Genomic DNA, 57671 nt, shown 5'->3' on the forward strand with positions numbered 1-57671 from the left:
ACTACTACATAGACGAATTGCAGGCACTTGGCGACATTCCACCCAGCTTACAGAACTACATTGACTATGAAGCCTACGGGCGAGATTTGGATATGGGCGGTTGCTTTATTGAAACAAGCCGAGGTATGTGCGAGATACCATATTAACGCTGAAAGATCAGCAACAAGCATTGTTGCTACTGACAGCGTATTTCTCTTTTAAGGGACAGTCTGAAACATGGCTGTCCTTTTCTATTTAGAAACTTACGAAAGGAGCTGAAAGAACTTGAAAAAGATTAAAAGCTACACGGGTATCTGGAACGTGGAAAAAGTCTTGTATGCAATCAATGACTTTAACCTGCCTTTTCCCGTTACTTTTACACAGATTACATGGTTTGTGATTACAGAATTTATCATCATTCTGTTTGGGGATATGCCCCCACTTTCCATGATTGAGGGAGCATTTCTCAAATACTTCGGTATTCCAGTTGCTCTCACTTGGTTTATGTCGCAGAAAACCTTTGACGGAAAGAAGCCGTACAGCTTTTTGAAATCACAGATAACCTATGCCCTGCGACCAAAAATCACTTATGCAGGAAAAGCCGTAAAACTGCATAAGCAGACCTTGAATGAAACAATCACGGCAGTAAGGAGTGTGAACTATGTTCCCGATAAAATATATTGACAATAACCTTGTCTGGAACAAGGACAATGAGGTGTTCGCCTACTATGAGCTGATACCGTACAACTATTCTTTCTTATCCGCAGAGCAGAAATTTATCGTGCATGACAGTTTTCGACAGCTTATCGCACAGTCCCGTGAGGGTAAAATTCATGCCTTGCAGATTGCCACAGAAAGCTCAATCCGAAGTATGCAGGAACAGTCAAAGAAACTGGTAACGGGCAAACTTCGTGAGGTGGCAGTCCAGAAAATAGACGAACAGACTGAAGCGTTAGTATCAATGATTGGGGACAATCAAGTGGACTACCGCTTTTTTCTTGGCTTTAAGCTCATGGTTACGGAAGAACAGTTCAATCTGAAGAACATCAAAAAATCGGCATGGCTGACGTTTGCGGAATTTCTCCATGAAGTGAACCACACGCTGATGAATGACTTTGTTTCCATGCCGAATGATGAAATCAACCGTTACATGAAAATGGAAAAGTTACTGGAAAATAAAATCTCCCGTCGCTTTAAGGTACGTCGCTTGGAAATCAATGATTTTGGGTATCTCATGGAACATCTTTACGGCAGGGACGGTATCGCCTATGAAGATTACGAATATCAGTTACCAAAAAAGAAATTGCAGAAAGAAACGCTGATAAAATACTACGACCTTATCCGTCCGACAAGGTGTGTGATTGAGGAAAGCCAGCGATATTTACGCTTGGAACATGAGGACAAGGAAAGCTATGTATCCTATTTTACCGTCAATGCGATTGTAGGCGAGCTTGATTTTCCGTCAAGTGAAATCTTCTATTTCCAGCAACAGCAATTCACATTCCCCGTTGATACTTCTACGGGCTATGTGGTGCAGGAAGCCTATAAGCTGGACTTCATCAATGATATGGCAGACAGTATCGGAAAAAGCATACAGACCCTTGCAGGCGTAACACAGAACGGTTTTTCCAGCTCTGGCTTTTATGTCGGTTTCCTGCTTCTCATTATCTTAGTGGTGGGACTTTATGTTTGCATTTGCTTTTGTATCATTGATAATATTGTATTCTACACCGAATCGTTTCCATACAATTTGGATGAAATCTGCCAATAAAATAGAACCTCCTCCAAGAAATACTGTCTGTGTCGTATTGAAATCAATTCCAAGCTCACGAAACTTTCCAAGTAATTCTGTCACATATCCGATAGCAACCTCACGTACACGTTCTTTTAACTCTGGTTTATAGCAACCACCTCTTTCCAATATAATATTGTCAATATCCTCTTCATCCAAGAGAATACTGTATTTTTGTCTTATCGCAGCTTTAATACTGTTATATAACCGAATGACACCATTTTCTAATGAATCGACATACTCCATTTCCAGCTGTCCAAATCTTAAAACCATATAATCTACGGTAAAGCCACCAATATCGATTAATAAAATTTTTGGTATTACCGATAACTGTTTCTTCACAGCAAGAAGACAATATGCGGCATATGCCTGTATATAAACTTTTACTTCTTTGAAAACAATTCGGTATGAAATGCCTTTATAGCAAAATTCAACTACTGCCCCATTCCGATAAAAATACTCCCTGAATTTTTTTCGCTGTTTCCCATAATGCGCAGGCGGCAGTCCTACCAGAAGCTCAATCTCCTGTAAATTTTGCGGAAGCAAACCTTCATTTTTTTCGCGGTAAGATAATTCTTTTGCAATGGCAAATAATGTCAGAATATAATACCGATCATCTGCGGTCTTATCTTCCATATACGAGATTCTTCTATTCGTTGTCATATAATATTTTCCTTCGTACTCAATCACCTCTTCCAACTCTCCTGGCAGTGTATCCAAAATTTCCACCCCGGAATTGAACTCACAGTTCTCTGTTTTCATGTGTTTGTTACCGGTATCCACTGAAATAATCATATGTATTTCTCCTTTCAAAATCCAAATATAGTATTGCTATACGCCTTTTTTGCGTCCTTGCAATTTCACTATAGAGATTTTGGAAAATCTGTGTCAATAGGATTTTGGAAATAATTATTTTTCTACGTAATCTTCACAAACCAGCTTCAGTACACGTTCACTTTCTCCCTCATAGCCCCATAATATGCTTCCTACAGCTTCAAAAGCCTGTTCACGCCAACGAAAATATGTAGTCCTGTGAACTCTTGCATATTGCGGAAAATGTAGTTCCAGCTTGTCCAGGATTTCATCAATGTTCTCTGGTTTTGTTGACGATAAATAACTGTAATAAAGTACCCAATAATACCGCTCCCCCTGCGGATGGTACCTTCGCATAAGATCAACGGCTTCATCAATTAAACGCAAATATTGGTTTGATCGGTTGATGGCCTCTACACGCTCTTTCTCAGATGCCAAATCTCTTTCCACGTCCATTCCCGCTTGATAAATGCTTTCTAAGAATTCATCCACGTCTGTACCATACTCCATATGGAATCGACGTTTAACCTGATTAATTTTAATTTGCATCTGCCAGTTTACAGCCCGATAAATTTTGAATAATTTAATAACGTCATGATAGGCAGTATTTTCTTCCCCCTTATATTCCTTTGAAATTACTCCTGATCTTCCCCTTGCCACAGCTCTGTCTCATCCTTTCTCTTTTCATTTAATTTTCTAAACGCCTTCTCCATTTCGTCGTCCATTTTTCCAGCTCTAACAAGGCAGCAATACATGAGTATAATTACCACTGCCAGCAGGATCCAGAAAAAAAGCCAAAAATGCCACATTTTTGATTCCTCCGTTTCTAATTTTATGGAGTGGTACTATACTCTCCTATTATAAATAATGGAATTACTTGTCGAAATGTGTAAAAAAATGGAAAAAAAATGCGATTTTTTTAAGATTTTTTTGATTTGAAATAAGAACCACATTGAAATACAATCGCACCAATAATGCATCTTCTCTTTTTCTAAAAACAAAGCCCAATAATATCTGGGCTAAAAATTGTCCCAAACACTAAAATAAGCCCATAAGTTATCAAATAACCCATGGACTTATTCATGTATTTTTATTCATCAAAATTTATAAAAAATATTCATTTACACACCTTTTACATTCTTATTTTGATACCCCATTTTCACACCTCTAGTACTCCATTTTTACTCCATTTTCGTAATAAATAGCGTGAAATTATAATAATTTACGTGAAATGCGCAACTCTCTTAACCCCTGGAAATACTGGAAAAATCAGGTGTTCCGTAGAGGTCGTATGGGGTGCTCTGATATACGTAATAATTCAGCCAATTGGTATACAGGTTGTTGGCATGGGCTCTCCACAGCAGAAGCGGACCGTTTTCGGGGTTGTTGTCGCGGTAGTAGTTTTCAGGCATTTCGATGGGGAGACCTTTGCCAAGATCGCGTTTGTACTCGCCGTCCAGGGTGACACGGTCGTATTCCGGGTGACCCATTACAAAAATCTTGCGGCCGTCTTCTGCCATGGCAAGAAAAAGACCTGCTTCGTCGGATTCTGCAAGGACAGTAAGGTCTTTGCAGGCATGTACATCTTCAATAGGAACTTCTGTATGTCGGGAATGAGGTGCCAGAAATACATCATCGAACCCTCTGACCAGCGGAATTTTGCGGTTCATTACCTTGTGCCAGAAAAGGCCAAACATTTTCTTATCCAGCTTACGTTTCTTCAGTCCATAGAAATGGTAAAGCGCAGCCTGAGCAGCCCAGCACAGGAAAATGGTAGATGTCACATGGGTCTCTGACCAGTCCATGATCTGGGTAACTTCCTCCCAGTAATCAACCTCTTCAAACTCCATCTGCTCTACCGGTGCTCCTGTAATGATCATTCCATCAAACTTCTTATCTTTCAGTTCAGAAAAAGTCTGATAAAATTTGTTCAGATGACTCCTGGAAGTGTTTTTCGCCTGATGGGACTCCACTGCCATAAAGCTTACGTCAACCTGCAGAGGAGTATTGGAAAGAGAGCGAAGAAGCTGAAGCTCGGTTTCCTCTTTCAGTGGCATTAAATTTAAGATCAGAATATAAATCGGACGGATATCCTGGTGCATAGCACGGTTCTCGTCCATAACAAACAGGTTTTCTTTTTCCAGAATCTCCTTTACCGGGAGATCACTTTGTATTTTAATTGGCATTGCAATTTCCTCCTACTATTATACATACTTTTTGTCATTCCTTTCGCTTCGCTCAAGGCACAAGCAAGTTATGAAAAAGTTACTGTTCACTGGTAACGTTCCGCGAGGTGTTTTTTATAAACAAAGTTCACAGAAAACCCGAAAACCTCGTCGCGAGATCATGGGATTGCATGATTTTTATGCATCGCAAAGGGGATTGCTGTAAACGAAGTAAGCAAAAAACACAGATTACCAAAAGGCATTCTGCAAAATATACCGCAAAGTACAACGTACAGATTACCCAAATTTTCTTTTAAATCCCCGCCAGCTCCAGGAAATCCTCCTCCGACAAAATCGGGATTCCCAGTTCCTGTGCCTTCTTGTTCTTGGAAGAAGCCGATGTTTTATCATTATTGATCAGATAGTCTGTTTTCTTTGTCACAGAACCGGTCACCTTACCGCCGCGGGCTTCGATAAATTCCTTTGCCTCAGAACGGTTGGAAAAATGCTCTACACTGCCTGTAATAACAAAGGTTTTCCCTGCAAAAACCTGTTCCGCAGAAGTCTCCTCATGAACCAGATGAAGATGACTGAGCAGATGATCCAGCTTCTGATTATTCTCTGCGCTCTTAAAATAATCAGCCAGACTTCCGGCGATTACCGGACCGATTCCTTCAATCGAGCTGATCTCTTCTTCCTCCGCATAGCGGATTTTCTCTATATCATCGTCAAAATATTTACAGATCACCTTGGCATTTGCAAGACCGATACCTGTAATCCCAAGACTGTAGATCACCTTGGCAAGAGTAGTTTCTTTCGCTTTCTCCAGACTCACCATCAGATTATCAAAGGACTTCTGACCAAATCCTTCCATTTCTACAATCTGATCTTTATATTTTCCAATTTCAAAAATATCACCAAAATTATGAATAAATCCCATTGCAATAAACTTCTCCAGAGTTGCCTCTGAAAGTCCGTCAATATTCATGGCATCACGGCTGGTAAAAAGGCTGAAGGACTTAATCTTCTTGGCAACACAGTCCGGATTCATGCAGTATAATGTCTCCACATCGTTTTCCTTGCGGATACGCGCCTCCCGGCCGCACACCGGACATTTATCCGGAATTACCAGATTGCCGCTTCTTGTAAGATTCTCCGCAATCTGGGGAATGATCATATTGGCTTTATACACCTTAATGGTATCTCCAATTCCAAGCTGCAGTTCCTTCACAATACTGATATTGTGCACGCTGGCACGGCTTACGGTAGTACCTTCCAGCTCCACCGGTTCAAAAATTGCAACCGGATTAATCAGTCCGGTTCTGGACGGACTCCACTCCATATCCACCAGCTTGGTTTCCCGCATTTCATCCGCCCATTTAAAAGCAAAGGAGTTTCGCGGAAATTTCGCAGTACTCCCCAGAGACTCCCCATAGGCGATGTCATCGTAGGTCACAACCAGTCCGTCTGATGGAAAATCGTTGTTTACAATTGTCTTTGAAAAATAATCCATGGCTTCATCCAGACTTTCAGAGGTAACCAACTTATACTCCACCACCTCAAAGCCCTGTTTCTTCAGCCAGATAAACTGCTGCTCCCTGGAATTAGAAAAATCCACATCCCGGGCACTTACCAGGGCAAAGGCATAAAAACGCACATTTCGTTTCGCCGTAATCTCGTTATTCAGCTGACGCACGGAACCACTGCAAAGATTCCGCGGGTTCTTATATTTGGCATCTGCATCGCCTATAGTCTCGTTGATCCGCTCAAACTCAGAATAAGTGATAATCGCCTCACCCCGAAGCACCAGCTGACCTTTATAAGGGATGCGAAGAGGAATATTCTTAAACACCCTGGCATTGTTGGTAATAACCTCACCTACAATTCCATTCCCCCTTGTTACTGCTTTCACAAGTTCACCGTTCTCATAAGTAAGAACAATGGTCAGTCCGTCCAGCTTCCAGGATAAAAGGCATTTGTGATTTCCTATAAATCCACGGAGCACTTCCCTGTCTTTTGTCTTATCAAGGGATAGCATGGGGCTTGGATGTTCTTCCTTCGGAAGTTCATTGACTGCCTCGTATCCTACACGGACAGTAGGACTATTTGTGAGTACAGTGCCGGTTTCTTTTTCCAGCTGCTCCAGCTGGTCGTACAGGCTGTCGTACTCCTGATTGCTCATGATTTCCCTGTCTTCCTGGTAATATGCCTTCGCGGCCTGATCCAGCTTTTCTACCAGTTCTTTCATTCGCTGTAGAGAATTTTCCATGATGTCCTCCTGTTTTACTGTTATAATTACTGCAAGCAGATTTCCTCTGTGAGACAGACTGCCGTTTTTCTGAAATAGTGCGGGAAGCAGCTGGCTTATTTTGCCTTTTTTCTTCTGGAATTGAAGAAAAGGGAATGCTGTCTCTTCCCTGTTTTTGGGAAAATACAGGCACACTGTCCTGCCTTCTGGCTGCGGGAAGCTGGGAGGAATCTGCAATTCCACGTTCCAGCTTCTTCCACTCCTCCTGGGTGGCTTCTCTGTACCCGCCCTCTTTCAGGCCATCTATTGTCAGTTCCATGATTCGTACGCGCTTCAGACTAAGCACCTGATATCCCAGATATTCACACATTCGGCGGATCTGCCGGTTCAATCCCTGGGTGAGAATAATCCGAAAAGAATTTCTCCCTGTTTTTTCCACAAAACACGGACGGGTAATGGTATCCAGAATAGGAATTCCAGATGACATTTTTTTCACAAAATCACCAGCAACTGGTTTATTCACAGTCACCAGATATTCTTTCTCATGGTAGTTTCCTGCACGCATGATCTTATTTACCAGGTCTCCCTGGTTTGTTAAAAGCAAAAGCCCTTCGGATTCCTTGTCAAGGCGTCCTATAGGATAAATTCGAACCGGATAATTCAGATACTCCGTAACTGTAGTCTCCTGGCGCTGTTTTTTTGTGCTGCACACCACACCTCGGGGCTTGTGAAATAAAAGTAGAACTTTTTCTTCTACTTTTTTCACAGGCTTACCATCCACAAATACAACTGTATCTGCTGTAATCCTTTCTCCCGGTTCTGCCTTATGACCTTCCACAGTCACCCGTCCGTTCTGGATCAGGCTGTCAGCCTCACGTCTTGAACAGAATCCCGCTTCGCTTAAGTATTTGTTGATTCTGATTTTTTCGTCCATTTTTCCATTATATAGTTTTTCCCGGGCATATGCAAGGCAAACCTTGCCCCAAGCTCCAAAAGCTCCAGAACACATAAAAAAAAGCTTTCCCGCAAAGTGTAATGCACATCTTGCAAAAAACCTTCTCCACACACGCTCCAAAGCGAATATTAAGCAGCCAATAAAGAAGATAGAAGCATGCAAAAAGCCAGGACAATTTCCCCGTCAACACTCTGCAGACACTGTAAATTCTTCCACACTGCCGCAGGCATTACACAGGAAAATCCATCCCGGCTTCCACATTCTTTTCTTATTTTTCCAATAAGAAAAACCTCTTTATTCCGTTTTCAGATCTGAGAACTTCATTTTCACAACACACATAGCTCCCATCATCAGTGCTACACCGATGATCAGGCACAGCGGGCTCTGGATAAAGCCGGCGAAAATGTAAGTTACAAAGGATACCACTGCTGCCACAATGGCATAAGGCAACTGGGTTGACACATGATTTACATGATCACACTGAGCTCCCGCGGAGGCCATAATCGTCGTATCCGAAATCGGAGAACAATGGTCACCGCAAACAGCACCAGCCATACAGGCAGAGATGGAAATGATCATCAGGTCTCCCGGTGTGTTTTCAAATACATGAACCACAATCGGGATCAGAATACCGAAGGTTCCCCATGAAGTACCAGTAGCAAATGCCAGGAAGCAGGCTACCAGGAATATAATAGCCGGAAGCATATTTACCAGTCCTTCTGCAGAAGACTTCACCATTTCCGCAACAAACTCAGCAGCACCCAGACTGTCCGTCATACTCTTTAAGGTCCATGCAAAAGTAAGGATCAAGATTGCCGGTACCATGGACTTAAATCCTTCTGGAATACATGCCATACAATCGCGGAAGGACAGCACTCTGCGCACCATATAAAGAAGAATGGTGATCACCAGACCGAAGAAGCTTCCAAGCACCAGTCCGACAGAAGCATCACTCTGGGAAAAAGCAGTTACAAAATCTGTACCGCTGAAAAATCCACCAGTATAGATCATACCGATTACACAGCAGATAACCAGAGAGATGATAGGGATCAGAAGATCCATAACCTTTCCTCTTGGGTTCACCGGTCCATCACCTTCGCCTGAAGCATAAGGACGGGCTGCTGTGGTAAACAGATCTCCTTTTAACGCATTGGACTCATGCACACCCATAGCACCAAACTCTTCTTTCATCAGAACCATGGATACCATCATTACAATCGTAAGAAGTGCATAATAGTTATAGGGAATAGCTCTTACAAACACGGACATTCCATCCTCACCCGGAACAAAACCGCTGACAGCAGCTGCCCAGGATGAGATTGGTGCAATGATACATACCGGCGCAGCTGTGGCATCGATCAGGTATGCCAGCTTCGCGCGGGATACATTGTGCTGATCTGTGATCGGTCTCATAACACTGCCTACCGTCAGACAGTTGAAATAATCATCAATAAAAATCAGCACTCCAAGCAAAATGGTTGCCAGTTCTGCTCCAACTCTTGTCTTGATGTGTTTGCCGGCCCAGCGGCCAAAAGCGGCTGATCCTCCAGCCCGGTTCATCAGGCAGACCATAGTTCCAAGAATTACCAGGAACACCAGAATACCTACGTTACTGCTGGATGATAACACACTGATCATTCCGCCTGAAAAAATATGGTTAACCGTTCCCTCAAAATTACCGCCAGAATACAAAAGTGCTCCAACTAAAATTCCAAGGAACAGGGAACTGTAAACCTCTTTTGTGATCAATGCCAGAACGATTGCCACAACTGGCGGTATCAATGACCAGAAAGTAGCGTACACAGCAGGTGTGCCAGCCTCCTCTTCTGCCGCTGCCAGAACAGTCACCGGACATGCCAGGACAAACATCATAACAGCTGCAAAAAGAACAGATAATTTTTTACAATTGTACTTCATTATCGATTTCCTCCCTCTTTTTTCCTGAATATCAGATGACCAGTCACAAACCGGTCAGAGCGTTTTCTTAAAAGCCTCCTCTTCTTTAACGCAAAAAGCCATGAATGCACTCCCATTATGGGGACACATTCATGGCATTTATTCTTCACAGGATCTATACCTTAGATAGCGCTCCACAACAGTGACAGTCTGCCGCATATTCTGCGTCAGCCCAGAACTTCTCTCCTGGCTGAGAAAAAATCCTTCGGCAGTCTCCCCTTTCATTCCAGCCAGTCCGCCATACGACCCAGAGCGTGTATCTGCGTATGCCCATAATCTGCACACAACCAGTTTCTGCAGCTGAAATTACTGATGAAGCCTGCGCCTCTATCATAACTTCCCATATTCAGTTTATTCACAAACTCAATGTATCAGCTTTTCCCTGTAAATGCAACCCTTTTATTCATAATATTTGAAAATACCGTACTCATTTACCTGACCGATCAGATAGAACCCTTTTGTTTCCATATACAGCTGCTTCTTTTTGCTTGGAACCGGAAAAACCAGGTAATTGCATTTCAGTCTTTTTGCATTTTTTACTACCTTTTTGATCACCGGTACTTCTGCCACAAGCTGTTTATGGAGCCATCTTGCAGCTTTTTTTCCAGAGGCTCCTTTACCGCCTCTTCCGTAAGGCATTTTGATAGACGGATCATAAACTCTCACATAGGAAGCTATTTTGTCATCCGTTGCCAGGTAAATCTCTTCATTTTCTTCCTTCTGCTCATTGATCAGATTGCAGATGCTTACTACCTCATCAGGAATCTTCTGTACATTCTGAACCTTTTTGTAAAAACCATCTTTATTCAGGCCAGTTCCGCAAAAAGCCAGCACTGCCGCAATAAAAATCAGAAGTATGTACTGCCGTGGTCTGGAAGCTCCCACCTTTTTTATCAGGCAGTTTCCTGCATAAGCTATAAGCGGCACTGCCGGAAGAATCCATAATACTCTCCAGTAAACCGACCGTCCTATACATTTCTGTATAATATAAGCAGTCACCGGACAGAAAAACACAGCAAGAAAAACTACAATATAGCCGGATAAAATTCTGGATCGTTCTTTTTTTCTTCCGAATACCAGGAAATACAAACATGCAGCCAGCAGTAAATAGACATAAAATCCGTTCCCCCAGTATTTCTGCCAGGCATCCAGTGAAGCCAAAAGTGCTCGTTTCATCTCTCCACCTCCTAAAATACCAGAATGTATACCACGCCAAGTATCAGGGATGGCAGACAGCAGACTACACTCTTTAAGAATCTTCTTCCGTCTCTGAATTTCACCAGACTAAGCAGAGCAAATACTCCCATCAGAAGAGGGGCAAGCATGATTCCCATTGAGGAAAACAGACAGCAGGCTCCATTTGCCAGAAAAGCCAGGCTCCATGGATATTCCGGTTTTTCCTGCATAAAAATCTCCATACAGAGCAGAAATAAAAATGGTAAAAATACCCCTGCCAGCACAGCTTTTCCCTGCCAGATCCTGCCCATTGTGAAAATTTCTGAATTGTATACCGAATATCCGCAAAACCACAGAATCACGGCACAAAGGATCATAAAAATCCCCTGTTCTCCTGCCTTTCCCCGGAAGAATATGCGGCTGTACTGAAAAAGCACCACATATGCCAGAAAAACAAATACCGCCGGAAAAACAGTATGTGCCACAATGGCTGGATGAAGCCCTCCGCATAACCGGCTGGTCACGGCAAGAAATGCAGGAAACGGGGAAAGAATGTAACGGCTTGGCAATACATTGTAAGCGGCCCCGGTGTAGGGATTATATGCATAAAGAGAATCGGTTTCCACCGCGGTAGTTGCTGTTCCTACATAAAAAGCATCATCTTCATCCATATGGGCATAAAGCACCACAACGATAAGCTGGATCAGAATCAGAATTCCTGCCACCACAAGCTCCGGGGAAATTCCAGTCGCTTCTGTCCTTCTGCCGCAATATGTGCCAGCGCCTTCATCGGTTTCCTTCTGCCTCTTCTTATAAAGACTCCGGGCACCCAGAAATGCCAGTACACCAGCCACCACGCCATATGTAATGGTCAGCACATGAAGCGGCTGTTTGGTAAAAATCATGGTAAGAGAAAGCAGCTCTGTAATGGCAAACAGCAGTGTATAACCGGCCAGAAGATATTCACCGTAGGTTCTTTTTTCTCTGCGGAAATAGAATCCCCCTGCCAGGCAGGGAACCACCAGCAGCCAGATCACTGCCAGTATCCCCTTAAAAATAAATCCCATATATTATTTCTCCAGTTCTTTTTTCAGAATTCCCATGGCAACCTTCTCCGATGTGATCGGCAGCTCTCTTACCCGGACACCGGAAGCATTGTAAACCGCATCTGCAATTGCAGGACAAGGGGTATCGATTACCAGCTCACCGATGGACTTGGCACCAAAAGGACCGCTCTTTTCATAGCTGCTCTCAAACTCAACCCGGATATTTCCAATATCCTCACGGCTTGGGATCTTGTACTGCATGAAAGAATTCTCACGAATCTTACCTTCTTTGGAATACTGCACATTCTCCATAAGTGCCATACCGATTCCCTGGGCAACTCCTCCCTCAGTCTGCACACGGGCAAGATTGGGATTAATAGGAGTTCCGCAGTCTACAACTGCCACATAATCGATCAGGTCAATATTTCCTGTCTCTTTGTCTACTTCCACTTCTGCTGCCCCAACCATATAAGGCGGCGGAGAAATCTGGGAAGAATAGGAGGCAGTCACCTGCATTTCCAGGGTATTTCCGCAGGTTCCCTTATAAGCAATCTCCTGAAGACTGACCTCTTTTTCCCCTGCGTAGACTTTCTTTCCATCAAAGTCTGCTTCCTCAGGACTTACACCCAGCATTTCAGCACCCAGCCGGATAATCCTCTTTTTCAGCTCATTGCAGGCGTTAATAACTGCATTGCCTGTCGCGTAAGTAGTGGCAGATGCATAAGAACCGGAGTCATATGGAGAAACATCCGTATCCACACCAAATGCAACAATATTCTCAAATTCTGTTTCCAGACAGTCGGCTGCCATCTGAGAAAGAATGGTATCACAGCCCGTACCCATATCTGCACATCCAAGGGAAAGTGTATAGGATGCGTCCTCATTCAGCTTCAGGGTTGCGCCTCCCACGTCCACATTTGCAATAGAGGAGCCCTGCATCGCCATGGCAAGACCTACGCCGCGAACTTTTCCATTTCCCATATCACGGCATGGATATTTCTCATCCCAGCCGATCATCTCCTTGGCACGGGCAAGGCAGCGATCCATTGTACAGCTTGCTGTATGAGTCAGGTTTCCATCATAGTCATACATTGGCTCGCCTTCAATTGGCATATTCAACTCACGGATTCTTGCAGGATCCATATTCATCTTATGAGCCAGCTCATTGACAGCGGATTCCACTGCATAAATTCCCTGTGTAGCACCATATCCACGGTATGCGCCGGATGCCTGCACGTTGGTATAAACAACCTCATAGTCAAAAGCATAGGCTTCCAGATTCCGGTACAGGGCAATTGCCTTATGACCTGTAAGTCCGATGGTTGTAGGACTGTGATCTCCGTATGCACCAGCATTGGAAAGCGCCTCTACTTTAATTCCTCTTACGATTCCGTTCTCATCTGCGCCAACTTTTACATGTACTTCCATCTCATGACGGGGAGAAGCGCAGATTAAGGATTCGTAACGGCTGTAAACGATTTTGGATGGACGTCCTGTCATCCAGGTAACAATTGCCGGATAAATTTCACAGACCTCTGTCTGCTTAGCTCCAAAGCCGCCGCCAATACGAGGCTTGATCACGCGGATTCTGGAGGATGGGATTCCAAGGGCATTTCCAAGAATTCGGCGAAGGTGGAACGGTACCTGTGTGGAGGAAACCACATTCAGCCTGCCGAAATAATCCTTGGTACAATATGTGCGGAAGGTCTCCATCATACACTGCTGATTGGCCTTTGTGTGATAAACTTCATCTACTGTGTATTTGCATTCTGACAAAACCTTGTCAATATCTCCCATTTCCTCATGGCCTTTTGCTGCAAGGTTCCGCTTGTTATCTGCACCAACCGGGAACTTGGATTCCCAGTCTTCTTCCGGGTGGACCAGAACCGGATTATCCTTAGCTGTATGCATATCCAGAACCGGTGTTTCCACGCGGTATTTCACTTTAATGCGCTTCATGGCAAGGTCTACAGCTGCTTCTGTTTCTCCTGCCACAATTGCCACTGCATCCCCTACGAAACGAAGATGCTGATCCAGGATCATTCTGTCATAAGGACTGAACTCCGGATAGGTCTGTCCGGCAGAGGCGAAACGTCTCTTTGGAACATCTTTCCAGGTAAGGATCAGTGCCATTCCTTCTACCTTCATGGCTGTGTCCGTCTTGATCTCTTCCACCCAGGCATTGGCATAGGGACTCCTTAAGATCTTGATGATCAGGCAGTCCTTTGGTGCCAGGTCGTCTGTGTAGACTGGCTTTCCGGTCACCAGAGCCATGGCATCCTTTTTCTGCAAAGACTTATTTACATAGCTCATGCCTGCACCTCCTTCTCCTGGATATTTCCGTTTTTCTTATATTCCAGATATTTCAGGATACTTCTGGTCTGTCCAACAAAACCGGAACAGCGGCAAAGATTGCCGGCCAGATATTCCTTAATCTCTTCTTCAGTCGGATCTTCCAGTTCTTTTGTCATCGCAAGTACATTCATGATAAATCCCGGATTACAGAATCCGCACTGCTCTGCACCTTCATTGGCAAGAAAAGTTCCAAATTCTTCTGCTTCTGCCTGAAGTCCCTCCATGGTGGTGACCTTTTTGCCGTCAATACGGGCAGCAAGGACACTGCAGGACAGCATTGGTTTGTCATTTACCAAAACAGTGCAAAGACCACAGTTGGCAGTTTCACAGCCTCTTTTTACACTGTAGCAGCCAAGGCTTCGAAGAAACTCCAGAAGCATGGTGTCAGGACTGATTTCCGCTTCCTTTTTGGCTCCGTTCAGCCAGAAATTAATTTTCATCTGTCATACCTCCCACTGCTTCTAATGCTCTTCTTGTGAGAACCTTCACAAGAAGGGTTCTGTACTCTGCGCTGCCTCGCATGTTTCCAAAGGTAGGAACCTTCCGGGCTGCATAGTCTGCAAATTTCTGAACCGCTGTCTTCTTCTCTTCCGAAGACATGGTTTCCATGCCTGCAAGGAGACCTTCTTCGTCTTCCAGAAGAAATGCCTTCGCCGGACGGGCGCCGTAAACTGCTCTCACACCATTTTCAGACAGCCTGATACAGCATGCCAGTACCGGGAAATCGGTCTTGGTATTACGCAGGCTTAAATAGGCAACCTGCAACGGAGTTTTCTTTATAATAATGCGTACCAGAATATCTCTGTCTTTTGGCATTTTCACAAAATCAGAAAGACAGACTCTGCCGCCTTTAAAAAGTTCCACCTCTGTATCAAGTGCCAGAAGCATGGTGAGTACATCAGAAAAGCCGAAGCGTCCCCAGATACTTCCGCCTACAGTGGCGCAGTTGCGGAACTGTACGCCTACAATATGGCGCAGGCTTTCTCTTATGGCACCTTTCGTATATGTATGAAGTCCCTGATGAAGTTCCAGGTCCCGCAATGGGGTCATACAGCCAATCACAAATTCACTTTCTGTTTCTGTGATGGTATCCAGACCAAGCCCGGAAAGATCAATGGCTGTGGTTACAACACGGTTACCCATTTTCAGCCACACCATGCCGCCAAGCACACAGGCAGTCCGCTTCTGGTTCAGCTCATAAGCCTGTTCCAGAGATTCTGCTTTCACATAATTTTTTATTTTGAGCATGTTCAATTCCTTTCTCATATTGTATCACTGTTCATCGTTTTCCAAATACGCTTTTCCAGAGCGTGTTTGAAAAAGGCTTTCTGCAATCTGTACATGCAGTGAACAGCAATCGTATTGCTATTTTTAGTATAACAAGAAAGGGTTCAAATTTCCAGCGAAATGACATATTCAGAATATTTTTTTGTTTTGATTTTATGCAAATTATATAGATATTTTCATACAATTATGTTATAATGCGAAAAAGAACAGAAAATAGTTTTCATAAACTATTTTATAACAAAATTATTTACAAATCCACCACAAAAGGAGGCGCCGTTTATGAGTAACCGTGTTATAACAATCAATCGTATGTTTGGAAGTAATGGACGTATTATTGGAAAGGCTCTTGCGGAGGAACTGGGATTTAAGTTCTATGATAAGGAGCTGATCGAAATGGCCAGCAAGGAGAAGAATATTCCTTTCGATGAGTTTGCCAGAGTAGATGAGAGAAAAGCCAGCCAGTGGCTGTATCCGGTGGATTACGAGCTGCAGATGAATCCGGAGTACCATTTCGTTCCCATGAATGATGTGCTTTACGATCTGCAGAAGAAGATCATTTTGGAGGCAGCCGAAAAAGAGAATTGCGTGATTGTTGGACGCTGCGGCAATTATATCTTACAGGATAATAAGGATAAGCATCTGAGTCTGTTTATCTATGCTCCGTTTGAGGACCGTGTGAAGACGGTGATTGCACGTACCGGCCGGGAGGAAAAGAGTGTAAGGAAGCTGGTGAAACGTACGGATAAGGAACGCCGGGCTTATTATGAGTATTTTACGGATACTAACTGGCTGGATATGCTGCAGTATGATCTGTGTATTAACAGTAGCAGGGTGACGAAGGAAGAGATTGTGGAGATGGTGAAGAAGTTGATCTAAAGTGTATAGAAAGACAGCCCCGTTTTTGGCGGGGCTGTGATTTTTTGCTATTTAGTTGATTAAAAGTTCTTCAATGCGGACGCATTTGGACAATGTGTATTACTCACTCGCCGGCGCAACGCTCCAGCAAACTAATCGCTAACTGCGACTAATGCGTTCGGGAGAGCCCTCACGCATAAGTCTCCGTAAGCGCTGGATTTCGCTTACGCTAAGAGCGCGCCTGAAATGGCTCGCTGGAGTAATACACATTGCCCAAATGCTGTGTGTCGGCTAGATCTGAGGTTATTTAGAAACTTTTAACGAGGGGGAGGGGAAGTGATTGGTTTCCCGATACTTTCTTGGCAATGTTAGATTAGGTAAAACCAATAAAGCGGTGAAGTATCAACCATCTAAATGGGGTTTCGAAAACACATAAAATAATATGTCAAGTTTTTGTTTGCAAAACAGCCCTAAAAATGTGCAAATACTTCATAGAAATTGTAAAAGCCACTAATTTCCGGCAAGTTTCCCATAAATTTTCGTTTCCGATACAGTATAGGGAAACCAGTCACTCACCCTCCCCACCTGTTGAAAGTTCCTATGCACAAATAAGTCCCAGCCAGTACACAGCATTCGGGCAATGGTGATTGCTCTAGCGAGCCATTTCAGGCGCGGTTTTAGCGTAGGCGAGTGAGCAATCACCATTGTCCGAATGCGTCCGCCTTGAATAACTTTCAACCAATTAAATAAATTTTCAGAAACTCATAAATTTCTTCTTCAGTTGGCGGACATCCTTCCAGGTGGTGGGTGAAGTGGCGGGTGCAGTGGCCGATTCCCAGGGTGCCTTCCTGGTTTCGGTAACCTTGACCGATGGAGATTCGGGTGGTCAGGTTTGAAAGGAGACCTTCTTGCTTCAGGCGGTCAAGGGCAGGAATCAGGTTGCCGTAACAGGCGCTGCAGGATTCTACTTCTTCTACAGCGTCGGCAAGCTCTACCACTTTCCGTGACTTGGGAATGGGGGCACCGGGGTTACCGTCGAGGGCGTGGATTTCTGCCTGGCGGATGTCGGCGCAGCCAACACCAAGGGTGGCAGCCTTTGTGATGTAGGGAACCTCTTCTACCTGGTAGTACATCATGTCGCAGACGTAGGCATCCATAAGAACCGGATCCACAGCTGCCAGAACGCGGTTCATCTCTACGGGGTTGCCGCCGTCTTCGAAATCCAGATCACCGCAAATATTATCTACCATGATGAAATCCTGGTGGATAGCAAGGCCCAGGTGAGCGATGGGATCATGGAGGCCAAGTGCGTGGAAGCGGCGCTTCTCAGAGTTGGGCAAAAGACCTTTCATGTTCTTCAATGCACAGGTGATTTTGGTCTGACAGTGACCTTTTAGTACCGGAACATTAATAAGGAAGTCCAGGTCAAGGACACTTTTACAGATGTTTAAGATCATATCGCCACATTGTACAGGCACTCCCTTTTCCTTTTGCATGTCAAGGAACGGAACGTTATATTTTTCACAGAGGGACTTGAAACCACAGATTTCGTAAGATTCAGAGGTTTTATCTCCTACCCAGGAGCCTTCCATGATGACCAGGTTGAAAAACCCTTTTTCCTGAAGGTATTCTACGATTCCGGCGACTACCTCCGGATGGGTGGTGCCACCCCAGTAGGCTTCCATGGGAGCGACCAGGTTTGGCTTGATGCCGATCCGCATATTGTACAAACCAAATTCTGAATTCTGTTTTTCCACAGAATCCGGAGAATAGAAACAGTCCACTTCTGCTTCAGAGTTGTCAATAAGACTGCTCTTTGTTTCAAACTTCTTCTCTATCTCCCCTTCCAGATCACACGCCTCCAGCAGTTCTTTCGTCATCTCCTTATATTCAGTTCCGCATTTTATAAAAATCTGATTCTTCTTCATTTCCGGATCAGTACTCCTTTTTCTCCATAATCTTTATGGATATTGTACAGGAAATCAGAAGCATTAGCAACATAAGAACAAACAGCATCGCCAGACAGACTGGGATTCCAAGGTTCCAAATGCGCAGGCCCAGATTTTTCAGACCTGAAAAATCCACTTTCATTTTCTGGCATAGTTCTACGCCAATCCATCCTACAGCCATGATGCCAAATACAAGAACAAATAGCACCAGCCTTCCTGTAGAGCTTCCATATTTCAACTGTACCGGAAACACAACCGCATTTGCGAAAACAGCAAGAAAAAGACCGACAGCTGCAGAAGCGGTCAGTTCTTCCCAGGACACCATACGATATCCGGAAGCATTTACGCCAATTGCAATTGCAACAGCAATAGCCCACAATACCGTGACCATCCCTGCACCCAGCAGATACTTCTCCTTCACATATTCTTTCCTGCTGATAGGAAAAGTAAAAATATAAGGCATACCATTATCCATATCATCACTTGCTATGGTATTCAGTGCCATAACAGCAGCCAGAACAGACACATAACTGATTAGAAAAGAAGGACCTGCGGAAGTACTAAGGAAACAGAAAATGGCTATAATATATACGCCAATGAACGTTTTCATGTTTCCCCTCATAATTTCCATGTCTTTTACAAACATACCTTTCATAATACTTCCCCCTTGATCATCATAGTAATAACCTTGTCCACAGACCCACGTTCTATTGCAAGCTGCGGGTAGTTCTCCGCATAAAATGCACGCTCATCTGTGAGACAGCTGTAGCCGTATTGCTCCTTCTTCACCTTGAGAATATGCTGCTTATCAAGCAATTCATATTGCTTCTCGTCAGCCTTGATAAGACCATATTCATCCAGCAGCACATCTGTATTCTCATGAAGCACGATCCGTCCCTTATCAATCATATAGATATCATCACACAGGCTCTCCAGATCTGAGGAAATGTGGGAGCTGATCAGAATACTTCTTCCTTCCGTCTCCATATATTCCCGAAGGAGTTCCAGAATGCTGTCCCTGGCAATCACGTCCAGACCGGCTGTAGGCTCATCCAGAACAAGAAGTCTGGCATCAAAGCTGGTGGCTGTCAGCACTTTTAACTTTGCTTTCATTCCTGTGGAAAACTCTTTTAGTTTCTTATCCATGGGGATGGAAAACAGGCTGCACCGCTTCTCAAACATCTCCCGGTCAAATTTCTCATAAGTCTCTGTCAGAATATGCACAATCTGTTTCACGGTCAGACAATTGGAAAAACCGCTGTCAGAAAGTGTCGCGCCTATATCCGCTTTCTCTTTTTTGGAAATCTGCTCCATATCCTTATTAAACAGACGAATCTCTCCTGCATCAGGATGAACCAGCCCTAGAATAACCTTAAAGGTAGTAGACTTCCCTGCTCCATTAGCTCCGATCAGACCGGTGATCTGTCCTTCTTCTATTTCCATACTTACATCCAGGGAAAATCCAGGATAATTCTTCTGCAAATTCTTCAAACTCAGCAGCATATCTACTCCTCCATAATAAGCTCAAACAGTTCCCGGATCTCTTCCTCAGACAATCCGCTGATCCGCGCTTTCCGGATCACTTTCTCCAGTTCTGTCTCAATCTCCCGCTTCCGCTCTTCCATAAGAAGTCCCTGGTTATTCTTGGCAATAAAGCTTCCTTTCCCATGCACCGTAACCACGAACCCCTCTTCCTCCAGAAAGTCATACGCCTTCTTTACCGTAAGAGCACTAATCTTCAGCTCCTTCGCCAAAGTTCTCACAGAGGGAAGCATTTCCTCTTCCTTTAACGTCCCGTCAATGATCATCGCCTTGATCTGATCTGTGATCTGCTCATAAATTGGCTGCATCGACGAGTGATTAATTATGATCTTCATGTGACTCCTCCTTATGTAAACAGCATATAACAGTATTATACTGTTGTCAAGTGTTATATGCTGTTTATTTCCACTTAATTCATAGTTACTTTGAACAATCAGCCTGGGATGGGCAGTGTGTTGCGGACAGTTAGTCAAAAAACGGGATTTTATGAGTATAGCGCAGGTTCCATAAACACTGTCTGAGCCCAGCATGGGCGAGTTTGTTTATGGAACCTGCAATCGACGACGGAGTAAAATCCCGTTTTTTGACGTTGTCCGCAACACACTGCCCATCCCAGGCGTCCGCCTTCGCCACACAAAAAAAGACGTGCATACCTGAGTCTAAACTCACATACACACGCCAATATTTTTATTCAGCTTTATTAAACACTTCTTTATCCACAGCCCCATTCTGGCAAGCCACAATGGTCGTACAAACAGCATCACCGGTAATATTAACCGCTGTTCTTGCCATATCCAGAATACGGTCAATACCCATGATAATACCGATTGCCTCAACTGGAAGACCAACAGAATTAAATACCATAGTCAAAGTAACAAGTCCAACACTTGGAATACCTGCGGTACCAATGGAAGCCAGTGTGGCTGTTCCGATTACTGTAATATAATCCATAGGAGTCAGCTGGATTCCAAAAGCCTGGGCAGCGAACATAACCGCAACTCCCTGCATAATGGAAGTACCATCCATATTGATAGTCGCACCAAGAGGTATGGTAAAAGAAGAAATCTTCTTGGAAACACCCATCTTCTTGTACAGCGTATCAATAGAAAGCGGAATAGTCGCATTGGAGGTTGCAGTGGAAAAGGCAAAGGCCATAACCGGGAAAAACTTTCTGATAAACTTCACCGGATTCAGGCCTGTGAACAGCTTCAGCAAAATCTGGTATACACCAAAACACTGGATTGCCAGAGCGATCAGAACTGCGATCATATATTTTGCCAGAGGCACAAATGCGCTGAAACCAATGGTTGCAAAGGTTCTTGCGATCAGACTGAATACACCAATGGGAGCCAGACTCATAACCATCATAGTCATTTCCATCATAATATCATTAAACTGGCTGATAAAATTGGAAACGGTCTCCGCACGCTCCCCAAGCTTTGCCAGGATCACACCAATGATCAAAGCAAACACTATGATCTGAAGCATTTCCCCACTTGCCAGGGACTTGATGGGGTTATCTGGAATAATATTGAGAATGGTCTGAACCAGAGAGGTGGACTCCATAGTCTCAATATCGGAAGCATTTACCTGGATCTTACTCATATCAAGACCAATTCCCGGTCTCAAAAGAGTTCCGATTCCAAGGGCAACTGCAACTGCCACCGCTGTTGTGACCAGATAAAATGCAAGTGTTTTTCCACCTACATTTCCCAGCTTCTTAGTATCACCAATAGCCATACTTCCACATACCAGTGAGCAGAAAACAAGAGGTACTACCAGCATTTTCATAAGGCGGATAAATCCCTGCCCAAGAACGTACAGCACTCCCTCAACGATCACATCATTCTTCACACTGCTATCCGGCACCAGGTAATGGAGAACCATTCCTGTGATTGCTCCGGCGATCAGCGCAATAAAGATCATACTGGTTAAGCTGATCTTCTTTTTCTCTTTTACATTCTTTTCTTTCTTCGCGCTCATCTTAGCCCTCCCGTTTTTCTTTCATAAATTCTTCCAGAGAATCCTTCCAGCCAGGCATCTCATATACATCGATAATGCGAAGGATGAAATTATCCAGAACTGCATATGCAGGTCTGGCAGAAGAAAGATCAGACTGCGGGGTAGGTACCGGATTCAGCTGCTCCTCTTTGCCTGCAAGGCGAAGTATCTCCTTTGCAAATTCATAACGATTGCAAACACCCTGACAGGTTGCATGATAGGTTCCGTACTCATTGGTGCGGATCAGATGCAGGATAATTCTTGCCAGATCTTTGGCACTTGTAGGGGAACCATACTGATCCTCCGCTACAGCCAGAGCCCTGCCCTGATCTGCAGCCTCCAGAACACGGTTTACAAAGTTATTTCCCTTTCCGAATACCCAGTTGCTTCGGATGATAAAGTGCTTGTGGGTAAACTCCTTCACATAATTCTCCCCGGCGCACTTGGATTTTCCGTAAACAGTCTTAGGGTTTGTATTGTCAAACTCCGTGTACGGCTTCTGTGCCAGACCATCAAAAACATCGTCTGTGGAAAGCTGCACCATCTTTGCCCCTGTTTTTCTTGCCACAAGGCTTAAGTTACGGGCGCCTAAAGCGTTTACACGAAATGCTTCCTCCGGCTGCTTCTCGCAAAGCTCTACGTCTGTGATCGCAGCACAGTTGATGATCACATCCGGACGGTTGATCTCTCCAAAATGAAGAACTTCGTCTGTTTCTGTAATATCAAGCGCATTTTTGTCTGTATTCAAAACTTCAATTTCCAACGGATCCAGCACTTCATTAATTGCCTCGCCAATCTGGCCTTCAGATCCTACGATCCATACTTTCAGCATGTTTTCTCCTCCTTTTCACACGATAAATAATATTTTAACAAGCCAGGCCATACACTGTCAAGAAAAAAGATTGCGCCCTTTTTCCAAATCTAAAAATTGAATTTCCAAAACAGCTCTTGACATCTTGAATTTCCCAGTCATACCTTGTATAATTTTTGCCAAATGAACAGGGAAGGATTCAGAATTATGAAAAGAAAAGTAGGGAAACGAAAAAAGCAGCTGCAGCAAAAATATTTCTTCCGAAAACTTCTTCTTACAGAAGGGATCCTGATCATTGCAGCAGTTATTATACTGGGAGGAGTTTTCCTCGTAAAAAGGATACGGGAAAATGTAAATACAGTTTCCATGGTTGAGGAAGCCAGCGGTCTGGACATGGATGACTCCAATTCTCTTGCCGCTGTAAAAGCCGCAATGGCAAGACCGGCAGAATTTTCTCCTAAATGCGTAGATTCCACCAGCCCATCTTTATACATAGAAACCACAGACATTGAGGTGGACGGACAGATACTTGCCAATACTTCGGATTATACCTCCACAGATACCCACTCCTTCGATGCCGGGATCAGCTACACAGATGTGGATGGAATCGTCACCTTCCGCGGAAACAATTTCCGCGACACTGCAGCCTATGGCAATACACAGATTAAAAATGGAAAAATCCAGGATCTCTGGACAGCAAAAACCGGCTCTATTACTTACGGCGATGCCACCTGGTCCGGAAGCGGCTGGACCGGACAGCCTCTTATGGAAAAATGGTCCCAAGAAGTAAAGAAGTCCATGAATATGTACGACTGGGCAAAGGAAAAAGACGATCTTGTGGAAGTGATCTATGCCTGCATGGACGGCTATGTATATTTTCTGGATCTGGAAACCGGCGAGGCTACCAGAGATCCCCTTTACCTTGGTTTCACCTTCAAAGGAGCAGGTGCACTTGATCCCAGAGGTTATCCAATTATGTATGTGGGCGCAGGTTATGACAGCAATGAAGGCACTGCCAGGGTCTTTGTTGTGAATCTTCTGGACTGCAGTGTGATGTATACCTTTGGAAATAATGATGAATTTTCCCTTCGCGGAAATTTAAGCTACTTTGATTCCTCCGCCCTTGTGGATGCTGCCACAGATACCCTGATCTATCCAGGAGAGAACGGAATTCTTTATCTGATCAAACTGAATACCAGTTATGACCCGGAAGCAGGCACCTTGTCCATCAATCCGGATCACATTGTAAAATGGCGCTACTACGGAACACGTACCAGCGTAGGCTCCTACTGGCTTGGCATGGAGGACAGCGCAGCCATCTATGACGGTTATCTTTTTATTGCTGATAACGGCGGCAATCTGATGTGCCTGGATCTGAATACCCTGCAGCTTGTATGGGTGCAGGATATTCTGGATGACTCCAACTCCACTCCTGTTTTGTCTGTGGAGGACGGACACCTTTACCTGTATGTCAGCACCTCTTTCCGTCTGGGCTGGCGAAGCAGCACCACTGCAGAGGTTCCTGTCTGGAAAATTGATGCGGAGACAGGAGAGGTCATCTGGCAGACCTCTTACGACTGTTCCTCCGAGGACAGTGTTTCAGGTGGTGTACAGTCTACCATCGCCGTTGGAAAAGAAGAATTGTCGGATAACATTTATGTGACTGTTGCCAGAACCGGCGGACAGGCACAAGGTGTACTTGCATGCATTGATAAAAATAGCGGGAAAGTAAACTGGGAACATGAATCTGCCTATGCCTGGTCTTCACCTGTATGTGTATACAATCCGGATGGCAGCGGAAAGGTTCTCTACTGCAACAGCACAGGACATATCTATCTTCTGGATGGAAAAACAGGAGATGTTCTTGACTGCCACCAGATCAGTGAGGGAGTCATCGAAGCATCTCCTGCTGTATATCAAAGTTATATGGTTGTGGGAACCAGAGATTGTAAAATATGGGGGATGGAACTGCAGTGATGCGGTTCCTCCCCCATTTTATTTATGCGCTAGAGCGTGTTTTGTCTCATTTACTCGATAGGCGAGCCAAACTCGCGCAGCGTATTTATCGCGTTTACTCCGATTTAATCGCCCAGCGCATTTTCGTAGACCGTGCGCGTCCATTCTGGGCACATTCCTGGGCTGACGGACGGATCACGTCTCTGGAATAATCGGAATAAATTCCCTCTTTGTATCCAGCCTTCAGCGCTTTCTTCACCAGCTTATCCTCTCCTGAATGGAACGTAAGGATTGCCGCTCTTCCACCAGGCTTCAGTGCTCCCGGCAGCTTCTCCATAAACTCATACAGAACCTCAAACTCCCGGTTCACATCAATCCGAAGGGCCTGGAAGGTACGCTGGCAGGTCTTTTTGATGGTCTCCTTCTTCTCTTTTTCCGGAAGGAAATCCAGAGTTTTCTCAATGACCTGACGAAGCTTTGTGGTGGTATCCATGTGGTTTCCTTTGCGGATCTCATCTGTGATCGCCTTGGCAAGCTCTTCACAGTATGGCTCGTCTGAATTCTCATAAAGCATTCCAGCAAGCTCATCCCGGGTAATATGTTCCAGGCGCTCTGCCGCACTGATCCCGGCTTCCTGATTCAGGCGCAGATCCAGAGGTCCGTCTGCTTTGAAGGAAAAACCTCTCTTGGGATTATCGATCTGCATGGAGGACACGCCGAGATCAGCAAGAAGGAAATCAAAACCTCCTACTTCTTTGGCAATCTCATCAATGGTACAGAAATTCTGAAGTTTAATGGTCAGAATATCCTCCCCAAAGCCAAGATCTTCCAATCTTTTCTTTGTCTTGGCTGCTTCCTCATGGTCTACGTCAGTGGCATACATATGCCCCTGTCCCTGCAGGCACTGAAGCATGGCCTTTGTATGGCCACCGTAGCCCAGTGTGGCATCAAAGCCAATCTGTCCTGGTTTGATCTCCAGAAAATCAATAATCTCTTTTACCATAATAGAAATATGCATGCCTGCCGGGGTATTCCCTTTTTGCATTACATGCTGAATGGTATCCTGGTATTTCTCTGGCTGAAGTTCTTTATATTTCTCCTCAAATTTCTTCGGGTATCTGCCTTTGTAGCGCACTCTGCGCTTATGAGGCTGCTGCCCCTCCTGCACACTCTGCGCATTCTCATGCTGTCTGTTCTCTTTTTCCTGTGACATTCTGATCTCCTGTATCTTTTTATCTGTTGCCATCTACCAATTTCGCAGAAAAATTCTTTATGCCGAAATTCTCATCCATTTCGTAAACAGCAACTTTCATTTGCTAATTCTGCCGCATCATCACATCAATGTTTACAGCCTACAACAAACATCTTCTGTAATTACCCTTGCTTCCGTTTTTCCAATTCCATACTGATTTTCGAAACAAACAGATCAAACGCCACGTCATTCTTTCCGCTGTTGATCACAATATCAGCCTTGGAACGCGTGGGCTCTACATAAAGGTAATGCATGGGTTTCACTGTATTTAAGTACTGTTTAATAATTCCATTCAAGTCTCTTCCCCGCTCTTCCACATCACGAGAAATCCGGCGGAGGATACGCTCATCGGCGTCAGCTTCCACATAGACCTTAATATCAAGAAGCTCACGCACTCTGGGATCTGCCAGAAGAAGGATTCCCTCCACAAGGATCACCGGACTTGGGGTGATATGAAGGATCTTGTCGGAACGGTTATGTTGGGAATAATCGTAAACCGGACAGTCAATAGCTTTCCCCTGCCTCAGAAGTTTCAGATGCTCCACCAGAAGCTCTGTCTCCAGGGAATCCGGATGGTCGTAATTCACAGTCACACGCTGCTCAAAAGGGATTCCATCCTGTCTGCGGTAATAATTGTCGTGATAAAGGACTACTACGTCATCTCCAAAACGCTTTTTAATTCTGTTTGTAAAAGTAGATTTACTGGAGCCGGAGCCGCCGGCAATTCCTATAATAAGACTTTCCATATTCTTCTCCTACCTGTCAAGATCAAATTCTTCCGGCATAAATCTCGGACAAATGTTCTCTGAGGTACAAATTACAGTTGAGGAAAGACGGGTACCAATGGCACATGCCTCTCTCATTGTTTTTCCATAGGTAAGGCCTACGCACACACCTGCAAAAAAGGCATCTCCCGCGCCTGTGGTGTCAACCACATCTACCTTCATAGCTGGGTAAACGCCCCATTTTCCTTCCTGATCTGCATAAGCTGCACCATCACTTCCCATGGTAATCACCATCTTTGGAATATGGGCGGACTGGATCCTTTTTGCCAGACACCGGGCCATTTCTTCAGGCTTCAGGTCACCGTAATCCTCAGAAAACAGGATGCCCGCTTCCTGCTGGTTGCATACAAAGCAGGCTGTCCGCCTTAAAAAGTCACGTCTTTCAATGGCAATGGTCATATTCGATACAAGAGCGTATACTTTTTTGCCGTATTTCTCTGCATAGTGAAAAGTCTTCTTCACAATTTCCTTGTCAATATCGATCTCGATCACAACGCTGTCCGCATCCTGGAAAATTTCATCTCCGTGTTCATCCAGGATCTGCTCTATCGGACGATGGTCCGGACGTTTGGAAATAGATGCCACCACATCTCCGTCCTGGTCAAAGACAGCCAGCCAGGTTCCCATGCCGTTTTTTACCTTACGCATATATCTGGTATCTACTTTATGACGCTCCAGTTTGCGGATCACATCATCCCCCATAGCGTCGTCATCTACCAGACTGACAAAGGTTGGTTTCAACTCTATATTGGCAATATCTTCCACTACATTTCTTCCTACACCGCCATGGATCTGCTGGATCACACCGGCATTTCTTCCTCCAGGAATAAATGGTGCTGTGGAATAACCTTTCACATCGATAAAAACATCACCAATTACAACAATTCCCATATTATAACTTTTCTCCTTTGTTACGTTATATCTTTTGGTTTGCGCTGCCTCTTATGAAACCCGCACTTCCTTGCGGCTACATACCGGCTATGATTTCCGTCACCAGCTTTTTAAAAGATTTCGCCACTCTGTCTGCAGTCTCCTGAACCTCCTTGTGGTTCAGCTCCTGCTTCGAAATGCCAGCTGCCATGTTGGTGATACAGGAAATTCCGCACACTTCAATTCCCATATGACGGGCTGCCATTGCTTCACATGCAGTGCTCATTCCAACTGCGTCACCGCCCCATATAGCTGCCATTCTCACTTCAGCCGGAGTTTCATAGGCAGGACCTGTAAACTGCACATATACACCCTCCTGGAGATCTATACCGCATTTTTCTGCACTGGCACGGATCACCTCTCGCAATCGTTTGCTGTATACCTCACTCATATCCGGAAATCTGCTTCCCAGTTCCTCAATGTTCGTTCCGATCAGCGGACTCGGAATTCCTGTGGTAATGTGATCGGTGATCATCATAAAATCACCTGGTTTAAAATTCGGATTCACTCCACCGGCTGCATTTGTAAGAAACAGCTTCTTCGCCCCCATCATGCCCATCAATCTTGTGGGAAGAACTACATCCGTCATTAAATAGCCTTCATAGTAATGCACTCTTCCCTGCATGATCACAACCGGCACATTTTTCACATATCCAAATACAAATCTGCCTTTGTGGCCTGCAACTGTGGAGGTTGGAAAGCCCTCAATCTCTGTATAGTCAATGGTGGTTTCGATCTGGATCTCATCTGCATAATCTCCAAGGCCGGATCCCAGGATCAGCGCCACTTCCGGTTTAAAATCTGTCTTTTTTCTAACACTTGCAAGGCAAGTCTCTAATTTCTGATATAAATCGCTCATGTACACCTTCTCCTTTATCTGCAGCTATCCGGCTTATTGCCAGGACAGCTTATAACATTATTTTCATATAAACAGAAAGCCTTCAATACCATGCGTTTTGCTATAGTCTTGTGTTCCGTTTATACGTTGCCGATTTTCTCATCCACAGTCCGCTTCAGCCTTTCGTACTGCTTCCTGTCAATACAGATCTGATTGCCTTTTTTCACGATCAGCTGGTCTGCCTGAAACTTCTTGATGGCGCGGCTGATGCTTTTCAGGCAAAGGCCTGTCTCATCTGCCAGATTCTGCCGGCTTTCGCCGATGCATAAAATGTCATTTTTGTTATATTTTTCGAACCATTCCGAGAAAAGTACAGCTAATCTGTCAGCCCCTTCCAAAAACAGGTACAGACGGTTCCGCCGCTCTTCCTCCAACAGGGACGCACAGGTAAGCTTTGCCTCCAGGCGAAAAGCTTCCGTATCTGAATAAATCCATTTCTCATACTGCGCTCTTGGAAGCTTGGTAACGATACACTCTGTCTCTGTCTGCAGGGTGGTCTGGTAGGTGTCCTGTCCCAGGATCACCTCCATACCACCAAGCGCAATGAGATTCATAGGCTTCATAAAATCATAGGCAATGCCGGAAATCCGGTAATCTGTGGCTTTTACTCTTCCTCTGGCAACAAAGAAAATCGTATCTGCCGGTTCATTTTCCCTGATAAAAGTAGTTCCGGCTTCCATTATCTCACTCTGAAACAGGTCCATAAGCCATAATGGCGCAGTACGGAAATAAGCTTCAAATTGTTTCTGTTTCTCACGTTCCAGTTCACGAAGGAATGGAAGTACATCGTGTAAATAGGTGTGTTTCATATGATTTCCTCATCTTCTGCCATGTGCTGCAAATCATTTGTTTCTATCCGGCTTCTGCCGCAAAAGCAAACAATCCACCGGATATACAACCGCTATCCAACAGCTGCTTTTCTATTTTAGCATAATTTCTCAAGAATGGAATGTCCGATAGTTTCTTCCGGCATTTTCACGTCAAAATTATCTGCCACTGATGCGCCAATAACGGAAAAAGTATCTTCGTTTTCAAGGGCACCCCCCTCTTTCATGGTCTTGGAATAAGCCAGGAAGGGAACATACTCTCTGGTATGGTCAGTGCCGCTATAGGTGGGATCATTCCCGTGATCTGCGGTAAGAATAAGAAGGTCATCCTCCCGAAGCTCTTCCAAAAGAACGCCCAGGTTCTTGTCAAACTTCTCGATTTCTTTGCCGTAGCCTTCCACATTTCGTCTGTGTCCCCACAGGGCATCGAAATCAACCAGGTTCACAAAGCAAAGTCCCCTGAAGTCTTCTTTGCAGATTTGGATGGTCTGCTCCATACCGTGTACGGAGCTATCAGAATGATAGGTCTTTGTGATTCCTTCGCCGCAGAAAATATCGTTGATCTTCCCTACACCGATCACATCCAGCCCATTATCCTTTAACGCATTTAATGCAGTCAGACCTGTTGGCTTCAAAGCATAGTCATGACGATTACTGGTTCGCCTGAACTCACCTTTCTTTTTGCCAACATATGGTCTGGCGATGACACGGCCTACACGCCATTCATCTTTCCGTGTAATTTCTCTTGCAATCTCGCAGCAGCGATACAAATTCTGAAGATCAAAGGTTTCCTCATTTCCGCAGATCTGAAGAACAGAGTCGGCTGAAGTATACACGATCATGGCACCTGTATTGATTTCTTCTTCCCCAAGCTCTTCAATGATCTCCGTTCCGCTGGCGCTCTTGTTTCCAATCACGCGCTTGCCGCAGCGCTTCTCCAGTTCCGCGATCAGCTCCGGCGGAAAGCCAGTGTCTGTGAAAGTCTTAAACGGCTTCTCTGTCTTAATTCCCATCATTTCCCAATGGCCGGTCATGGTATCCTTGCCATTGCTGGCTTCGCTTACGCGCATGTAACGGCCAATCGGCTTCTCCACACCTTGCATATTTCCTGCCGGATGAAGATTTAACATTCCAAGCTTCTTAAGATTTGGTATTTCCAGGGAGCCCATTTTATCCAGAATATGTCCGAATGTATCCACTCCCACATCCCCGAATTTCTCTGAATCCGGCATGGCACCGATTCCCAGAGAATCCAGAACGATCACGAAAATCCTTTCATATTTTTTCAAAATAAAATCCCTCGTTTCCAATATTTTATCCTTTTATTCCCAGTTCAGAATACAATCTCGCTTTCACCTCATCAGTGGCAAATGCCGTATCCACTGCATTCTTCATCATCAGCCGTATCTCTTCCTCCTGAATGCCATACGTGTTCTGGATGAACTGAAGCTCTTTGGTAAGGCTTGTGTTGCTCACTGTACGGTTGTCCGTGTTTATGGAAACCTTCAATCCTGTGTTCAGAAATTCCCGGATGGGATATTCTGACGGACTGTTTACCGCTTTTGTCTGAAGATTGCTGATAGGACACATTTCAATTCCAATGCCTCTGTCAGCCAGCTCTTTTTGAATATTATAATGGCCTCGCATGGCGATTCCATGTCCGATCCTGCCGGCTCCCGCTTTTACAGCATCCACAATGTTCTGTACGCTTCCACACTCTCCTGCATGAAGGGTAAAGGGCATTTCCAGCTTACGGGTGTTCTGAAAAAGCTCCATAAACTGTGCCATGGGATATGCTGCTTCCGCACCTGCCAGATCCGCTGCACACACACCATAGCCCAGATATTCACGGGCTGTTTTTATCATCCGGCTGTTGTCCTCCTGGCTGTGATGACGCATGGCACAGGTAATCACACCAAACTCCGTTCCAAAATCTGCTCTGCCCCGCTCAAGGCCTTTTAATACTGCCTCGATCACAGCACGGCAGTTCATTCCGGAGGTCTCTGAAAGAAGAGGTGCAAAACGGATTTCTGCGTAGCGTACATTTTCCTGGCTCATGGTGCGAAGTACGTCGTAGCCAGCTGCCTCAAGCCCTTTTTCATCCATAATACACTGACCCGGAAGCGAAAATTTCTCAAGGTATTCTGCAAGGCTTGTGCAGTCATCAGACACGCTAAGCTCTTCCGGCTGTACCCTTCTTCCCAGCTGGCTCTCCATGAACTCCCGGCTTAAAGACCCGTCCAGATGACAGTGAAGCTCTGCCTTGGGTAGTGCTTTTAATTGTTCGATTGTCATAATTTTTTCTCCTGCAATTCTTTATGCTGCTTTATAACTGCCGGATTCAATGCCAGATCACTCTGTTTTCGGCATTTTCCGACATACTTCATAATACTATTCTCCAGTCAGCAGCTTTCATGCCAGATTAGAAGGTCCGAAGCCTAACGGCAGGAGTTCTTTTAGTGTATACACATCATAATGCTCTTTGTCCACCGCCAGAATGACCTGGAAGGTTTCCGGGTTGCAAAACTCCATCATGACCTGTCGGCACACGCCGCAGGGAGCTGCATATTCTGTGAGCACGCCAGCCTTACCGCCGACAACACAGATAGCCTGAAAATCCTTCACCCCTTCGCTTACTGCCTTAAAAAAGGCGGTACGCTCCGCACAGTTTGTGGCTGTGTACCCGGCATTTTCAATGTTGCAGCCTGTGTAAACCTGCCCATTTTTTGCAAGGAGGGCTGCGCCTACTTTAAAATTGGAATATGGTGTATAGGAATATTTCAGCTGGTGGATTGCTGTATCAATCAGCTGGTTAATCATCTCTTTTTCCATTTTCACACCTCTCTTATCATTCACATTTTCTGATTGTCTCTGACAACATAATGCTCTTCTCGATGAACGTCGTTATAATCTGATCAATTCCGGAGACAGCATCTGTTCGCCTTTACAATCAATGACCAGATCAATATCCTGTGGCTTTCTCGTTTTTTACAATTTTTACAATTCGGCTGGTTCCCAGTCGGTCTGCACCAAGTGCAAGGAACTTCTCTGCATCCTCCAGGGAAGAAATTCCGCCTGCTGCTTTCATTTTTACATTTGGTCCGATATGTCTGGAGAAAAGCTCAATGTCTGTAAAGGTTGCACCTGCACCGCCAAAACCGGTAGAGGTCTTAATATAATCTGCGCCTGCTTCTGTTACAATCTGGCACATTTTAATTTTTTCCTCATCTGTGAGGAAGCAGGTTTCAATGATAACTTTCAGGATTTTGTCACCGCATGCAGCTTTTAAGGTGCGGATCTCGTTCTCAATCAGGTCATATTTCTGATCTTTCAGCCAGCCGATATTGATTACCATATCGATTTCGGAAGCACCATTTGCAAGAGCATCTTTTGTTTCAAATTCCTTGGCTGCTGTTGTCATGTAGCCATTTGGGAAACCGATAACCGTGCACACTGCCATTTTTCCATTCATGTATTCTGCTGCCTGTTTTACATAGCTTGGCGGAATGCATACGGATGCAGTTCCGTATTCCATCGCATCGTCACAAATCTGTTTGATTTCTTCCCAGGTAGATGGCTGGAGAAGAAGGGTATGATCCACATGTTTTAAAATCTCTTTTACGTCCATTTATTTTCCTCATTTCTGTTGTCTCTTTATATTGCCCGAAATTACTGTATCGCAATTTACTGGCAGGATTCATATCTGTTCTTTATTTGATTGTCTAGTACATCGAATATTAAGTAACTGCAAGATGTTCGTCACAATTTGTGGGAGATTTCGCCCGAATGAGGGCGCCGTAATGGGCTACGGCAACCGAATTCAGGCAAAATGTAACGCAAAGTGGGGCGTGCAGATTGCGATGTCACGGTCTTAATTCGACGAATCCTCCCGGATCAGCTTTCTCACAGCTTCAACAGCCACCTGGATTGCCATATCTGTATCATGCACAACCGGATTATCCAGTCCCAGCTTCTCTCTTTCCTGATTTGCAAGCACCAGGAAACAGGAGCCAGCTCTGGCACGAAGCTTGCCAGCTGCAATAAAAAGCGCTGCAGATTCCATCTCGGAAGCAAGACAGCCCATTTTCTTCCAGGCCTCCCATTTGTTGAGCAGCTCATAACCAACTGGCATTGCTTCAGGCTCATGCTGTCCGTAAAAAGCGTCTTTGCACTGGACAACACCTGTATGACAGGAAAGTCCTTTTTCTTTCGCAGCTGCCACAAGGGCGTTTGTCACGTCCAGATTAGCTACTGCCGGATACTCTATGGGGGCATATTCCCGGCTGGTTCCCTCCATACGGATGGCACCTGTGGCAATTACGATATCTCCGCTTTTTACCTCAGGCTGCATACCGCCGCAGGTTCCAATGCGGACAAAAGTATCTGCGCCGCACCGGGAAAGCTCTTCCATGGCAATGGAGGCAGACGGTCCGCCGATTCCGGTGGATGTCACGCTGACTTTCACGCCGTCCAGGGTTCCTGTATATGTGATATATTCTCTGTTGTCTGCAATGAGAACCGGGTTGTCAAAATACTGGGCAATTTTCACACACCTTTTCGGGTCTCCCGGCATGATCACATACCGGCCAACTTCCCCCTTTGCAACCTGGATATGATACTGCCTGCTGGCATCTTCAGAATAGTTTTTCATAGTGTCACCTCTGTCCTTTATCGTACGGAATACCTTCCGCCTTCGGCGCTCTGGAATTCTTGGATACAAACACCAGAACGATCAGGGAAATAATATATGGGAACATGTTGTATAATGTGCTGGGAAGCTTCAAGGCTACCAGCGCATCAAATCCTGTGTATACGTTTGACAGCGCACGGAAAAGACCGAACAGAAGGGCTGCCAGTCCGATGTTTACCGGCTTCCACTGTCCGAAGATCATAACAGCAAGTGCAAGGAAACCAAAACCAGCAACTCCGTTCTCAAATTTCCACTCACTTACACCGGCAGTGATATAAACCAGTCCCCCAAGACCGCCAAGTGCGCCGGAGATCAAAACGCCTGCGTAACGCATTTTAAAAACATTGATACCTACCGAATCGGCTGCCTGTGGATGCTCACCACATGCCATCAGACGAAGTCCAAATCTGGTCTTATAAAGTACCACATAAGAAGCAAGGAGGATCAGCAGTGCAAAAAGCATGAACCAGCTGAATTCAAATTTTCCAATTCTTATCAGGAACGCTTTCTTGGCCACCTTGTAAGCAACTGTGGAAGAAACGTTGTCTGGATTTTCTGCCATGTTGATGGCTCTTACGATAACAACAGCTGCTGCCGGTCCAAGAAGATTCAGGGCCGTACCAACCAGTGTCTGGTCTGCATTGAAATGAATGGCAGCCACACCAAGGAGCAGGGAAAATATCATTCCCACAAGCACACTGGCCAGAACCACCAGAAGGATCACAACTGGTGCCGGAGCGGAATCCGGAAGATATTTCATCATCAGGGCACCGCCAAGTGCACCCATAACCATAATTCCCTCAAGACCAATGTTGATGACACCGCTGTGCTCGGAAAAACAGCCGCCAAGTGCTACGAGAATCAATACAGAAGCAAATATTAATGTATACTGAATCAATAATAACATTATTTTTCTCCTCCTTTTGCAGCTTTTTTCTCATCTCTCCTGTCGAGATAACGGTTTAACCAGAGTTTGAAGAAGAATACAAATCCACACAGATAAATGATAAACGCGGAGATCAGATCAGAGATCTGTGCACAATACATGGTCTTATCCACATAACTTCCACCACTTGTAATGTGCTGGATAAAATAAGAGGAAAAAATTGCTCCGATGGGATGAAGGCCGCCAAGGAAGGCTGCTGCAATTCCATTAAAGCCCATGCCCGGAACGGTTGTCTGCTGAACCATCCAGGTCTCAATTCCGCTGAGATAGAAAACAGCTGCGCCAAGTCCTGCAAGGCCGCCGGCAATCATCATGGTTACAATGGTATTTCTCTTCTCTTTCATGCCGCAGTATTTTGCAGCATTTTTGTTCATACCTGTTGCGCGAAGCTCAAAACCGAATTTTGTTTTTTCCAGAAGTACCCACACTACGATCGCCATTACCACAGAAATAATAAGACCGATGGATACGAATTTGTTTCCGGAAAAGATCTCATCCAGTCCACAGTTGGGAAGAAGAGCGCTCTTATTGCCGCTGGAAAGATCTACAGTGTATGGAGTAGACTCGGATTTCACCTGGGTAAGAAGCATATTCACCACATACAGGGAAATCCAGTTCAGCATGATACAGGAAATAACCTCGTTTACATTGAAGTAAGCCTTCAGTGCACCGGAGATGCCGCCTACCAGGGCTGCGATCACGATTGCTGCGATCATGCATACATACCAGGGCATGCCAAGTTTTAACGCAAAATACAGAGAAGCTCCGGCTCCAACTACATACTGTCCTGCTGCTCCAATGTTAAAAAGTCCAACCTTGTAAGCAAACAGAACGGACAGGGAACACATCAGAAGTGCGGAAGCCTTTACCAGTGTGGTTCCCATATACTTCATCATAGCCTTCTGGCTTGGATAGTAAAAATAATTCTTGATAATTGCAGTAATCGCACTCGCAGCTCCTGCAGGATTGATAATAAGAAGTACCAGATAACCGATGAGAAGACCGATCACAATGCATAAAAGAGAGGCAATGATGGTCTGAACCGCATTGTTTCTCAGAATGCTTTCTTTCTTTTTGGATTCATTATTCATTGCTCTTCGTCTCCTTTCTCTTCGATCCTGCCATGTAAAGGCCAAGTTCCTCTACGGTTACTTTCTTCGGATCAAATTCTCCTACGATTTCTCCTTCGTACATTACAAGAATCCGGTCTGATACATTCATAACCTCATCCAGCTCCAGGCTGATCAGAAGAACGCCTTTGCCTGCATCCCTTGCCTGTACCAGCTGTTTGTGAACATGCTCGATTGCTCCAACATCCAGACCACGGGTAGGCTGAACTGCGATCAAAAGCTCCGGATTCTTGTCAATCTCACGGGCGATGATTGCTTTCTGCTGGTTTCCACCAGACATGGATCTCGCCTTGGTGATGGCACCCTGACCGGAACGGATATCGTACTGTTCGATCAGACGGTTGGCATATCTGCGAATCTCTTTGCGTTTCAAAAAGCCAAATTTATTGGTGAACTGTGGTTCGAAATATCTCTGAAGAACGATGTTGTCTTCCAGGGAATAATCAAGTACCAGACCATGCTTGTGACGGTCTTCCGGGATATGACTCATACCGGAGGTAAGGCGCTCACGGATTGGCATGTGAGTAATGTCTTTTCCATTCATAGTGATGGTGCCGCTCTTCAGTGGCTCCAGACCGGAAAGCCCATAGACAAATTCAGTCTGGCCATTTCCGTCGATTCCGGCGATACATACGATCTCACCTCTGTGGACCTGAAGAGAAACGCCGTTGACTGCGTTATTCTTATGATGCTTGGAAGCAACCACCATATCCTTGATATCCAGAACAACTTCACCGGGCTTTGCTTCTTCTTTCTCTACAACGAAGTTTACGTCTCGTCCAACCATCATGGCGGAAAGCTTCTCCGGGTTGGTATCCCTGATGCCTACGGTTCCGATGCATTTTCCCTTACGAAGAACGGTACAGCGGTCTGCAACCTGCATGATCTCACCAAGCTTGTGGGTAATGAATAGAATGCTTTTGCCCTCGGCTGCCAGATTTTTCATGATCTGCATAAGCTCCTGGATTTCCTGCGGAGTAAGTACTGCGGTAGGCTCATCAAAGATCAGGATCTCGTTGTCACGGTAAAGCATTTTCAGGATCTCGGTTCTCTGCTGCATACCTACTGTGGTATCCTCGATAATGGCATCCGGATCTACAGAAAGACCATATTTTTTGGAAAGGGCCATAACCTTTTTACGCGCGCCCTCTTTCTGAAGGAAACCGTTTTTTGTGGTCTCAACACCAAGGATAATATTATCCAGAACGCTGAAGCATTCTACCAATTTGAAATGCTGATGTACCATTCCAATGCCCAGGTCATTTGCATCGTTTGGATCTTTGATCTCAACTTTCTTTCCATCTTTGTGGATCTCGCCCTCTTCCGGCTGATACAGGCCGAACAGAACACTCATCAAAGTGGATTTACCTGCTCCATTTTCGCCAAGCAGAGCGTGGATTTCACCTTTTTTCAACTGAAGTGTGATATTGTCATTTGCGATGATTCCGGGAAAACGCTTGGTTATTCCCAGCATTTCAATTGCATATTCACTCATCTTCGCTTTCTCCTTTTTTCATGGCAGAGTCACAGCCAGAAAACACAGATACTTACAAATGTAAAAAAGGGAAGTGGCCACTGCTCACTCCCCTTTTTATCACTGCATGGCCATTCTTCATGTTAAGACCAGTCTGCTTTCCTGTCGGAACCCTACCCGTGATTTATAATTGCATTTACTATGCGGAGTAGTTGGTTGTCTTATTTGATGCTGCCGTAATCATTTACTGTGATCTCAGTCTCTGGCATTGCTGTGATGTCGCTGCTTACTTCAATCTCGCCATTGTATAATTTCTTTACAAGATCTTTGTAATCATCTACAGTGAAATTGTCATCCCACTGGGTTGTCTCCATTGGGAGCTGTACGTAGTTGTCTTCCGGGTTCTCAGATACAAGACCAAGGTTGTCAATCTTTCCAGCGTAATCAGATTCCCAGCTGCCATCCTTGATCGCATCAAGTGCAGTCTTTACTGTCGGTGCAAGGCCCTTCATAGCGGATGTAACAGTGATGTCCTCACCGATGATTCCGGACTGGTCAGAGTCAACACCGATTACCTTGCCGTCAACCTTCGCTGCTGCTTCTGCTGCAGATGTGTAGATTCCACCGCCGCATGCGAATACAACTTCAACGCCCTTGCTTCCGTACCAGGTATCCATGTAAGCTGTGATGTCTGCATCGCCGTAGAACTGTCCGCCGCATACATACTCAAGCTCAACGTCACTTGTGATTCCAAGCTCTTTGGCGGCTTCGTCTACGCCCTGAACATATCCATATCCAAAACGGGTAACAGCCGGTACAGACATACCGCCGAGGAATCCAAGATGCTTGTATCCAAGCTTCACAGCTGCATATCCAGCCATGTATCCGGAAATCTCTTCCTGATAGGTACAGCAGTAAACATTGTCTGCATTGTAGTAATCGGTCACTTCATAATCATCCGGATTGTAGGTGTATCCTTCGCCAACACCCTTCTCACAGATATCGCCTGCACTTACGTCAGGTGCAATAAACTTCACGTCCGGATACATCTCAGACTGCTCTACGATAGTAGCTGCGAACATATATCCCGGAAGTACGATCACGTTAGCTCCATCTGCTACAGCCTGGTCAACACTTGCGTTACGTGCCTCATCAGAGTCGCTCTCTGGTTTATAATAGTTGAACTCAGAACCATTCTCTTCGGACCACGCCTTACATGCCTCGTAAGTGGTCTGGTTAAAGCTCTGGTCTGTAATATCACCGGAGTCAGTTACCATGGCGATCTTCATATCTCCAGCCTCAGCCTTCACCTCTGTCACTCCGTAAGCTGGTGCAAGGGAAAGTGCCATTGCACCTGCAAGAACCATAGCTGCAATTCTTTTCTTCATATTATTTTTCCTCCTTTTTTAAAATTGGCTTTGTTATCTCTACAATGACATATGTCTCACTTTTAAAACAGGACACATGTCCCTTTTTCTATATTTATTTTCATTTTCGTACAAAAAGGATATTTTTTCAAGTGTTTTTTAGTATATTTTTTTATATTTGATTTTTTGTTAAAAGACATATGTCTCTTTTTTTATTTTCCGTATCATATATTTTGCCTTAATGATATTTATGCATCCGCACATAATAGCTGATACATAAAATCACAGTAGCTCCGCTCCATGCTGCAATCTCCGCAAAGAAAATACCGTCCTGCCCGATAAAATGGGGAAGAATCAGCGCAGCACTGATACGCATGACAAATTCGGCCATACCACTTACCATAGGCATTAACGTATCTCCCAGTCCCTGCAGTGCAGATCTGTACACATACAGGAAGTACAACACCCAGAGCATGGCAGCCATAATAGAAAGGTATTTAAAAGCAATTGCAAGTACCTCCTGTGTCTGCTGCGGTTCACCTGAGATGAAAAGTGAGAGGATATTTTTTCCAAATAAAAACATGGCAGCAGAAATAATCAGTGAGGTAAGCAGGGAAAGCAGCATACTGCTGCGGACACCTTTCCTGATCCTGTCGATCCTTCCGGCTCCCAGATTCTGGCCCACATAAGTAACGATGGCATATCCATAGGAAATCGCTGCCATTTCCAACAGACCATAAAGCTTGTTTGTAGCTGTAAATCCTGCCACAAAAAGAAAGCCATAGCCATTGATCACATACTGGACTACCAGACCGCCTACACCGATAATGATATTCTGAAATACAACAGGAATACCAAGCTTCATTAGACGGGCATTCATTCCTGCGGCAGTCATAAAATCTGCTCTGGACAGATGAACAATATCAATTCTGCGTAAAATCAGAAAACAGTACACGGCAGAAAAACTCTGCGCAATCACAGTAGCGATTGCTGCCCCTGCCACACCCCATCCGAAGCCTGCCACAAAAAGGATATCCAATGAAATATTCAGTACCGATGCGATAATCATTGCAGTTAATGGTGTTTTACTGTTTCCCATAGCCCTTAAAGCAGCGGCAAACATATTATAGGCTGCAGTAGCCGGAATTCCGCAGAAAATAATACGCAGATATAATAATGACATTCCGATAATATTGGAAGGTGTATGCAACCCTGTTAATACCAGTGCAGCAAAGGACTGGCTGAGAATGAATACTCCCACTGCGATGAATGCGGTCAGCCGATAACTGTGTGCCAGGGATTTACGAAGATTTTCAAAATCCTTTGCACCATAATATTGCGAAAGCTGAATGGAAAATCCCTGAGTGAGACCAGTGGATATTCCTGTGACAACCCACATCAGAAAGTCAACCGCACCCAGTGCGGCAAGAGCCTCCACACCTGCAATCTGGCCAACGACCATAGTATCCACCATTGTATAAAGCTGTTGACAGATATTTCCCAGCATCAAGGGAATTGCAAAAAGAATGATCAATCTCCCCGGCGAACCGGAGGTCATATCCTGAATCTTGGTTTTCATTTGTATAAAATTTCCTTTCCGGAGCATATTCTAGAAACAAAAAAACCTTGAAGAACCGTATTTCTACAATTCTCCAAGGCAATTTTTACGCTTGGACACATATCATACTGAAGTATGACTTAAATATATATTCAGAATGAATTATTTATTCTTCTGAGCGATAGCTGCCTGAGCTGCTGCCAGACGAGCAACCGGTACACGGAATGGTGAGCAGGATACATAGTCAAGACCGATCTTGTTGCAGAACTCTACAGAAGATGGATCTCCACCGTGCTCTCCACAGATTCCGATGTGAAGGTTCGGGTTAACTGGCTTACCAAGTTTGATAGCCATATCCATAAGCTTACCAACGCCAACCTGATCCAGTTTTGCAAATGGATCGTTCTCGAAGATCTTAGCGTCATAGTATGCGTTAAGGAATTTACCAGCGTCATCACGGGAGAAGCCGTATGTCATCTGAGTTAAGTCGTTGGTACCGAAGCAGAAGAAGTCAGCCTCAGAAGCGATCTGGTCAGCTGTAAGAGCTGCACGTGGGATCTCGATCATTGTACCTACTTCATATTTCAGATCTACGCCTGCTGCTGCGATCTCAGCGTCAGCTGTCTCAACAACAAACTTCTTAACATATTTAAGCTCTTTGATATCACCTACTAACGGGATCATGATCTCTGGGCAGATGTTCCAGTCAGCGTGAGCTTTCTTTACATTGATAGCTGCACGAATAACTGCTGTTGTCTGCATCTTAGCGATCTCTGGGTAAGTAACTGCCAGACGGCATCCACGATGTCCCATCATTGGGTTGAACTCATGAAGAGAATTGATGATAGTCTTGATCTCTTCTACAGTCTTGCCCTGAGCGTCAGCAAGCTTCTTGATGTCTTCCTCTTCTGAAGGAACGAACTCATGAAGCGGCGGATCCAGGAAACGGATTGTTACAGGGTTGCCCTCGAGAGCCTCGAACAGACCTTCGAAGTCTTCCTGCTGATATGGAAGAACCTTAGCAAGTGCTGCTTCTCTCTCCTCAACTGTTGTGGAGCAGATCATCTCACGGAATGCATCGATACGTCCCTCACCGAAGAACATATGCTCTGTACGGCAAAGACCGATACCTTCAGCACCAAGCTCAACTGCTTTCTTAGCGTCAGCAGGAGTATCAGCGTTTGTACGAACCTTCATTGTTCTGTACTTGTCAGCCCATGCCATGATACGTCCGAACTCACCAGCGATTGTAGCGTCTACTGTCGGGATGATTCCGTCGTAGATGTTACCTGTTGTACCATCGATAGAAAGGAAATCTCCCTCGTGGAACTCTTTGCCAGCAAGTGTAAATTTCTTATTAGCTTCGTCCATAGCGATATCACCGCATCCGGATACACAGCACTCACCCATACCACGGGCAACTACTGCTGCATGAGATGTCATACCACCACGAACTGTCAGGATACCTTCAGCAGATTTCATACCTGTGATATCCTCTGGGGATGTCTCAAGACGAACGAGGATAACCTTCTCGCCTCTCTCAGCCCACTCTACAGCGTCATCAGCTGTGAATACGATCTTACCACAAGCAGCTCCTGGAGAAGCTCCAAGACCTTTACCCATTGGTGTAGCAGCTTTCAGAGCCTTAGCGTCGAACTGCGGATGAAGAAGAGTATCAAGGTTACGAGGATCGATCATAGCTACTGCTTCTTCCTCTGTTCTCATTCCCTCATCAACAAGGTCACAAGCGATCTTCAGAGCAGCCTGAGCGGTTCTCTTACCGTTACGTGTCTGCAGCATGTATAACTGGCCATGCTCAACAGTGAACTCCATATCCTGCATATCTCTGTAGTGTGTCTCCAGAGTATGGCAAACTTCTGTAAATTTCTTGAATGCTTCCGGGAACTTCTGCTCCATCTCAGCGATGTGCATAGGTGTACGAACACCAGCAACAACGTCCTCACCCTGTGCATTGGTAAGGAACTCACCGAACAGACCTTTGTTTCCTGTAGCTGGGTCTCTTGTAAATGCAACACCAGTACCACAGTCATCACCCATGTTACCGAATGCCATCATCTGTACGTTAACAGCTGTACCCCAGGAATATGGGATATCGTTGTCACGACGATATACGTTGGCACGTGGGTTGTCCCAGGAACGGAATACGGCTTTGATTGCACCAACTAACTGCTCTTTCGGGTCAGCCGGGAAATCGGAACCGATTTTTTCTTTATATTCAGCCTTGAACTGCATAGCAAGTTCTTTAAGGTCGTCAGCTGTAAGCTCAACGTCAAGTTTAACGCCTCTTTCAGCTTTCATTTTGTCGATAAGCTCTTCGAAATATTTCTTACCAACTTCCATAACTACGTCAGAGTACATCTGGATAAATCTTCTGTAGCAGTCCCAAGCCCAACGTGGGTTGCCGGATTTCTCAGATAATACAGCTACAACGTCTTCATTTAAACCAAGGTTCAGGATAGTATCCATCATACCTGGCATAGAAGCTCTTGCGCCTGAACGAACGGAAACAAGCAGAGGATTCTCGATGTCACCGAATTTCTTTCCGGTAACTCCTTCCATCTTGGTGATTGCTTCCATGATCTGACCCATGATCTCGTCGTTGATCTGTCTTCCATCCTCATAGTACTGAGTACAAGCTTCAGTAGTGATTGTAAATCCCTGAGGTACAGGAAGTCCAAGGTTTGTCATCTCAGCAAGGTTAGCACCTTTACCACCCAGAAGGTTTCTCATATCAGCGTTACCTTCTGTAAACATGTAAACCCATTTTGCCATTTTACATTTTCCTCCTAAAAATTTGTTCATTGGTAACTGTTCAGTACCTTCACAGTTACTTTCATAAACATAAACTATGTTTTATACGCACATAGTTATTTTATAGGCTTATTCGTCATTCGTCAAGGTAATTCTGGCAAAAAACAGTCAAATTTTTATCATTTTCTCAATTTTTCTTTTTTCTTCCAGTATTCAGCACCAGATGACGGGGAACACCATTTACCATGATTGGCTGATAATCGCCCTGGATCAGTGGTTTAATATAGTCGATAAAGTCTTTGGTCACATTATTTGCATCCTTGTTCATCCAGTTTCTCGGAACCAGCTTCTCTTCATTGGCGATTCGGTGTACATCGTAAATTCCGGTAGCTGCCATATATGGATCGTCAGATACACGGTCGATGACTACCATCTTGCCGGTGTCTCCTTCATCTGCTGCCTTTACGGCTGCACCGCCAACCATCATAGCCTCATCAATATCCACGCGGGATGCCATATGGGAAGCGCTTCTCTGAAGAGTGGAAAGCTCTACGGCACGGGTCTTACAGCCGCACTCTGCTGCCAGGAAATTCGCCAGATAGGTGGCAGTTCCCTGCAGCTGCTTGTGTCCAAATGCGTCCACATAATCTCCTACGCTTCCAAGCTCGCAGACATATCGTCCGTCAGCCAGCTTGATTCCTTCTGATACAGCAATGACAACGGAGGATTTCTTTTTCAGAAGGTCTTTCACTTTTGCGAGGAATTTCTCAATGTCAAAGGGAACCTCCGGAAGGTAAATAAGATCTGGTCCTTCGCAGTCTTCTGATTTGGAAAGTGCAGTGGCGCCTGTAAGCCAGCCTGCATTTCTTCCCATGATCTCCATAATGGTGATCATATTTTTCTTATAGGTGAGGCCTTCTGCGTCACGGATCACTTCCTTGGTGGAAGCTGCAATATACTTGGCTGCGCTTCCGAAACCTGGGGTATGATCGGTAAGCGCAAGGTCATTGTCAATGGTCTTCGGAACACCAAGGAATTTCTGGGTCTGTCCGGTAATGATGGCATAATCAGACAGCTTCTTGATGGTATCCATGGAATCATTTCCGCCGATGTAGATAAATGCATAGATTTCCAGTTTATTCAGAATATCGAAGATTTTCTCATAGATAGCTCTGTCTTCGTGGATTTCCGGAAGCTTATAACGGCAGGAACCAAGAAATGCGGACGGAGTCCTTTTCAGAAGCTCAATGTCAAGCTCGGAATGAATCTGGGTAGAAAGGTCGATATACTGCTCGTCAAGCAGACCCTGGATTCCGTGAAGCATTCCATATACCTTGTCAAAGCCACGCTCTACTGCATTCTTGTATACGCCTGCAAGACTGGAATTAATTACAGATGTTGGGCCGCCGGACTGTCCTACAATAATATTTCTTTTCTTTGCCATGGTGGTATTCCTCCTCTATTTCGAATGGATGTGGGTGTCGAAAATTCCTATGCCATTCACCCTATAATTGTATAGTTTACCAAAGGCGTATAATAAAGTCAATGTGATATTGTACGTTTTGCATATTTAATTATGTTTTTATGTCATTTTTATATGAATTATTTATATTTCGGACAAATAATACAATTTTTTGATAGTGAAATTCACAGATATAGTGATATAATGGAGAAAACGCGCTCTGTGGAGTGCAGCAGACAGAATTCGCGCTCCACATACAACATCACACATGGAGGTTTTACATCATGAAAAGAGTTTTGGAAAATGACTTTCTGAAAGTGACCATTGACGACCATGGGGCTGAGCTGGTCAGCATTTATGACAAAGAGAAAGACCGAGAGGTGATCTGGCAGGGAGATCCCAGGTTCTGGGGACGTCACGCGCCGGTTCTTTTTCCAAATGTAGGAAAGCATTATGGAAATCATTACCGGATCGGTGATAAGGAATATGCTTCCAAGCAGCATGGCTTTGCCCGTGACACAGATTTCACATGTATTGATTCCACACTGGATTCCGTAACCCACCAGATTCGTTCTACAGAAGAGACCAAAGAGGTTTATCCTTTTGATTTTGTGCTCCGCATCCGTCATATTCTGAAGGGACGCACCCTTACAGTCAGCTGGAAGGTAGCTAATAATAGTGATGGGGATATGTATTTCGCCATCGGCGGACATCCGGCATTTCGTGTACCTGTTCTGCCGGATACCAAGAGAAGTGATTACCGTCTTACCTTCGACGGACAGGAAAGCCTTACATACCTTCTTCTTGACCCAGAGAGCGGCACGGCCAAGGCTGAAGAAAAGGCCACTCTGAAGCTGGAAAATGGCACCTGCCAGATTGAGGATCACATGTTTGACCACGACGCACTGGTATTTGACAATCAGATCACAAGGGCTGGCATCCAGCTGCCAGACGGCACTCCTTATCTGGAGCTGCGCTGTGTAGGATTCCCCAATTTCGGAATCTGGTCTGCTTCCCAGGATGCCCCATTTGTCTGCCTGGAGCCATGGATGGGACGCTGCGATGACTACGGATTCACCGGAGATCTGTCGGAAAAGCCATTTATCAATCATCTGAAAATGGATGAGATGTTTGAGACGGCATATACTATTGAGATATTCTAAAGCCTTTTTCAAACATGATCTAAGCAGAGCAAAAAAATATCGGTACACCTTCCGCTCTTCTGGAAGTGTACCGATATTTTATTCACTCAATTTTCAGGCTCAGAAGACATCCTCAGTTTTTTCCCAGATCGTGTCTGAAAAAGGCTTTCTGCAAAATGTGCGTCACAATTTGCGGGAATGATTTTTCAAACAGGCTCTAGCATTAACGTAAACTGCCACCATCACCACAGTGACAGCAAATACAAACATCATCCCATACTGCTGGTATCCCATTGCAAGCAGGCTCCTTCTGCCTTTAAAGCATCTGGACAAGGCCTGCAGAACCGCGTAGTGAAGAACATAGATAAGCATGGAATAGTCTTTTCCCACTTTTGCCAATGCTCTGGTAAGCGAGTTCTCCACATAAAAATTCTGCCAGCCAATAAAAAGAAGAAAGATGCAGATTGCCAGAAAAATGGTTCCGGCGTACTCTTCCTGAGTTCCCAGGGCATTTCGCTTTTCCAGCCACTTCTGCTCCATAACAGCCATATTCCAGAAAACAGGAAGTCCACACAGCAAAAATCCCATTTTCTTCCTGTCCAGAAAGCCAAGAAGATCCTCCTTTCTGGATCCAAACCAGCAGCCCAGCCAGAAAAAGGGAAGTCCGCAGTACAGAAAGTTCCTTGCATAATAAATGTGACAGTCTTCTTTTCCCACAAAAAACAAAGAATAGCTTCCCTTTATGAGACTTCCCGCCAACAGCACCGGAATCGCCAGATAAGCCAGCTTTCTCAGTCCCAGATGTTCTACAATAAAAGCAATTACAAGCACATAGAGAAGTGCCTGCAGATACCACAGGTGCGGCGAAAGCGGGGAAAAATTCCACAAAATAAAATCCTCCGGAACTCTTTCCTCAAACCTTGCAAGCAATGCTTCTTTTATATTTTCTCTTTTCTCAACTGCCAGAAGGATTTCCCATAGCAGGTAAAACAGATTTGCGCCAATGGTAATGGTGAAGATTTTGCCAAACTGCTTCAGTTCCCGTTTCTTCGCCACTGTTTCCGGGTAAAAGAATCCGGTGATCATAAAAAACACAGGCACTGCAAAGCGGCACAGGATCAGAAATTCACCTCCCCCCTGTATTTCCAGAGGCTTGTGGATCTCAACCACTGCAATAGCAGCCAGGCATTTCAAAATATCAATACACGTCCAACGTCTTTTTTTCATTTCCTCGTAACTCCAATAACTGCTGTTCCGGGCAAATACGGACAGCAAAAGGACCAACCATCTGATTTCAGAAAGTCAGCCCTTTTATTACTTTATATACATTCTAAACGGTTCCCACATGCTGCTGCGGCATTTTTCAGATTCCTGTTATATGAGGATTCTGAACTGCCTGTCACATAAAATCAGAATGTAAATTTATCTGCGAAGTAAGCATCCAGTTCATCAATCTTAATACGAACCTGCTCCATGGAATCACGGTCACGGACAGTTACCATTCCGTCAGTTTCTGAATCGAAATCGTAGGTTACGCAGAACGGAGTACCGATTTCGTCCTGTCTTCTGTAACGTTTACCGATATTTCCACGATCATCAAATTCGCAGTTGTATTTCTTGGATAACTGAGCGTAGATTTTCTCAGCGCCCTCGTTCAGCTTCTTGGAAAGCGGAAGCACACCGATCTTAACCGGTGCAAGTGCCGGATGGAAGTGAAGAACTGTACGAACGTCGTTCTTCTCAGCATCCAGAACCTCCTCATCATATGCACTGCAAAGGAATGCAAGAACCACACGGTCAGCACCAAGTGACGGCTCGATTACATATGGGATATATTTCTGCTTCTTCTCATCATCGAAGTAAGTAAGATCCTGTCCGGATACATTCTGGTGCTGGGTAAGGTCGTAGTCTGTTCTGTCTGCGATTCCCCAAAGCTCGCCCCATCCAAATGGGAAAAGGAACTCAACGTCTGTAGTAGCCTTGCTGTAGAAGCTCAGCTCTTCCTTGTCATGGTCACGGTAACGTACTTCCTCATCCTTCAGTCCAAGAGAATGCAGCCAGTTCAGGCAGAAGCTCTTCCAGTATGCAAACCACTCAAGGTCTGTATCCGGCTCGCAGAAGAACTCAAGCTCCATCTGCTCGAACTCACGGGTACGGAATGTGAAGTTACCAGGTGTGATCTCGTTACGGAAGGATTTACCGATCTGACCGATACCAAATGGAATCTTCTTACGGGATGTTCTCTGTACGTTCTTGAAGTTTACGAAAATACCCTGTGCTGTCTCAGGTCTTAAATATACAGTATTCTTAGCATCCTCAGTTACGCCCTGGAAGGTCTTGAACATCAGGTTGAACTGACGGATGTCTGTGAAATTGTGTTTGCCGCAGGAAGGACATGGAACATTATGCTCTTCGATGAAATTCTTCATCTCTTCCTGAGACCATCCGTCTACAGAGCTCTCAAGCTCAATGCCGTGCTCCTGGCTGTAGTCCTCGATGATCTTGTCTGCGCGGAAACGCTCATGGCACTCTTTACAATCCATAAGCGGATCAGAGAAGCTTCCCAGATGTCCGGATGCGATCCAGGTCTGCGGGTTCATCAGGATGGCACAGTCAACACCTACGTTGTACGGAGACTCCTGAATGAATTTCTGCCACCATGCGCGCTTTACGTTATTCTTAAGCTCTACGCCAAGGTTGCCGTAATCCCATGTATTCGCAAGACCTCCATAGATCTCAGAACCCGGGTAAACAAATCCTCTTGCTTTTGCCAGAGCAATAATCTTGTCCATTGTTTTTTCCATGATATCTCTCCTCATTGTTTGATAGATGATTTTCTAACATTATACTCGCAACTTTTCTTTTTGTAAAGTTTTACCGCGTACTCAATTCCGTACATTCTGCCGCAAAAACACAATTTCCGCACTTTTAAGCAGCAAATCATGTGCTGCTATCGAAGTATAGAGCAAAGCACGTTAATCAACTTTCCTGTTATGTGCAACATCCAATTCACTTACATCATAACTTCTAATATCTGCAAACTCTTAAATTTCTTATCCGTATTCCCTGCCACATAAGGCTGAATATGCCGTTCCAGCTCCCACAGCACCTCTTCGGTCACTGTAAAGCTATACAGCTTCGTCATGGGCGAGCTTACAATGTACTGCATGGTATAAAGTGCTGCCTGGGAAATCCGGCGGGCGGTTCTGGCTTCTCCGGGGCTTGCTTTCTTCAGGCAGTCCCCATCCAGGATCCCATGTGCCTCCTGGGAAAAGAACAGATTCTCTTTTCCGGCGATCTCCTCCCCACAGTTCACACACCGGAAAAGCTCCGGCATCAGCCCCTGCTCCGTCATAGTTCGCAGTTCAAAAATGCACCTTACCAGCCGGTCATCGATTTCCGGATTCAGGAGAGCCTTCACAGTGAGATAAAGAAGATTCATCATATTCTTCTCATCTGTGCCCTCTCTTCCGAAATAATCTGCCAGCTCCAGAAAGTAATAGCCATAATAAACTCCCGGCTGTCTGGCGGCCAGCTCCACAAAATGATGGGTCACGGTCACCTGGTTCAGATTGTAGCTGCTGCGCCCTTCATACAGGGTAAAATTCCCGAACACAAAAGGATTGGCAGCAGCCATAAACGGACTGTTCTGCCGTCTGGCGCCCTTGGCGAAAGCGGAAATCTTCCCCCTCTCCCTGGTAAGAAGCACGATTCGCTTGTCATACTCTCCCACAGGCTGCGCAGAAAGTACAATTCCCTGTACCGTGATCAGATCACTCATTTTCAGATTTCCTTCTTATCATATCCAAAGTTTTTGATCATAAAATCACTGTCACGCCAGTCTTTTTTCACCTTTACCCAAAGCTTTAGGTTTACCTTGGAGTCCAGCATACGTTCCAGCTCAAATCTGGCGTTGCTGCCGATCTTCTTCAGCATGGCGCCGCCTTTTCCAATGATAATGCCCTTGTGGGAATCCCTCTCGCAAATAATGGTCGCCTCAATATCTACCATAGGATTTTTGCCAGGACGCTCCTTCATTTTGTCAATTGCCACTGCGATTCCATGTGGGATTTCCGCATCCAGTGCGTGAAGCGCCTTCTCACGGATCACCTCTGCCACGATCTGGCGCTGAGGCTGGTCCGTTACAGTATCCTCATCATAGAACATGGGTCCATAAGGAAGATATTTCAAAATACTGTCAATAATATCCTCTGTATTCTGTCCGCGGAGTGCAGAGCAAGGGATAATCTCGGCAAAATCACAGATCTTGCGGTACGTATCGATTGCCGGAAGGATTTCCTCTTTTTTCACTGTATCGATCTTATTAATGATCAAAATGACCGGCACGCCAACGCCCTGGAGCTGCTCTGCAATGTGGCGCTCACCGGCTCCGATAAAGGTAGACGGCTCAACCAGCCACATAATTGCGTCCACCTCTTTCAGGGTACGCTCTGCAACGGCTACCATATACTCTCCAAGCTTATTCTTCGCCTTATGGATACCAGGCGTATCCAGGAAAACGATCTGTCCCTTCTCACAGGTATAGACCGTCTGGATGCGGTTTCTGGTGGTCTGGGGCTTCTTGGATGTGATCGCGATCTTCTGGCCGATCAGATGGTTCATCAGGGTAGATTTCCCAACATTCGGACGGCCAATAATTGCAACAAATCCGGATTTAAAATCTGGTGTCATTAAAATATTTCCTCTTCTTTCTTAATCAGTTCTATATTATCAGCAGCTTACCAGCGGCTTTGTCTCCATAAATACATCCTTCGCCTTCTCGATAGCACTCTCACTTCCAACTACACAAAGCTGGTCATCAGAAAGAACTGCCTGGATCAGCGGAGCAAGTGCATGAATATCCTCAACAGTAGCATTCAGGATCTGGTCACGCTCCTTCTGCAGCATTTCCACAGTGAGACCGCGGAAATAAGCCATTCTGCCAAGTGCCCCCTGTGTCTGTGGTGTTCTTGGAACATCCTTTCCACTGATGGTTCCGATAATATATTTCGTCATCTCACGCTCATCCGCTGCGAAGGTGCGCACATATTCCGGCACGCCCTCATATACCTCAAGGGTGCGGCGAAGATGGGGATCTCTGTAGGATACAAAGAAGCTCTCTCCACTTCTCTTAAATCCGCTCATACAGCCATATGCGCCGCCCTTTACGCGAAGATTGATCCACAGATAATCATAGCTTAAAGCCACCTTAAGGATTTCCAGCGCTCCTGTATATGTGAATCCCTTTTTCACAAAGTTGCCTGTTCTTGCCACATACTGAACCTGTCCTGAGGTCTTGAATCCCTCGTTCTTTTTCTCGCAGGTAATGGCAACCTCCGGAACCTGACAGCTGCTCTCCTTCAGGCTCTTCTTCAGAGAGCCACTTAAAGCCTTCAGCTGTTCCACAGACTCTCTCTCACCTGTGTAGCTTACCATAAAAGAATCCCGGCGAATGATTTCCGCCATAGCATTCTCAAGTCCTGCCACGATTTCGGCTTTTTTGTCCTGGAAATTCTTCTCCAGATCCTCTATAAATTTATAATAGCCAACACCAGCCATCTCATCCTGGAATCTCGCCATCGAAGAACCATAGGAAGCGCCGCGAAGCACTGCTGTCTGATGTCCTGAGCCTATCAGGGAAGCCTGTCCCCTGGACTTGATCTCTGCAATAATTTCATAGAGACGCTTGGTATCTGTGATCTTAGAAGTATTCAGAATCTCTTCCATCATCTGGAAAAGGAAATCCATCTGAGGATAAAGTGCCTTTCCGCGAATGGTAAACATAGTACGGAATGCTTCCGGATCATCTGCCTTATCAAAAACATCCACACCACACTGAATACCGCCTGTTCTGGCATTAGTCTCGTTAAACAGCTGACCGTATGTGTAATTCTCTGTATCCACATAACCAAGAACAGATTTCAAAAGTCCCAGATAATGAACTTTCTCTACAGCCATATCCCTGATTTCAAACATAACGTTCACATAACCGATTCCGTTGGTGCACACATCCTGATACAGGAACAGACTGTTATCTACCTGAAGCTCTTCATTGGAAAAACCGTTAACCTCTTTACGGATATCAGAGCGTTTCAGCATAGGAATACACTGAAGATCCTCCGGTCTCTCCTCTGATTCCTGGTAAGCCTCAAGAGCTTTGGTCTTCTCGACCATTTCCTCCAACTGCCCATCGGAAAGACTGCTTCTGTAAGCCTCCAGCTTGTCCGCCAGTTCCTTCTCGCGCTGAGCGGCAAGACCTCGCTTCGGCACAAGTGTAAGGATCAGACCATGTGTATTATCAAGAAGCCATTTCTGGATCAGTTTCTCGAAATAGCCCTCATTTACAGCCTCCTTTAATCTGTCATAAATAGACAAAAGCTGTACCTGGGAAAAAGCATTCTCATCATCATAGAGCCAGCTTCCCATAATATCCAGTCCATACATCAGCCCCTTGGGGAACTGTCCGAAATCGGCCTCCCGATAGCGGAACTCCATATAATTAATACCCGCAAGAATAGCCTTTTTGTCAATTCCATTTCGCACAATATCCTGAAGGCAATTACGGATAACAGAAACAAATTTCTCCTTCTGGGATGTCTTCGCACCTTTTGCCACAATAGAGAAGAATGGCTGCAGAACACCGTCACTATAATCGCCATAAATATCCTTACCGATGCCAGCATCCAGAAGAGCCTGCTTCAGTGGTGCTCCAGGTGCGCTGAGAAGAGCATAATCCAGCACATCAAAAGCCACGCCAAGGGTACTGTCCATGGCATTTCCCACAACCATATTATAAGAAAGATACGTATTATCTTCTTCCTCCTCACTTTCAGAAACCGGATACTCGATCTGCAGCTCCTTCACCTGGGAAAAGGCAGCCTGCTCTTTAATCGCAGAATCCACATCCAGCGCATCAAAGGCAGACAGATATTTCTCATCAATAAAACGAAGCTTCTCCTCCATATCCATATTTCCATAGAGGTAAATATAGCTGTTAGAAGGATGATAATAGGTGCGGTGGAAATCCAGGAACTCCTCATAAGAAAGCTCTGGAATATTCTCAGGATTACCGCCGGATTCCACGCCATAGGTATTATCCGGGAAAAGATTATTCATGATCTCTCTGTCCAGCACCTCGTCAGGAGAAGAAAATGCCCCCTTCATCTCATTATATACAACACCATTGTATGTGAGTGGTCCTTCCTTCTGCTCCAGATGGTAGTTCCATCCTTCCTGACGGAAGATCTCCTCCTTCTGATAAATGTTCGGGTAAAAAACCGCATCCAGATAAACGTGCATCAGATTCTGGAAATCCTGGTCATTACAGCTGGCTACCGGATAACAGGTCTTATCCGGGTAGGTCATGGCATTCAGGAAGGTATTCAGTGAGCCTTTTACCAGCTCTACGAAAGGATCCTTCAGCGGAAATTCACGGGATCCGCACAAAACGCTGTGTTCCAGAATGTGGGGAACACCGGTACTGTTCTTCGGTGTAGTACGAAAGGCAATGGAAAATACCTTATTCTCATCATCATTCTCAACCAGGACCAGTCTGGCTCCTGTTTTTTTGTGGCGGAGCAGATAGCCGACAGAATGGATATCGGTCAGATTCTCTTGCTTCACAATCTCATATGCAGGAATATTTTCTTTCTTCATCTTTTCCTCCAAATAGTGCCCAATCAGTTTGTTTAAACAGCCGATATTGGGATGTATTTAATTCATTTCTTCGATTATGCCGAATTACACTGCACTTAAAAGCTTTATACAATGCAGCTGATAATTCTGGAGCATCTTCATCAGTTACAATAGGCGGTCTCTTAGAACGTGTTTGAAAAACCATTCCCGCAATCTGCACGCCCCACTTTGCGGGAGATTTCACCCGAATTCGGTTGCCGTAGCCCGCTACTGCGCCCTCATCCGAGCGAAATCTCCCACAAACTGTGACGCACATCTTGCAGAAAGCCTTTTTCAAACACGCTCTAGCCTCTTCAACTTCTTGCATTAGTATAACACACAAAAAAGTATCTTACTACAACAAAATTCTTTTAAAAAGAACCGCCCCTGCGGGCGAATCTGATAGGATTTTTCCTGCAGGGGCGGTTCTGATTATTTAATTGTGATTCGTTAATCCTGTTCTTTTTTGCGGCGTCTTCTGGTTGTTTCTTCGATTGCGAGAGCTGCAACAAAGAGCAATGCCATATAGAAGCCGATTGGTGTGTCATCACCTGTCTTAACACCTGTGGAGGTACCTGGGGTTGGTGTAGGAGTTATTGTCTCCTCAGGAGTTACAGTAGGTGTTGCTTCCGGTTGTTCCTGGTTGATGATGGTTACCTCTGCATTGAGATTATTTTCATCAAACAGTACATTTCCATTTTCAACAGTTACTGCATATCTGAATCCGTCTGTACCACCTACCAGATTTCCTTCTGCATCTGTCTCTGCAACATAGAGCGTAAAGGATTCATCCGGTATTACAACTGCCTGTGTACTCTCAGATACTGTGGAACCGCCTGCAAGATCAAGTGTCAGGATGTTCTTCTCTGTTCTTGTGGAAAGAGTTGTGCACTCTTTGTCATCAAAGATACCTGCATAGAAAATCTCATCACTTTCCAGGGCATTTCCATCTGCACCAAGAAGCTTCTTGGTTACATTCAGAGTCGCGATCTTGTAGAATCCATCCGGCCATTCGCTGAACTGGTTCTCGAACGTGATGCTGCTCTTTGCGCCATCCTCAGTTACGGTGATTGCCTGTCCCTGTGGATAAACCGGTACATAAACCTTTTCATCCGGCGTCATGCCTGAATCAATTGCTTTTCCGGTTACATCTGTCTCACTTACATAGTAGGTTCTTCCAAGATCCAGATTGGTAAAGGTAACTGTGGAAGAAGATGCATTCTTAAACTCAAGTGCTTTTACATCAGAAGCAGGAATTGTGCATTCTGCATCTGCGAAAAGTGCTGCGTAGAAGGTCATGTCCTTAGCGCCTGCAAGTGCATCGTTCAGCTTCAGTTCCTTGGTGATCTCAATTGCAGCGGTCTTGCTCTTTATCATGGCATCCTTCATCTCAACTGCATTTTTTGTGTCATCTGCATCAACAGTGAAGGTGATCGGCTCTGCGATCTCATATCCTGATGGTGCTTCTGCCTCAACCAGTTTGTAGGTCTTGCCAAGAACAAGTTTCGCTGTGAGCACATGTGGTGTACCATCTGAGGTCCACTCTTCCACAACCTTATCCTGGTCATCTACTACCTGAAGTTTTGCTCCTGCAAGAGCTTTCAGGGTGGTGTCGTCTACCTTGGAAATGGTAACCTTGGTAGTATCGTTGATAAATTTCATGGCTGTCTCGGTGTAATCTTCTCCATTTACCTTGGTGGTAAGCTTCAGAGTTCCGTCACGGTTGTCTTCTACATTTACAGTTACTGTATAAACAGTCTTGTCGTATACGTAGGTATCTGCCTCTGATGGGAGCTTTTCGTTTACGGTGTAGGTAAAGGTCTTGCCAGCATCTTTCTCTGTATAGGAAAGCTTGCTGAAGCTGATCGCACCTTTTTCGTCGTTCTTGACTATCTCAATTACCTTGCCATCTGCATCTTTCAGTTCGAATTCGAAGGTTCCAAGCTGTTCAGCTTCTACCTTCATGGACTTCTGGGCTTTCAGTTCAAGGTCAGCGGAAGCACTGTAGGTGTTAGTGAAGGTAACTGCTCCAGTGAGATCTTCACTCTTTACAGGTTCGCCGTTCTTTGTAACAGAAGTAACTTTCGCTGTTAACTTGCCTGCATTGTCGTCTGTTACGTCTACTTTTACAACGTATTTGCTTTCATCATACTGATATGCCGGTTTCTCATCTTTTACTTCAGTGATCTGGTAATAATGGGTTCCGGATTGCTTGTATGTGATGATTGGGAATGTGATGGCACCGCCGTCAGCATTCTTCACAGTTTCGCTGTAACCATTTTCTACTGCCTTTCCATCTGCATCCATTTCTGTTGCCTGGAAGCTGAACTGCTCTGCCTCCAGTGTCTGGCCTTCCAGAGTCTTGGTTGCACCAAGAGCGATCTGACCAGATGTGGTGTAGGTGTTGGTAAATTCCATACCTGTTACAGTGGCATCCTCGGAAGTTGCCTTGGAGGAATGGATAACCGGGGTTACGGTTAAGGTACCGTTGCCTGCGTCTGTTACGGTTACGTTGATGGTGTAAATGGTGTCGTCGTAAGTGTAACCTGCTGCGTCACCTTTTACCTCATTTACGGTGTACTGGTATTCGCCGGTATTATCTACTTTCTTATCTGTGTTGTCTTTGTAAGCTGCATCTTTTACAAGGCTGTACTTGATTTCGTCAAAGGTTATGTTTCCGTCAGCATCGTTGGTCTTGGTCTGAAGAACAGTGCCATCTTTGTCGCGAAGCTCGAATGTAAACTGATCTGCTGCGAGTGGTGTCTCTGTGGTTGTCAGAGTCTTCTTAGCTGTCAGATTCAGGCTTCCGGATGCGGAGTAGGTGTTCTTCATCTCAGCCTTGTTGTCGATGTCTTTCTCACTTACAGTAAACTCAACAGGATCTGCCAGGGTATAACCAGCTGGAGCGGATTTCTCGATTAACTTGTAGGTTTCGCCGAGGATCAGTTTGCCAGTGATTACGTGTGGTGTTCCATCTGTGGTCCAGCTTTCGATTGCCTTGCCATCTTTGTCCTGGATTTCAAGTACTACGCCTGAAAGCTGGTTGCCAAGAGCGTCTACTTTGGTGATGGTTGCCTTGGTGGTGTCATCTTCTACCAGATATACCTTGTTACCATCTGTATCTGTCGTAGTTTTTGCATTGGTTTCAATAGTTCCATCTTTTTTAACAGTAAACTCAATATCTGTTGCATACTTATAACCAGCTGGAGCTACTGTTTCTCTAAGAACATAGCTCTTTCCAGCTTCAAGTTTAGAGCCAAAGTCGTGAGTTTTACCTTTTTCAGAAACCCACTCATCTACAGTCTTACCGGTTTCCTTATCAATGACTACAAGATGAGCACCTTCTACCTCATTACCATTTCCAAGTTCTACTTTGTTGACATTGAAATGAAGTTTGGCATCTACCAGAGTCAGTTTATTGCCAACTATTGTTTTGTTGTCCACTGTAATAGTTCCATCAGCTTCTACTTTAAAGGTAATTGAATCTGCTGCAACATATCCTGTCGGAACATTGATTTCCTCCAGTGTATAAGTGTTTCCTGCAATCAGCTTACCAATAATATCATAGCTGGTATCATCCGTTTTCCAGCTTGCTACTGCATTTCCACTATCATCTTTTACAGAAATCTGAAGCTTTGCATTCTTTACTGGATTTCCTTCATCATCGACTTTGTCGACAGTTACTGTGGTTGGAGTATTGACTACATCATAATTGCCAATTCCCTGTGTAGTAATATATCCATCTACTTTATCCTCTGTTATGGTGTATTCAATTTCCTGTCCTTTTTCATATTTCGGCTGATCTGCAAATTTCCATTTCCAGCCATCTGTCTTTGTTACAGCCTTGGAAGCAACCAATTTTTTATTTGCATAAAGAT

Annotated in this window: 49 protein-coding genes, 2 pseudogenes and 1 riboswitch (1 of these 52 running past the window's edge); of the genes and pseudogenes, 8 read left to right on the forward strand and 43 right to left on the reverse strand. The window is 44.9% G+C overall.

Annotated elements, in window-relative coordinates; translation table 11 throughout:
* From I4V84_RS08405 to I4V84_RS08415, 3 genes are all read left to right on the forward strand, one after another.
* On the forward strand, positions 1-146 hold a 146-nt coding region (locus I4V84_RS08405; RefSeq protein ID WP_139045268.1), incomplete at its 5' end, for an antirestriction protein ArdA.
* A gap of 118 nt (positions 147-264) precedes the next feature.
* Complete coding sequence (locus I4V84_RS08410) at positions 265-663, forward strand: conjugal transfer protein (RefSeq protein WP_011861948.1); 399 nt, start codon at positions 265-267, stop codon at positions 661-663.
* On the forward strand, positions 641-1750 hold the full coding sequence (locus I4V84_RS08415) for a hypothetical protein (protein WP_334286051.1): 1110 nt from the start codon (positions 641-643) through the stop codon (positions 1748-1750). The genes I4V84_RS08410 and I4V84_RS08415 overlap by 23 nt, the downstream gene beginning before the upstream one ends.
* Here the strand turns inward: I4V84_RS08415 and I4V84_RS08420 are convergent.
* The 12 genes and pseudogenes from I4V84_RS08420 to I4V84_RS08475 form a co-directional block, all read right to left on the reverse strand.
* The gene (locus I4V84_RS08420) at positions 1649-2566 is read right to left on the reverse strand and encodes a ParM/StbA family protein (protein WP_195991591.1); all 918 of its coding nucleotides are present in this window, start codon (positions 2564-2566) and stop codon (positions 1649-1651) included. The two genes, I4V84_RS08415 and I4V84_RS08420, sit on opposite strands and share 102 nt — an antisense overlap.
* Before the next feature lie 114 nt (positions 2567-2680).
* A complete protein-coding gene (locus I4V84_RS08425) occupies positions 2681-3244 on the reverse strand; it encodes a hypothetical protein (protein ID WP_118584045.1) in 564 nt (187 codons plus the stop codon).
* Positions 3220-3393 (reverse strand): hypothetical protein, encoded by a 174-nt coding sequence (locus I4V84_RS08430; RefSeq protein WP_173719018.1) that lies wholly within the window; start codon positions 3391-3393, stop codon positions 3220-3222. Before I4V84_RS08430 ends, I4V84_RS08425 begins: the two co-directional genes overlap by 25 nt.
* A 435-nt stretch (positions 3394-3828) precedes the next feature.
* Complete coding sequence (metA, locus tag I4V84_RS08435) at positions 3829-4770, reverse strand: homoserine O-succinyltransferase (protein WP_173716862.1); 942 nt, start codon at positions 4768-4770, stop codon at positions 3829-3831.
* A gap of 292 nt (positions 4771-5062) precedes the next feature.
* On the reverse strand, positions 5063-7018 hold the full coding sequence (gene ligA, locus I4V84_RS08440; RefSeq protein ID WP_195991593.1) for an NAD-dependent DNA ligase LigA: 1956 nt from the start codon (positions 7016-7018) through the stop codon (positions 5063-5065).
* Between the two features lie 259 nt (positions 7019-7277).
* Positions 7278-8006 (reverse strand): annotated as a pseudogene (locus I4V84_RS08445) (pseudouridine synthase); the annotation flags it as partial.
* Positions 8007-8246: 240 nt separating this feature from the next.
* Entirely contained in the window at positions 8247-9869 is a 1623-nt protein-coding gene (locus tag I4V84_RS08450; protein WP_173716864.1) for a Na+/H+ antiporter NhaC family protein, read from the reverse strand.
* A gap of 158 nt (positions 9870-10027) precedes the next feature.
* Positions 10028-10246: riboswitch (Lysine riboswitch) on the reverse strand.
* Between the two features lie 61 nt (positions 10247-10307).
* A complete protein-coding gene (locus I4V84_RS08455; protein WP_195991595.1) occupies positions 10308-11084 on the reverse strand; it encodes a hypothetical protein in 777 nt (258 codons plus the stop codon).
* A gap of 11 nt (positions 11085-11095) precedes the next feature.
* Positions 11096-12151 carry a DUF6077 domain-containing protein gene (locus tag I4V84_RS08460; protein WP_195991596.1) on the reverse strand — a complete coding sequence of 352 codons (1056 nt, stop codon included), beginning with the start codon at positions 12149-12151 and terminating at the stop codon, positions 11096-11098.
* A 3-nt stretch (positions 12152-12154) separates the two neighbouring features.
* Positions 12155-14443: a molybdopterin cofactor-binding domain-containing protein gene (locus I4V84_RS08465; RefSeq protein WP_195991598.1), complete on the reverse strand. Its 2289-nt coding sequence runs from the start codon at positions 14441-14443 to the stop codon at positions 12155-12157.
* A complete protein-coding gene (locus tag I4V84_RS08470) occupies positions 14440-14925 on the reverse strand; it encodes a 2Fe-2S iron-sulfur cluster-binding protein (RefSeq protein WP_173719023.1) in 486 nt (161 codons plus the stop codon). The genes I4V84_RS08465 and I4V84_RS08470 overlap by 4 nt, the downstream gene beginning before the upstream one ends.
* On the reverse strand, positions 14915-15733 hold the full coding sequence (locus tag I4V84_RS08475; RefSeq protein ID WP_195991600.1) for an FAD binding domain-containing protein: 819 nt from the start codon (positions 15731-15733) through the stop codon (positions 14915-14917). Before I4V84_RS08475 ends, I4V84_RS08470 begins: the two co-directional genes overlap by 11 nt.
* Positions 15734-16051: 318 nt before the next feature.
* Between I4V84_RS08475 and I4V84_RS08480 the strand changes: the two genes are divergently transcribed.
* A complete protein-coding gene (locus I4V84_RS08480) occupies positions 16052-16648 on the forward strand; it encodes a cytidylate kinase-like family protein (protein WP_148462290.1) in 597 nt (198 codons plus the stop codon).
* Positions 16649-17361: 713 nt separating this feature from the next.
* On the opposite strand, the gene I4V84_RS08485 is transcribed toward I4V84_RS08480, so the two are convergent.
* The 6 genes from I4V84_RS08485 to rfbD form a co-directional block, all read right to left on the reverse strand.
* Positions 17362-18555, reverse strand: coding sequence for a DUF362 domain-containing protein (locus I4V84_RS08485; protein WP_243284054.1), 1194 nt, complete (start codon positions 18553-18555; stop codon positions 17362-17364).
* Positions 18556-18562: 7 nt separating this feature from the next.
* Positions 18563-19231 carry an ABC-2 transporter permease gene (locus I4V84_RS08490; protein WP_195991602.1) on the reverse strand — a complete coding sequence of 223 codons (669 nt, stop codon included), beginning with the start codon at positions 19229-19231 and terminating at the stop codon, positions 18563-18565.
* The gene (locus tag I4V84_RS08495) at positions 19228-20079 is read right to left on the reverse strand and encodes an ABC transporter ATP-binding protein (protein WP_118578596.1); all 852 of its coding nucleotides are present in this window, start codon (positions 20077-20079) and stop codon (positions 19228-19230) included. The genes I4V84_RS08490 and I4V84_RS08495 overlap by 4 nt, the downstream gene beginning before the upstream one ends.
* A gap of 2 nt (positions 20080-20081) precedes the next feature.
* Positions 20082-20453, reverse strand: coding sequence for a GntR family transcriptional regulator (locus I4V84_RS08500; RefSeq protein ID WP_118578598.1), 372 nt, complete (start codon positions 20451-20453; stop codon positions 20082-20084).
* Between the two features lie 352 nt (positions 20454-20805).
* A complete protein-coding gene (locus I4V84_RS08505; RefSeq protein ID WP_118578602.1) occupies positions 20806-22101 on the reverse strand; it encodes a dicarboxylate/amino acid:cation symporter in 1296 nt (431 codons plus the stop codon).
* A 1-nt stretch (position 22102) separates the two neighbouring features.
* Positions 22103-22951, reverse strand: coding sequence for a dTDP-4-dehydrorhamnose reductase (gene rfbD / locus I4V84_RS08510; protein WP_118578604.1), 849 nt, complete (start codon positions 22949-22951; stop codon positions 22103-22105).
* A gap of 186 nt (positions 22952-23137) precedes the next feature.
* Between rfbD and I4V84_RS08515 the strand changes: the two genes are divergently transcribed.
* The gene (locus I4V84_RS08515; protein WP_195991604.1) at positions 23138-24907 is read left to right on the forward strand and encodes a PQQ-binding-like beta-propeller repeat protein; all 1770 of its coding nucleotides are present in this window, start codon (positions 23138-23140) and stop codon (positions 24905-24907) included.
* A 94-nt stretch (positions 24908-25001) separates the two neighbouring features.
* Here I4V84_RS08515 and rsmH read toward each other — a convergent pair whose 3' ends face one another.
* From rsmH to I4V84_RS20465, 10 genes are all read right to left on the reverse strand, one after another.
* Positions 25002-26099: a 16S rRNA (cytosine(1402)-N(4))-methyltransferase RsmH gene (gene rsmH / locus I4V84_RS08520; RefSeq protein ID WP_187565607.1), complete on the reverse strand. Its 1098-nt coding sequence runs from the start codon at positions 26097-26099 to the stop codon at positions 25002-25004.
* A gap of 161 nt (positions 26100-26260) precedes the next feature.
* On the reverse strand, positions 26261-26884 hold the full coding sequence (gene udk / locus I4V84_RS08525; RefSeq protein WP_195991606.1) for a uridine kinase: 624 nt from the start codon (positions 26882-26884) through the stop codon (positions 26261-26263).
* 9 nt (positions 26885-26893) lie between these two features.
* Positions 26894-27814 carry a PfkB family carbohydrate kinase gene (locus I4V84_RS08530; protein WP_195991608.1) on the reverse strand — a complete coding sequence of 307 codons (921 nt, stop codon included), beginning with the start codon at positions 27812-27814 and terminating at the stop codon, positions 26894-26896.
* A 76-nt stretch (positions 27815-27890) separates the two neighbouring features.
* Positions 27891-28712 (reverse strand): purine-nucleoside phosphorylase, encoded by an 822-nt coding sequence (locus I4V84_RS08535; RefSeq protein WP_195991610.1) that lies wholly within the window; start codon positions 28710-28712, stop codon positions 27891-27893.
* A gap of 119 nt (positions 28713-28831) precedes the next feature.
* The gene (locus I4V84_RS08540) at positions 28832-29560 is read right to left on the reverse strand and encodes a Crp/Fnr family transcriptional regulator (protein WP_195991612.1); all 729 of its coding nucleotides are present in this window, start codon (positions 29558-29560) and stop codon (positions 28832-28834) included.
* A 116-nt stretch (positions 29561-29676) separates the two neighbouring features.
* Positions 29677-30867, reverse strand: a complete 1191-nt coding sequence (locus I4V84_RS08545) for a phosphopentomutase (protein WP_195991614.1) — start codon at positions 30865-30867, stop codon at positions 29677-29679.
* A 25-nt stretch (positions 30868-30892) separates the two neighbouring features.
* Entirely contained in the window at positions 30893-31873 is a 981-nt protein-coding gene (gene add / locus I4V84_RS08550; protein WP_173716877.1) for an adenosine deaminase, read from the reverse strand.
* Positions 31874-31990: 117 nt separating this feature from the next.
* Entirely contained in the window at positions 31991-32410 is a 420-nt protein-coding gene (locus tag I4V84_RS08555; protein WP_173716878.1) for a cytidine deaminase, read from the reverse strand.
* Positions 32411-32540: 130 nt separating this feature from the next.
* Positions 32541-33206 carry a deoxyribose-phosphate aldolase gene (gene deoC, locus I4V84_RS08560; RefSeq protein WP_195991616.1) on the reverse strand — a complete coding sequence of 222 codons (666 nt, stop codon included), beginning with the start codon at positions 33204-33206 and terminating at the stop codon, positions 32541-32543.
* 109 nt (positions 33207-33315) lie between these two features.
* Positions 33316-33402, reverse strand: a complete 87-nt coding sequence (locus I4V84_RS20465; protein WP_306797096.1) for a DUF6783 domain-containing protein — start codon at positions 33400-33402, stop codon at positions 33316-33318.
* Here I4V84_RS20465 and I4V84_RS20470 point away from each other — a divergent pair.
* On the forward strand, positions 33379-33453 hold the full coding sequence (locus I4V84_RS20470; RefSeq protein WP_334284868.1) for a DUF6783 domain-containing protein: 75 nt from the start codon (positions 33379-33381) through the stop codon (positions 33451-33453). The genes I4V84_RS20465 and I4V84_RS20470 overlap by 24 nt on opposite strands.
* On the opposite strand, the gene udp is transcribed toward I4V84_RS20470, so the two are convergent.
* The 8 genes from udp to I4V84_RS08600 all read right to left on the reverse strand — a co-directional run bounded on the left by udp (position 33450) and on the right by I4V84_RS08600 (position 44959).
* Complete coding sequence (gene udp, locus I4V84_RS08565; protein ID WP_118578624.1) at positions 33450-34229, reverse strand: uridine phosphorylase; 780 nt, start codon at positions 34227-34229, stop codon at positions 33450-33452. The two genes, I4V84_RS20470 and udp, sit on opposite strands and share 4 nt — an antisense overlap.
* A 4-nt stretch (positions 34230-34233) precedes the next feature.
* The gene (locus I4V84_RS08570) at positions 34234-35175 is read right to left on the reverse strand and encodes an ABC transporter permease (RefSeq protein ID WP_118578626.1); all 942 of its coding nucleotides are present in this window, start codon (positions 35173-35175) and stop codon (positions 34234-34236) included.
* The gene (locus tag I4V84_RS08575; protein ID WP_195991618.1) at positions 35175-36305 is read right to left on the reverse strand and encodes an ABC transporter permease; all 1131 of its coding nucleotides are present in this window, start codon (positions 36303-36305) and stop codon (positions 35175-35177) included. The genes I4V84_RS08570 and I4V84_RS08575 overlap by 1 nt, the downstream gene beginning before the upstream one ends.
* Entirely contained in the window at positions 36298-37839 is a 1542-nt protein-coding gene (locus tag I4V84_RS08580; RefSeq protein WP_195991620.1) for an ABC transporter ATP-binding protein, read from the reverse strand. The genes I4V84_RS08575 and I4V84_RS08580 overlap by 8 nt, the downstream gene beginning before the upstream one ends.
* Positions 37840-38039: 200 nt before the next feature.
* Positions 38040-39206 (reverse strand): BMP family ABC transporter substrate-binding protein, encoded by a 1167-nt coding sequence (locus I4V84_RS08585; RefSeq protein ID WP_173770473.1) that lies wholly within the window; start codon positions 39204-39206, stop codon positions 38040-38042.
* 217 nt (positions 39207-39423) lie between these two features.
* Complete coding sequence (locus I4V84_RS08590; protein ID WP_195991622.1) at positions 39424-40764, reverse strand: MATE family efflux transporter; 1341 nt, start codon at positions 40762-40764, stop codon at positions 39424-39426.
* A 141-nt stretch (positions 40765-40905) separates the two neighbouring features.
* Positions 40906-43536, reverse strand: coding sequence for a pyruvate, phosphate dikinase (gene ppdK, locus I4V84_RS08595; RefSeq protein ID WP_118578636.1), 2631 nt, complete (start codon positions 43534-43536; stop codon positions 40906-40908).
* Positions 43537-43702: 166 nt separating this feature from the next.
* The gene (locus I4V84_RS08600) at positions 43703-44959 is read right to left on the reverse strand and encodes a 6-phosphofructokinase (RefSeq protein ID WP_148462325.1); all 1257 of its coding nucleotides are present in this window, start codon (positions 44957-44959) and stop codon (positions 43703-43705) included.
* Between the two features lie 302 nt (positions 44960-45261).
* Between I4V84_RS08600 and I4V84_RS08605 the strand changes: the two genes are divergently transcribed.
* Positions 45262-46140, forward strand: coding sequence for an aldose 1-epimerase family protein (locus tag I4V84_RS08605; protein ID WP_195991624.1), 879 nt, complete (start codon positions 45262-45264; stop codon positions 46138-46140).
* A 162-nt stretch (positions 46141-46302) separates the two neighbouring features.
* Here the strand turns inward: I4V84_RS08605 and I4V84_RS08610 are convergent, their stop codons facing one another.
* The 6 genes and pseudogenes from I4V84_RS08610 to I4V84_RS08635 all read right to left on the reverse strand — a co-directional run.
* Positions 46303-47346: an acyltransferase gene (locus I4V84_RS08610; protein WP_195991626.1), complete on the reverse strand. Its 1044-nt coding sequence runs from the start codon at positions 47344-47346 to the stop codon at positions 46303-46305.
* Between the two features lie 182 nt (positions 47347-47528).
* Positions 47529-48923: a glycine--tRNA ligase gene (locus I4V84_RS08615; protein WP_118578644.1), complete on the reverse strand. Its 1395-nt coding sequence runs from the start codon at positions 48921-48923 to the stop codon at positions 47529-47531.
* A 209-nt stretch (positions 48924-49132) separates the two neighbouring features.
* Complete coding sequence (recO, locus tag I4V84_RS08620) at positions 49133-49900, reverse strand: DNA repair protein RecO (protein WP_173769366.1); 768 nt, start codon at positions 49898-49900, stop codon at positions 49133-49135.
* Between the two features lie 2 nt (positions 49901-49902).
* Positions 49903-50811, reverse strand: coding sequence for a GTPase Era (gene era, locus I4V84_RS08625; protein ID WP_118578648.1), 909 nt, complete (start codon positions 50809-50811; stop codon positions 49903-49905).
* 39 nt (positions 50812-50850) lie between these two features.
* A complete protein-coding gene (locus tag I4V84_RS08630; RefSeq protein WP_195991628.1) occupies positions 50851-53775 on the reverse strand; it encodes an insulinase family protein in 2925 nt (974 codons plus the stop codon).
* Positions 53747-54031, reverse strand: a pseudogene (locus tag I4V84_RS08635) (DUF6783 domain-containing protein); the annotation flags it as partial. The gene I4V84_RS08630 and the pseudogene I4V84_RS08635, both read right to left, overlap by 29 nt.
* On the opposite strand from I4V84_RS08635, the gene I4V84_RS20475 reads away from it, so the two are divergent.
* Positions 53948-54124: a DUF6783 domain-containing protein gene (locus I4V84_RS20475; protein WP_319017294.1), complete on the forward strand. Its 177-nt coding sequence runs from the start codon at positions 53948-53950 to the stop codon at positions 54122-54124. The pseudogene I4V84_RS08635 and the gene I4V84_RS20475 sit on opposite strands and share 84 nt — an antisense overlap.
* Before the next feature lie 119 nt (positions 54125-54243).
* Here the strand turns inward: I4V84_RS20475 and I4V84_RS08640 are convergent, their stop codons facing one another.
* Positions 54244-57671, reverse strand: partial view of a Cna B-type domain-containing protein gene (locus I4V84_RS08640; protein WP_195991631.1) — the end only. It continues 6985 nt past the right edge of the window; only the last 3428 of its 10413 coding nucleotides appear in the window; its start codon lies off the right edge, out of view; the stop codon is at positions 54244-54246.

The organism is Ruminococcus sp. 1001713B170207_170306_F1 (assembly GCF_015668065.1).
Classification (GTDB): Bacteria; Bacillota; Clostridia; order Lachnospirales; family Lachnospiraceae; genus Blautia_A; species Blautia_A faecis.

Coding starts and splice junctions, on each gene's coding strand:
- I4V84_RS08630 (WP_195991628.1), bottom strand. CDS start 53,775: ATGAAGAAAGAAAATATTCCTGCATATGAGATTGTGAAGCAAGAGAAT.
- I4V84_RS08605 (WP_195991624.1), top strand. CDS start 45,262: ATGAAAAGAGTTTTGGAAAATGACTTTCTGAAAGTGACCATTGACGAC.
- I4V84_RS08415 (WP_334286051.1), top strand. CDS start 641: ATGTTCCCGATAAAATATATTGACAATAACCTTGTCTGGAACAAGGAC.
- I4V84_RS08600 (WP_148462325.1), bottom strand. CDS start 44,959: ATGGCAAAGAAAAGAAATATTATTGTAGGACAGTCCGGCGGCCCAACA.
- I4V84_RS08430 (WP_173719018.1), bottom strand. CDS start 3,393: ATGTGGCATTTTTGGCTTTTTTTCTGGATCCTGCTGGCAGTGGTAATT.
- I4V84_RS08485 (WP_243284054.1), bottom strand. CDS start 18,555: ATGAAGAAGAATCAGATTTTTATAAAATGCGGAACTGAATATAAGGAG.
- I4V84_RS08505 (WP_118578602.1), bottom strand. CDS start 22,101: ATGAGCGCGAAGAAAGAAAAGAATGTAAAAGAGAAAAAGAAGATCAGC.
- metA (WP_173716862.1), bottom strand. CDS start 4,770: ATGCCAATTAAAATACAAAGTGATCTCCCGGTAAAGGAGATTCTGGAA.
- udp (WP_118578624.1), bottom strand. CDS start 34,229: ATGAAAAACTATTCTGAAGATGCCAGCAGGCAGTATCATATCCAGGTT.
- I4V84_RS08585 (WP_173770473.1), bottom strand. CDS start 39,206: ATGAAGAAAAGAATTGCAGCTATGGTTCTTGCAGGTGCAATGGCACTT.
- I4V84_RS08580 (WP_195991620.1), bottom strand. CDS start 37,839: ATGAGTGAATATGCAATTGAAATGCTGGGAATAACCAAGCGTTTTCCC.
- I4V84_RS08480 (WP_148462290.1), top strand. CDS start 16,052: ATGAGTAACCGTGTTATAACAATCAATCGTATGTTTGGAAGTAATGGA.
- recO (WP_173769366.1), bottom strand. CDS start 49,900: ATGAGTGATCTGATCACGGTACAGGGAATTGTACTTTCTGCGCAGCCT.
- I4V84_RS08570 (WP_118578626.1), bottom strand. CDS start 35,175: ATGTTATTATTGATTCAGTATACATTAATATTTGCTTCTGTATTGATT.
- I4V84_RS08535 (WP_195991610.1), bottom strand. CDS start 28,712: ATGAGCGATTTATATCAGAAATTAGAGACTTGCCTTGCAAGTGTTAGA.
- era (WP_118578648.1), bottom strand. CDS start 50,811: ATGACACCAGATTTTAAATCCGGATTTGTTGCAATTATTGGCCGTCCG.
- I4V84_RS08590 (WP_195991622.1), bottom strand. CDS start 40,764: ATGAAAACCAAGATTCAGGATATGACCTCCGGTTCGCCGGGGAGATTG.
- I4V84_RS08575 (WP_195991618.1), bottom strand. CDS start 36,305: ATGAATAATGAATCCAAAAAGAAAGAAAGCATTCTGAGAAACAATGCG.
- I4V84_RS08500 (WP_118578598.1), bottom strand. CDS start 20,453: ATGAAGATCATAATTAATCACTCGTCGATGCAGCCAATTTATGAGCAG.
- udk (WP_195991606.1), bottom strand. CDS start 26,884: ATGGAAAGTCTTATTATAGGAATTGCCGGCGGCTCCGGCTCCAGTAAA.
- I4V84_RS08460 (WP_195991596.1), bottom strand. CDS start 12,151: ATGGGATTTATTTTTAAGGGGATACTGGCAGTGATCTGGCTGCTGGTG.
- rsmH (WP_187565607.1), bottom strand. CDS start 26,099: ATGTCACAGGAAAAAGAGAACAGACAGCATGAGAATGCGCAGAGTGTG.
- I4V84_RS08475 (WP_195991600.1), bottom strand. CDS start 15,733: ATGCTCAAAATAAAAAATTATGTGAAAGCAGAATCTCTGGAACAGGCT.
- I4V84_RS08465 (WP_195991598.1), bottom strand. CDS start 14,443: ATGAGCTATGTAAATAAGTCTTTGCAGAAAAAGGATGCCATGGCTCTG.
- I4V84_RS08555 (WP_173716878.1), bottom strand. CDS start 32,410: ATGGAAAAAGAGATGATTAACCAGCTGATTGATACAGCAATCCACCAG.
- I4V84_RS08420 (WP_195991591.1), bottom strand. CDS start 2,566: ATGATTATTTCAGTGGATACCGGTAACAAACACATGAAAACAGAGAAC.
- add (WP_173716877.1), bottom strand. CDS start 31,873: ATGACAATCGAACAATTAAAAGCACTACCCAAGGCAGAGCTTCACTGT.
- I4V84_RS08495 (WP_118578596.1), bottom strand. CDS start 20,079: ATGCTGCTGAGTTTGAAGAATTTGCAGAAGAATTATCCTGGATTTTCC.
- I4V84_RS08540 (WP_195991612.1), bottom strand. CDS start 29,560: ATGAAACACACCTATTTACACGATGTACTTCCATTCCTTCGTGAACTG.
- I4V84_RS08615 (WP_118578644.1), bottom strand. CDS start 48,923: ATGGAAAAAACAATGGACAAGATTATTGCTCTGGCAAAAGCAAGAGGA.
- I4V84_RS08450 (WP_173716864.1), bottom strand. CDS start 9,869: ATGAAGTACAATTGTAAAAAATTATCTGTTCTTTTTGCAGCTGTTATG.
- I4V84_RS08455 (WP_195991595.1), bottom strand. CDS start 11,084: ATGAAACGAGCACTTTTGGCTTCACTGGATGCCTGGCAGAAATACTGG.
- I4V84_RS08610 (WP_195991626.1), bottom strand. CDS start 47,346: ATGAAAAAAAGACGTTGGACGTGTATTGATATTTTGAAATGCCTGGCT.
- I4V84_RS08490 (WP_195991602.1), bottom strand. CDS start 19,231: ATGAAAGGTATGTTTGTAAAAGACATGGAAATTATGAGGGGAAACATG.
- I4V84_RS08530 (WP_195991608.1), bottom strand. CDS start 27,814: ATGGGAATTGTTGTAATTGGTGATGTTTTTATCGATGTGAAAGGTTAT.
- ppdK (WP_118578636.1), bottom strand. CDS start 43,536: ATGGCAAAATGGGTTTACATGTTTACAGAAGGTAACGCTGATATGAGA.
- I4V84_RS08470 (WP_173719023.1), bottom strand. CDS start 14,925: ATGAAAATTAATTTCTGGCTGAACGGAGCCAAAAAGGAAGCGGAAATC.
- I4V84_RS08515 (WP_195991604.1), top strand. CDS start 23,138: ATGAAAAGAAAAGTAGGGAAACGAAAAAAGCAGCTGCAGCAAAAATAT.
- deoC (WP_195991616.1), bottom strand. CDS start 33,206: ATGGACGTAAAAGAGATTTTAAAACATGTGGATCATACCCTTCTTCTC.
- rfbD (WP_118578604.1), bottom strand. CDS start 22,951: ATGCTGAAAGTATGGATCGTAGGATCTGAAGGCCAGATTGGCGAGGCA.
- ligA (WP_195991593.1), bottom strand. CDS start 7,018: ATGGAAAATTCTCTACAGCGAATGAAAGAACTGGTAGAAAAGCTGGAT.